We start from the raw sequence: 57,671 nt of genomic DNA on the forward strand, positions 1-57,671 counted from the left end.
TTTTCATTTTGATAAACACCATACTTATCAGAACTTTTACTCAATTTGACAACAAAATATCCGCTAAAACCTGCTTTATCACCCCAACCCTGATAGATTTTATGTGCCGGATTATAACCTGTAATTTCGTTTCTCTCGGCATTAATTTGGATAAACCCTTCTCCTTCATCACTGTTTGGGTTCACAATAATGTGTGCTTCACCTGAATTTTCGAATGTAAATTGGAACAAACCACAACGTTTAGTTGCTGTCATATTCACATCAATCTTATAATCAGCCAGATTTACATTATAATTATAGGGAGTAGTTTTCTCAGTATCATGTGAAAAACTGGATGCTCTGTCATCGGCTTGGCATTTCAATTTTCCTGTTATAGGCATAATAGTCATACTACCGTAATCCTGAACACAGGAACCACTCAACCAGTGACTTCCTCTAAAACCCGAAATCTTAGTATCAGTATAATAATAAGGCGCTACACATTTGGTTTCCGTTGATTTTGTCTGAGCAGTCCAATTGGTCATTCCAAAAGGAACGGTAACATAAGGCACCACCTGAGCATTATTCTCTTTTTCATCTTCTCCATGCTGTAAAGCACTAATAGTGGTTGATGGAGCCGTACCTATTAACGGATTAACTAAATCCACATAATTGCTCCCTGACTGTTTTACGGAACAAGACAACAGGACTAATAAAACGGTTACGGCTAATAACCTATACTTTAATAAACGGTATAAATCCATGTTTATCTCTTTGTTTTTTTGTTGAAGGAAAATCGTTTTTTAAGACAATGAAAACCGGTTCAACAGCAATAAATTTATATTTTGGGACGCTCTTTTTACTATTGATTTACTTTTAAAAGTATTTTCGAAAAAATGAATCATTATCAATACAAAATGGAAAGGGATTAATCTGGCAAAAACAACTTTTGTATTCTCTTTTAAAACAGTTGAATTTCTTTTGATTAAAAAAAATTAAACTATTGAAACAAGTAAAAAATGTGCTTTTTCCTGATTTAAATAAAATTCATTTGTAGTGAGTAATAGCTCAGAATCGAATTATCATTTTTAAAAAAGAAAAGAGAAGAAGAACTGGCTTCTTCTCTTTTCAGGGTTAAATAAATCACCAACTTAAATTAACCAATCAAACAATAAATAAACTAATTATTAACATAATCCGGATTTTGAACCAAAGCAGGATTCAGTACCAGTGCAGTTGTTGGAATTGGGAAAACACGACGTTTTACATCTGTATCTGTTTTGAATCCCCATTGTCCTTCAAATTTTCCAAAACGAATCATATCATTTCTATGCCATGCTTCCCATGCAAATTCACGGGATCTTTCTTTGTAAAGGTCTTCTAACGTGACAGCAGTCCATGGAGCTGCAGTAGTACGATTAGAACGTACAGTGTTTACTAACGAAAGTGGTGTGTCACCTAAAGTAGCAGCACCTCCTCTAAGAATAGCTTCGGCTTTCATCAAAAGGATATCTGAGTAACGTAAAAACGGTACATCATTATTTTGATTACGGCTAGTTGAAGTAGCGTCCGGATAGAACTTAATATTTCTATATCCCATATTCCACGCAATTTCATCATTACCTAAATCTGTTAAAGGAACACTTTGACGAAGCACAATATTAGGAGTTAAGTTTACTTGATAAGTATAAGGATCTCCACCATCAGCTCCTGTATAGAATTGATCATATCCTTTTTTAGTTGTTGTAACCGTTAATGGTGTACCATTATTATTAAACTGTAAACCTGTCAGCCATTGTTGGTTACGAACATCATTAGCATCATTTTGAAAATGAGCATAGAATTCAGGCAATGTACTTCTTGGAGCACTAGGAGTAAAAGGTAAACCAAATTTAGAACGCATAGAACGAGGTACATCATAACGTGCATGATACATCAATCCGCCACCTCCAACTGTTGGATCATAAGGAACAGCAAATATAAATTCTTTCATTTGCGGACCATTATTTGATTTAAACATATTAAGGTACCCACTTAATGTCTCGACACTATAAGCTCCTGTTTTAATCACTTCATCACAAGCTGCAATACAATCGTTGTTACGTTGTGTTCCTGTATAAACTTCCGCATTTAAATACATCTTAGCCAGTAAAGCGTTAGCTGTTTGCTTATTAGGTCTTCCATAAGTACTTACACCTGTAACAGCGCTTAAATTAGGAAGAGCTTTTTTTAATTCTTTTTCAACAAAATTAAAAACCTCTACTCTGCTTGATTTAGCATGAGAAGAAAAATCACCATAAAGTGTATCCAGCGGCACAGCACCAAAATTATCCATCATTACGAAATAAGAAATCGCACGCATGGTTTTTAATTCAGAAATCAAAGTCGATTTTTCAGTACCCTCAGGCATTGCTTCTTCTAAGATTGAAATAGCCTGATTGCTTTTACCTATCACACTGGATGACCAATACCAAAGACTACCTACAATTCCATTATCAACTGTCCAGTCATGAAAGTGCATCGCAATATAATTTCTGTTGTCAAACCAGTTTCCTCCTCTTGCAGGCAAAATAGCCTCATCAGTAGTTAATGATTGTGACCACCACCACGCGAATGAAAAATCACTACGAAAAGCTACATAAACCGGTCCTGTAGTCTGAATAAACTGTGTTGAATTTTGAGGAAAAACTTCTGGTGTCAGTTGTGTCGTAATTGGCACATCTAAATTTTCGCAGGACCCGAATAAACCAATAGCCAGTATTGGAAGCCCCAAATATTTTATTATTTTTTTCATAATATTTACAATTATTACAATTATTATTTTTTTAGAATACCACGTTTAAACCTAATAAGAATGATCTGGTTTTTGGGTAAAAATTATTCGAATCTACACCAGGTGCAGTACCTCCTTGTTCTACCTCAGGATCAATTCCGCTGTATTTTGTAATTACAAATAAATTATTTACAGTGGTGTACATGCGTAAACTTTTAACAAACTTGCTGATGTTTTTAAAGTTATAACCAAGAGTCGCATTATCCAATCTAATATAACTACCATCTTCTATAAAACGGGAAGAATAACGGTAAGAGTTAAGATCGTTTGGCGATTCATTTTGTGCATCAACTAAAATATTAGTAGTCATTGCCGTAGAAGGTCTGAATAAATCAGCACGGGTAGCATTGAAAATTTTATTACCAAATACACCTCTGAAGAAAACACTCAAATCAAAATTCTTGTATTGGAAATTATTGGACCATCCTAATAATACTTTAGGTTGTGCATTTCCTACATAGTGATAATCAACACCATTTAACGGAGTCGTAGTCAGGTTTCTGTCTTTGTCGTAATATTGAGAAACACCGTCAGCATTTTTACCGGCATAATCAAGAGTAAAAAATTGTCCAAGAGGCTTACCTTCTTTAAAAATTTGTAAAGTAGCTCCAGTTTGTCCTCCACCGTCAGGTTGTACTCTTCGGATAGAATCTCCTCCAATAAAGAATGGGTTTGTTAATTTTACTATTTTATTTTTGTTACTCGCAATATTTAAATTAGTAGACCATGTAAAATTAGCCGTCTTAACCGGTGTAGCACCTAAAGCGATTTCAATACCTTTATTAGACATCACACCACCATTAGCCACAATTGATCCTACAGGAACCAATACCGGATTTACCTGATAGTTAAAAATCATGTCGGTTGTTTTCTTGTCGTAAACATCAACCGAAGCTGTTATTGCACCTTGTAATAAGGAAACATCAAGACCTAAGTTAGTTGTTGCTGTTTTTTCCCATTTCAAATCAGGATTTGCAGCCTGTATAGGACCATAAGCACCTATTTGTTGTCCGTTATAATAGAATGTTCCGGCACTTCCTGAGATAAATTGAGCAGTATATGCATTAAATCCGGAAGAGTTACCTGTAACACCATAACTGGCACGTAATTTTAAATCGGTGAAAACACTCTGGTTTTGCATAAAGTTTTCTTTATCAATTCTCCAGGCTCCACCCACAGAAGGGAAATAACCCCATCTATTGTTAGCACCAAATACAGAACCTCCATCTCTTCTTACAGTTCCCTGCAAAAGGTATTTGTCATTGTAGTTGTAGTTCACACGGGCAAATTGCGAAATCAAACGCGTTTTTTGATATGCCTGACTGTCTCCAAAGTTTACTACATAACCATTTACAGAAGTATAATTACTTAAAGCTAAGTTGTTATACCCAACATTATCTACAGGAAAATTAGTAGTAGTAGCCTGGAAACCATCACCTAAGGTGTTTTCCTGCCATGAATATCCTAAAACAGCTTTGATTTTATGATTTCCAAAATCTTTATCCCAGTTTAAAAAACTCTCTATGATGTTATTTGTTGTTTCATAGTAATTTCTTAATGCTGAACCATTTACACCAAAATTAACTAAACTTTTTGTCAAAGGTGGATCTGGATTGTTGTAGAAGTTAGCACTGTTATATTGAGAATAGTAGCTATCATAAAACTCTCCGTGAGAAACACTTAATTTTTGATGAGCAATATTTAAATTATACGTAAATCCAAATGGAAGTTTTACCTCTGTAGTGAAGTTTCCGATAAGATTGTTTGTCTTAGTTTCATCAGTACCGTGCTCAATCAAAGCTACCGGGTTGAAATATCCTGTACTGGTAAAATTCTCAAAAAAGCTACCATCTTCATTTCTAACAGGAGAAACCGGAAGGTGATTGATAGATTGTAAAAGTACCGTATTACGTTGAGGAACATTTATATATTTACTGGTAGAATTAGTAACATTTAATCCAAATTTTACCTTATCATCAAATGCATATTGTTCAACAGATAAACGGGCAATTACACGTCCAAAATCATTTTTCTTAAGAATACCTTCTCTTTTGATAGAAGTTAAACTCGCAGAATAGCTTCCTCTTTCACCTCCGCCACTTATCGATAAGTTATGGCTACTTGAAAGTGCTCCTGATCTTAAAATCTCATCTTGCCAGTTTGTATTTGCTCCTTTATCATTTTCAGGAGTAAAATTCAAATTATTTTTAGTAGTGAAAGCTCTCAGCTGAGCAGCATTCATCATATCTAATTGGTTAGAAACATTTTCAATACCAAAATAATTATTGTATGCAATTTGAGTTCTTTCCTTACTACCTTTTTTAGTAGTAACCATAATAACTCCATTTGCAGCTCTGTTACCATAAATTGCAGTTGCAGCAGCATCCTTAAGTACATCAATAGTTGCAATATCATCAGGTGAAATCATCGAAATATCTACACCCGGGATTCCGTCTACCACATAAAATGGACCTTGAGAACTATTTAAAGTAGAAACACCACGCATTACTACTGAAGCTGCTCTTGTTGGGTCACCACTGGATGAAATATTTAAACCGGCAACTTTTCCCTGAAGCAATTGCCCCACATCACTAATAGCTCCTTTATTCATATCCTCTGCTTTTACAGAAGTTACAGATGTTGTTAAGTTTTTTCGGGATCCTTTACCGTAACCTACTACTACTACCTGCTCTAAATTATTAGCTCCTGAAAGTAATTTAATGGTCAGGTTCGTTTTTGCCCCACTTAATTTAACACTTTGATCAGCAAAACCAACATAAGAAACCACTATTCCAGCATTTGGATTAGAAACTTCTAGTCTAAATTTTCCATCTAAATCTGTTACAACACCATTTTTCGTTCCGCTTTCTAAAACATTTGCACCAGGTAAAGGCATATTCTGATCGTCTACCACCTTACCAGACACCTGTGTTTTTTGTGCCCACGAATTAATTGAAAACGCTATTAAGAAAAATAACGTCAATAATTTGAATTTGGTTTTTTTCATTTTTAATTAGTATTAGTTAATAATATTATGGTAAAATTAACAGTAATGTGAATCTTCGGAATGGATAAATTCGTCAAAAACATATAAAATACAGTCAAAAATGCGCAATGAAAGCGTGTTAAAAATACATTTTACACTTTTTACACTGCATTTTTTTATATTATAAACAACAAAATCCTTGATTTACGGCACATTACATACAACCCCAATACAAAATAACGTTAGAAAAGATTTAAGTTAATTTTTTTCTTGTCTTTAACACTTATAATAATAGAAACCAGAAAACAACCTAAGAAAAAAATTACTTAAAGAGCAGTAAACTGTATAACAGCTCCTTTTTCCAGATAAAAAAGACAGAATAGCTCAACACATTTTTAATTAAAGTATCACACCTATAGCATCATAAATAAACATTACGCAATTTATTAATCAAAAAATTAGCGGTATGAAAAATTTATCCATGTTTTTGAATCATTTATCCATTTTGAAAAGGCAATATCTATTTAATTTTGATATTCATAGAATTAGCCACCGCTTATCTCATTAAATATTCACTATTACATAAAACAAACCAAATGGAAAAAATCAATAACTCAGACAAGTTTAATAATCCAATGCATCAAATTGATGACTGGGAAGAAAACCTAATAGAGCGTTATCCGGATCCTGCTGCCGATACAAAGGAGAAAGAAGAATTCCGTAATTACGTAGATTCAGAAAGAGTAGAAACCGTAAGAGAGTTTTACAGAATTAACCATACGTATCAGACTTATGATTTTGTGTGCGAAAAAGAAAAAGAATTCTTAAAATTTGATCGAAAAGAAATGTCCTTATGGGAAGCAGTAGATTTCCTAAACACCTTAGTAGATGATAGTGACCCGGATATCGATTTGGATCAATTCCAACATTTATTACAAACCTCTGAAGCCATCCGTGCCGATGGTCACCCGGATTGGTTTGTGCTTACCGGATTTTTACACGACATCGGAAAAGTGTTGTGTCTTTTTGGAGAACCACAATGGGCAGTTGTAGGAGATACTTTCCCTGTGGGCTGTAAATTCTCAGATAAAATAGTTTATCCGGAATTTTTTGCTGCAAATCCTGATAGTACTAACGAAAAATACAATACTAAATACGGTGTTTATACTCCAAATTGCGGATTAGATAACGTGAAAATGAGCTGGGGACACGACGAATATTTGTACCAGATCATGAAAGATTATTTGCCGGAGCCTGCATTGTACATGATTCGTTATCATTCTTTCTATTCACAACACCGTGAAAATGCTTATACACACTTAATGACCGAAAAAGACATTGAAATGTTCGAATGGGTAAAAAAATTCAATCCTTATGATTTGTATACAAAAGCACCTATAAAACCGGATTCGAAAGCTTTGCGACCTTATTATGAAGAATTAGTGGCTAAATATTTACCTGCCAAATTAAAATTCTAACTCATATCCTATAACTTAATAACCTATTGAAATGTTATATACCTATTTAGGCTTTTTTGGATTCACGCTCCTAGTTATTTTTTATACCAGTTACAAACTCCGAAAAGATAACCTTGACACTTCAAATGGCTATTTCTTAGCAGGAAAAAGTTTAACCGCACCCATAATTGCGGGTTCGATGATTCTTACTAATATCTCAACGGAGCATTTAATAGGAATGAACGGAAGCTCGTATAAAAACGGAATTATCGTTATTGCCTGGGAAGTTACCTCGGCAATAGCCTTAGTTATAGCGGCAATTTTTATCATTCCGCGATTTATGAAAATGAGACTCACTACAATTCCGGAGTTTCTGGAAAAAAGATTCGATTCTCAAATTCGCTCTATCGTAGCTTTTTTATTAATGAGTTCCTTTGTAGTTACCTTATTGCCTATTGTTTTGTATTCAGGAGCAATCAATATCGAAAGCATTTTTGACTTTGCAACTGTTTTTTCAATTTCTAAAGAACAATCTTTAGTTTACACAGTTCTGGTAATTGGTATAATTGGTTCAGCTTATGCCATTTTTGGCGGATTAAAAGCTGTAGCTTTTTCAGACACTCTTAATGGAGTGGGATTAATGCTTGGTGGTTTATTAGTTCCGGCTATTGCTTTGTACCAAATTGGGGATGGAAATGTTTTTGACGGAGTAAGTACCATTTATAATTTTGCTCCAAAAAAATTCGACATCATCGGGAGCGAAGATTCCGTATTGCCTTTTTCCACACTTTTTACCGGACTTATGATTAACCAAATTTATTTTTGGGGAATGAATCAAACTATTATCCAAAGGGCTTTTGGTGCTAAAAACTTAGTCGAAGCACAAAAAGGATTAATCTATACCGGAATTTTTAAGTTATTGATGCCTTTGATTATTGTACTTCCCGGTTTAATAGGATATTATTATTTTCAGGAACAACATTATGACAAACCGGATTTGATTTACCCGTTATTAGTCAAAAAAGTGCTACCCACCTACCTTTATGGCTTGTTTGCTGCAGTAATTTTAGGAGCAGTGCTCAGTACTTTTAATAGCGTGCTGAACTCTGCAAGTACCATTTTTTGTATGGATATTTATAAAAAAAGTTTCAACCAAAATGTATCAGACAAAAAACTGGTATATTATGGTAAGATTTCATCAGTCGTACTTGCTGTTTTATCTATTTCTGTTGCCCCATTAGTAGCTTATGCTCCTTCGGGATTGTACTTTTTATTACAGGAATTAAACGGAATTTTCTTTATACCGATTTCTTCTATTCTGGTAGCAGGTTTATTTTTTAAACAAGTCAATGCTGTGGGTGCTAAAGCCGGACTGTTCTTTGGTTTTCTTTTTTACATCTTAACTTCATTTGTATTCAAAATAGACATTCATTTTGTTCATTTATGGGGAATTGAATTTGTACTGAACTTCATTATTATGTTTGTCGTTTCAAAAATGTATGCAACTTCAAAATCAAACACAGAATATGAAGAAAATTTAGCCAATAACTACGAGAAATCCTGGTCAGGAATAAATATTGCAGGCAGTATTTTAGTATTCTTAACCATCTTAATATATATTTTACTGTCATAGTACAACATTAAATCCATTTTCAAAAAACACGAAAAAACATTACGATGATAAAAAGCAATATCGATAAAGCTACAGGATTTGAAAAAAGATTCGAAAACATCAATACCGTCGTTTTCGAAAATTCAAAAACAGCTTCTATAGCCGTTGCACAAGAAATTGCGGCATTAATTCGATTCAAACAACAGCAAAATGAATCTTGTGTTCTTGGTCTTGCAACCGGCTCATCGCCAAAAGGTTTGTATGCCGAACTGGTGAGAATGCATAAAGAAGAAGGTCTTAGTTTCCGGAATGTAATTACCTTCAATCTGGATGAATATTACCCAATGGAACCCGATTCCATCAATAGCTATGTACGCTTTATGAAGGAATTGTTATTAGAGCAGGTAGATATTTTACCTGAAAACTACAACATTCCGGATGGTACTTTGCCTAAAGAAAAAATACAAGATTATTGTGCCCAATATGAGGAAAAAATTGAAGCTTTGGGCGGAATCGATTTGCAAATTCTGGGAATCGGCGGTAACGGGCATATTGGTTTTAACGAATCAGGTTCTTTACAAAATTCGAAAACAAGATTAGTTGCTTTAGACCATATTACCAGAGTTGCTGCAAGTAAAGATTTCTCCGGATTAACTAATACGCCTAGAACTGCAATTACCCTTGGCGTAAAAAAAATAATGGAAGCCAAACAAGTAATTCTAATGGCTTGGGGCGAAGGAAAATCTAACATTGTAAAAGCTTCTGCTGAAGGAACTGTAACAAATCTGATACCCGCTTCTTTTTTGCAGGAACACAACAATGCCATTTTTGTTTTAGATCAGGAAGCTGCTTCTAAACTCACCCGAATCAATACTCCGTGGTTAGTTGAAAAAATTGCTTGGACTGATAAATTAACCCGAAAAGCTGTTTTACGAATGGCACTCGACTTAAAAAAGCCTATTTTAAGACTTACCGATGCCGATTATATCGAAAACGGGATGAGTGATTTATTAGCCGATTCAGGTCCTGCTTATAACATTAACATCAATATTTTTAACAAATTACAACATACTATTACAGGTTGGCCAGGTGGGAAACCCAATGCCGATGACAGCAACAGGCCGGAACGTGCAGAGCCTTCCAGAAAAAGAGTGCTTATTTTTAGTCCGCATCCTGATGATGATATTATTAGTATGGGAGGAACTTTTATGCGTTTGCAAGAGCAGGGTCACGAAGTGCATGTAGCTTATCAAACTTCAGGAAATATCGCTGTAGCTGATAGTGAAGCCGAGAGATTTGCGCGTTTTGTATGCGATTACAATGAAAAATTTGGAATAGACAGTCCGCAGGCAGATACTATTTACCAAAAAGCACATGAGTTCCTGATTAACAAAAAAACAAGTCAAAAAGACATTCCCGAAGTAAGACACCTTAAAGGGCTTATTCGAAAAGGAGAAGCTCGTGCTACAGCTCATTTTGTGGGTTTAACTGACGATCAAATTCACTTTATGGATTTGCCTTTTTACGAAACGGGAACTATCGAAAAGAAACCTTTAGGAGAAGCTGACATTCAACTAACAATGGAACTTATTGAAAAAATCCAACCGCATCAGATATTTGCTGCCGGTGATCTTGCCGATCCACATGGAACGCACAAAGTTTGCTTAGACGCTATTCTGGAAGCCGTAAAAAATCTTAAACCAAAAGATTTCATGAAAGACTGCTGGTTATGGCTTTATCGTGGTGCCTGGCAAGAATGGGGCATTGACGAAATAGAAATGGCGGTACCAATGAGTCCTGATCAGGTATTAGCAAAACGACATGGAATTTTTAAACATCAATCACAAAAAGATGGTGTAGTATTTCAAGGTACAGATGCAAGGGAATTTTGGCAAAGAGCCGAAGACCGAAATAAAGAAACTGCCGAATTATATGACCAACTCGGTTTATCTAATTACGCAGCAATGGAAGCCTTTGTAAGGTGGAAATTCTAATACAATACTCAATTTAGTTTTTTACGAAAGCTGTGTGGATTTTAATTAATTCGCACAGCTTTTAAAATGTATGCCAAAATCAAAAATTAAGAAAATGAATTTATTTAATATCGAAGGCAAAGTAGCAGTAATAACCGGAGGAACCGGAACTCTGGGAAGTTCTATTGCAACATATTTAGCCGCTTCAGGAGCAAAAATTGTTATTCTGGGCAGAAATCAGCAAACAATAGATAAAAGCATTACAGCACTTAAAGAAAGTGGTTATGAAGCTCTGGGAATTGAAGCTAACATTCTGGACAAAGCTTCCTTAAGAGCTGCAAGTGAGAAAATTATGGAGCGTTATAAAAAAATAGATATTTTATTGAATGCTGCAGGCGGAAACATGCCCGGTGCCACAATAAGCGAAGATCAAACCATTTTTGACTTATCCATGGATGCTTTTCAAACCGTTACTGATTTGAATCTAAACGGCACCGTGCTTCCTTCGATAGTTTTTGGCGAACTGATGGCACAACAAAAAGAAGGAATCATTATTAATTTCTCTTCCATGACAGTAGAAAGAGCCGTTACCCGTGTAGTAGGTTATTCGGCTTCAAAGGCGGCAATGGAAAACTTTACCCGATGGATGGCTGTAGAAATGGCGACAAAATTCAGTAACAACATTCGTGTCAATGCTATTGCTCCGGGTTTCTTTATTGGAAACCAGAATCGGAAATTATTAACTAACGAAGATGGTTCTTATACCAAAAGAGGAAATAGCATCATCAACAGCACACCCATGAAACGCTTTGGCGAAGCCGATGAATTAGCAGGAGCCATCCATTTTTTATGCAGCGAAGCCTCCCGATTTGTAACTGGAATCGTTTTACCCATTGATGGTGGCTTTAGTGCCTATAGCGGAATATAAAAAAACCTGTGAATATTACTTTCACAGGTTCCTCCAAACACTAAACTTATTTTAAAACTAACTTAATAAAAAACAATTTTCTAACCAAAAAAAAATTATTTTATTCTTCAGACACAATTGGTCGTTTATCCATTTCAACAGCCACATTCATTAAATACGCTACACCACTATCATTAATCATAGTCATATTAAGCGTATCCAGAGCGGCTAATTTCTTAGTAACTAAACCATTAAATTTATTATAAGAAATATTCATTTCTTTTAAATTGTCTAATTTTTCTATAGACAACGGTACTTGTCCCTGAAAGTTATTTTCGAATAGGCTGAAATTTACTAATTGAGTCAAATTAGCAACATCCGGACTTAATGTTCCGGTTAATTTATTACTGTTCAACAGCACCACTTTTAATGACTTCATTTGGTAAAAAGAAGCCGGAATTGCACCTTCAATTTCATTATTAAAAACGGCTAAAGTTTCTAAATTTTGTAAATTTCCTAAATCAGAAGGCAACTCACCTGAAAGTCGGTTCATATACAATTCTAACTTTTTCAATTGGCTTAAATTACATATAGAAGCCGGAATTGCATCTGATAAACTATTGAAAGACAAGTCTAAAACTTTTAATTCTTTTAAATTTCCCAAACTGTTAGGGATGCTTCCTGAAAGCTTATTTTTATGTAAATTTAATTCTTCTAAACTTTGCAAATTTCCTAGCTCAGCCGGGATAGTCCCCACTAAATTATTATCCTGCAAATTTAAAGCAACCACTTTGTCGTTTATCACTTTAACACCAGACCAGGCAGTAACATCCTGCGATAAATCCCATTTTACTTTCCATTCACTACCATTAGTAGCTTCATATAATTTCATTAGGATTTCTTTGTCTGAAAGTGACACATTAGCCATCATCGAAAATGAAGTGAAAACAGCTAAAATTAAAGTAAATATATTTTTCATATCCTCTGCTTTTAAATATCGTGATTAAATATAAACAAAAAAACGGTTAAAGCACCAAAATAATCGACGAAATACATATAAATTAAATATAAAAAGGTAATAATCTTACAATAAACGCTTGTTAAAAATAGAAAGATTTTTTATTTATATTTGGATTAACTAATCAAAACAAACAATTATATGGAAATTAATTTCTTAGCACTATTTGTAGCTGCTTTATCAACATTAGTAGTTGGGTTTATCTGGTACAACCCAAAAGTTTTTGGAACCATCTGGATGCGAGAATCAGGTTTGACCGAAGAAAAAATGAAAGGAGCTAATATGCCTTTAATTTTTATCATGGCAGTCTTTTTTGCCTTTCTGATTGCAATGATTCTACAATTTTTAACCATTCATCAATGGGGTGCTTTTGGGATGATTGGTGGCGGAAACGCAATAGATACAAAGCCCTCTTATGCTGCTTTTATGAATGATTACGGCACAGCATTCCGTACTTTTAAACATGGAGCTTTACATGGTTTTCTTACCGGAATCTTTCTGGGGTTTCCAATGATAGCAACCAATGCTTTATTCGAAAGAAAAAGTTGGAAATACACCTTCATCAATAGTGGTTACTGGATCATTTGTTTTACTATCATGGGCGGAATAATTTGCTCCTGGCAATAAAATAATTGGACAATCCAACACATGTACCAATTTTAGAAATGGCACACGGATGACACGGGTTTAAACGGATAAAAACAGATTTTTACAAAAAATCAGCGAAAATCAGTCTAATCTGTATCATTAGTGTGCCAATATTGAATTTTTAGTCCGTATAGCAAACAGTTTTAAAATAATTTTTCTATGGCTTTTGCCAAATCAAAATCCTTGTCAGTAACTCCTTTAGCATCATGAGTTGATAATCGGATGCTGACTTTGTTATAAATATTATACAATTCCGGATGGTGATTTTTAGTTTCTGCCAATAATCCCACCTGAACGATAAAAGCTAATGCCTGATTAAAATTTTTAAACTCAAATTTCTTTTCGATTCCGTCATTCTCAAAAATCCAGTCTTTTAATTCTGCCAAAAGCGATTGTGCTGTTGTTTTATCATAAATTTTCATACGCCTATTTTTATATAAACTTAGTAATTTTTCAAGTTTTAAACTAACTCATTCACTTAAAATAGTATCTTCGGGGCTCTTAATTCCGCATCAGTTGAAATCAGATTTTTCATTTAAAATATACAATTCTGTCGAAGATCTCCCTGCTAAATGGGATGATTTAGCTACAAAAAATATTTTCCTTAGCCGTGATTATTTAAAGACTTTAGAAACAGCTGCTCCGGAGAATATGATTTGTCATTTTATTGTTTTATTCCACAATGAAAAATGTATCGGAATTGCAATTTCTCAATTCTTAGACTTAAGTAAAATTCCTTCTTTTGGTGACAGAGACAGCTGTATTCGAACCAAAATCCGGAATTTTGTTTTTAAAAAAATGGGCTCTAAAGTCTTAATTATTGGCAATAATATGCTCACGGGGCAAAATGGAATTTCTTATGATAAGGAAACAGCTGTCAACACTATCATTACTTTATTAAAGGAAGCCACAGATTCTTTAGAAAAAATATTTAGTAAGCAAGGTAATAAGCCTCACCTGACTATTTTTAAAGATTTTTCAGAAACTGAAATTAAAAATTTTGACATTCCTGCCTTTCATTCTTTTTATCGGTTTTCCACGCAGCCCAATATGATTTTTGACATTAAGGATTCCTGGCATTCATTTGATGATTATATCTTAGCATTAAATAAAAAATACCGTGACCAGTACAAGAGAGTTCGAAAAAAAGCGCTGGATATTACCAAACAAAAAATGAGTCTTGAAGAAATTAATAATCACAGCGAGCGTATTCATGAATTGTATATGAATGTGGCGCAAAAAGCCGCTTTTAATACTTTTTATTTAGACGATCATCATTTTGAAACATTCAAGAAAAATTTAAAAGACAAATTTTTATTTTACGGCTATTTTAGTGACAACCAATTAATAGGTTTCAACACCTTGATTAAAAACGGATCTGATATTGATACCTATTTTTTAGGATATGATGACACCTGTCAAAAGGAGAAAATGTTATATCTAAACATGCTTTATGACATGATAGGATATTCTATCAATAAAAAATTTACGCGTATTATTTTTGCCCGTACCGCATTAGAAATTAAAAGTTCTGTTGGTGCCAAAGCAGTAGATATGTATGGACTTATCAAGCATAATAATCCCATTCTTAATCTGTTTGTTTCTAAAACTTTTAGTTATTTTGAGCCAAAAATAGTATGGCAGGAACGAAATCCTTTTAAGTAACCGGGGTTTGTGTTTTTAATACCGCTATCTTTAATTTTTTAGTGGATATAGCAATGTTCAGCTGTGTTTCCTTACCGCAATATTCTCCGTCTATTTGAAAACTGGTAGGTTTATTAATCGCAATCGTCGCTTTATCAGTAGAAATAACAGTTACATGCCCAGATGAAATTGGAATTTTTCCCATAATTATTTTTAGAAAAACGCTAAAATTTATACTTCTTAAAACAATTAATTCAAACTTTCCGTCGCTCATAATTCCTATTGGATTTATTACCACACCGGTTCCATATTTTTGAGAATTGGCAATAACAATCATTTGAGCTTTGGTTTCAATTAATTGTTCGTTATTGGTGATACTCACCTGAAATGATTTTCCGGCATGTAATAACGTTTTAAAAATTTGCAAAGCGTATCCTAATTTCCCTCTGACGGCACTTTTTTCATAATTTTTAATCAAATCAGCATTCAAACCCAAATCACTTAAATGAATGCACATTTTTCCATTAATTGTAATGTAATCAACCTCTACAACATTCTCATCAAATGCTATTGCTATGTTTTCCTCCTGACTTTTGGTTAATCCTAAATCGGTTGCGAGACCGTTTGCAGATCCAACGGCTAATATTCCAAAAACAACATCATATTGTTCTAATGCTTCGGTTACTAACTTTATCGTTCCGTCGCCTCCTGCAATAATTACCCGTTCGGGAAGAAACTCCTGGTAATAGGTTCTTAACTTTTGCAAATCATCAGTTCCTGTGGTTTCAAAACAATAAAGATTAAGATTTAAATACTTTGCATAATGCGATACCTGATCAATCAGACTGGCTTTATTAACGCCTCCTGAGACAGGATTCACAACCATTATCACATTTTTTTTTGACATTTTGCTTTATTTTATGCTTAAAAATAAGTAATTTGGAATAGAATACAAAAGAAACACTAAAAATGAAACCCATTTTAAAATTATATCGCGGTTATGCCAATGATCAGGAATTAATTGTAATGGGACACGTATTCCTGCCCACAAAGGATACCGATTACGATTTTCAGGATAAAAATTTTAAAAATGCAAGCTCTATTATTGGGATGTATCGAATGAAAACATGGCCTAATGCCGATATTTATTTAACACATAACAACGCCGTTATCCATACCAGAACATTAGGAGACGGTTATTTTAAATTTTGCATTCCGCTTACTCAGGATAATTACGGATGGGTAGCATACGAAGTAAGTCTCACCTACAATGAGGAAACCATTACAGCAAAGGATAGTTACATTCGTCCAAAGATTGACAATATAGGAATTATATCAGATATTGACGATACTTTTTTGGTTTCTTATACAATGAATCCGCTTAAGAAATTATACAATTTACTGTTTCATAATATCAACAGACGTAAAATTTTTGAAGACGTAACCGCACATTATCAAGCCTTAAGCCAATCCGGAAGAAAAGATAAAGAAGAGCTCAATATCTTTTTTTATGTTTCCAGCAGTGAATGGAATTTATACCGTTTTATTGTCAAGTTTACCGAAATTCATAATTTGCCCAAAGCGGTTTTATTGCTAAAAGACATTAAAACCAGTCTGTCTAATTTTTTCTGGACAGGAAGAGGCGGACACAATCATAAATTTGAAAAAATAAAACACATTTTAGAATTTTACCCTAATTTAAAATATGTATTGATAGGCGATGATTCGCAGGAAGATCCTTATTTATACGAAGCAATCGCTAAGATTTTTCCATTAACCATTCAGGCTATTTACATTAGACAAACAAGCAAACGCAAAAAACAAAAAGTGATTAATACGCTTAAAAATCTCGAAAGTCTTAAAGTAGAAGTTTGCTATTTTAAGAAAAGCAAAGAAGCGATTGCACATTCCAAAAGAATAGGATTGATTCAATAATTTTTTTTAGAATATTGCACGCAGATTATGCAGATTTTTGCAGACCCTGCTCCGCAAAGTCTCTGACTTTGAGGAGGCGTTGGTCTGTCTGTGACAGACAAATTGATATTAAAAAAGGTCGGTTAAAAACCGAAAAACACCGCCGCAAAGTCGGAGACTTTGCGGAGCGAATAACAAAAGGCTGGAATAGCTACAAATTATCTATTTCTTCCTGAACAATTTCCCAATCTAATAACAACTGATCTAAATCGGATTTCTTTTTATTGTATGCTTTAAAAAATGCAGCATCTTCAATATGTTTATCATAATTAGAAGCCAACATTTTATCGTCGTGTTGGATATCTCTTTCCAATTGTTTGATTTGGCTTTCTACTTTACTCAATTTATTCTGCAAGGCTTTCCCTTTTTTCTGATCTTCGTAGGATGTTTTTTTATTTTCTTTTGGAGCCGCAGCTTTAGCTACATCTTTTTTCTCCACTTCACGCATGTTTTCCAGGTTGCGTTGCTCTAAGAAATAATTAATATCTCCTAAATATTCCTTGATTTTTTGATCTTTGAATTCGTAAACGATATTCGACATCCCTTGAAGAAAATCCCTGTCATGAGAAACTAATAGTAATGTTCCGCCAAATTTTTGCAGAGCGGCTTTTAATACGTTCTTAGATTTAATATCCAGGTGATTGGTAGGCTCATCCATCAATAAAACATTAATAGGCTGCAAAAGCAATTTACATAATGCCAGACGGTTTCTTTCCCCTCCTGAAAGCACTTTTACTTTTTTCTCTACATCGTCTCCGCGAAATAAAAACGAACCTAACATATCGCGCACTTTAGAACGATTAGTATCCATTGCGGCATCTTCCATCGTTTGCAACAAGGTGATTTCACCATCCAGATATTCGGCCTGATTTTGAGCAAAATAACCTAATTGAACATTATGTCCTAATTTGATCGTTCCGTCGTACTCAAATTCGTTTACTAATGCTTTGATAAAAGTCGATTTTCCTTGTCCATTTTGACCTACAAAAGCTATCTTACTCCCGCGTTCTACTAAAAGCGAAATATCTTTTAGAATTACTTTATCTCCGTAAGCTTTGGTTACGTTTTCGGCTTCAATAACCACTTTTCCTGGTTCTTTAGAAACCGGAAACGAAATATTCATTACCGAATTATCATCTTCATCAACTTCAATTCGTTCTACCTTGTCTAATTTTTTAATCAATGATTGCGCCATCGAAGCCTTAGAAGCTTTGGCACGGAATTTTTCGATTAACTTTTCCGTTTCTTCAATTTTCTTAGCCTGATTTTTTTGTGTTGCCAATTGTTTTTCCCGAATTTCATGACGCAATTCTAAATATTGAGAATACGGCTTATTGAAATCATACGCTTTTCCAAGGGAAATTTCGATAGTTCTGTTGGTTACATTATCTAAGAACATTTTATCGTGCGAAACAATCACTACAACTCCTGGATAATTACGAAGGAAACTTTCTAACCAGATGATACTTTCAATATCCAGGTGATTGGTAGGCTCATCCAGCAATAAAACATCATTATTTTGCAATAATAATTTGGCTAACTCGATACGCATTCTCCAACCTCCCGAAAAAGTTTCCGTCTGGTTATTGAACACTTCTCTTTTAAAACCTAATCCTAAAAGTATTTTCTCTGTATCACCTACATAATTATAACCTCCTAATAAGTCAAAACGGTGAGTATAATCAGATAGATCTTCAATGATTTTACTGTATTCTTCACTTTCATAATCGGTTCTGGTAACCAGTTGATGATTGATTTCTTCCAGTTTTTTTTCTACAATTTTAATCTCTGTAAAGGCTTCATAAGCTTCTTCAAGAACTGTTCTTCCTCTTTCAAAATCAATATCCTGACGCAGGAATCCCATTCGAATATCTTTCTCCTGTGAAATCACTCCGGAGTCAGGAGCAAAATCTCTTGCTAACATTTTTAGCATCGTGGATTTCCCGGCACCATTTTTTCCTACAAGACCAACTCTGTCTCCGGCTCCTAATCGAAAGGTAACTTCTTCAAACAAATAAGTACCACCAAACGAAACCGATAAATTGTGTATATTAAGCATATTTTGTGACTAATGTTACATGGGTACTTTTGTTAAAAATGTACCTTTGATAAAAATTTTTGCAAATGTTAAAAAAAGGATCCAAACTAAATAGTATTTTAACAGGAACTTGTCCGAAATGCCAAAATGAAAGCATGTATGTGGACAAAAATCCGTTAAATCTGGCTAATGTTTTAAAAATGAATGTGAAATGCTCGCATTGTGGTCTGACCTATCAAATTGAACCTTCTTTTTTTTATGGTGCCATGTATGTGAGTTACGGACTAAATGTAGCTATCGGAATCGCTGCTTTTATTGTTTCCTATTTGTTTTTTGACTCTTCACTTAAAACGGCTTTTATTGCAATAATAGCAACGCTAATTGTTACATTTCCATTTGTACTCCGATGGTCGAGGAATATTTACATCAATATGTTTGTGCATTACGACCCGAATTTTAAAGCCTGAAACGCAAATACATCATCAATTCCAAAAATAAAAAAGCTACGAATTCCACGAATCTGACAAAGGCAGATAAAAATTGGTGTAATTCTTTTTAAGAGTTATTACTATTTGTGCTAATTAGTGTAATTTGTGGCAAAAATAACACCCCTCGTTTACCAAGATAAACTATCTTTTATTTTTGGGCTTAAAGCGATCAATATTAATTTCTTTTGGCAAAGGGATCCCACTTTCTATCCATTCGAATAATGCTTTTGCCATTGCCGGCCCAAGCATTACGCCTCTTGTTCCTAAGCCGTTTAAAATATGAACTGATTTAGAATTAGCATGTGTTCCCACTAATGGTCTTCGATCTTTTACCGTGGGCCTGACACCTGCAAAATGAGATACAATTTCAAACTCACAATTGATAATTTCCCGAATGCGTTCCATCAATTCCTGTTTTCCTTCTTCGGTAGGCAAATCGGTTTTATCTTTCCAGTTATAAGTCGCACCCACTTTAAAGAATCCATCGCCCAGCGGAAGAATAAATACAGAGGTATTGATGATGACATCTAAATCCAGATCAGGAGCTTTGATGATAAAAAGTTCGCCTTTAGTACCATCCAAAGGCAAATTATTAAAGTAAGGATTAGCATGCATCCCAAAACCTTCAGCAAAAATGATATGCCTTGCTTCTATATTTTTATAACGGATACTATCTAATAAAACTTCCAGAGCTTCATAATCAAATGAATCCTGAAGTAAAAGATTTTCCTGTAGCAGGTATTTTTTATAATTTTCTAATAAAGAAGCCGTGTCTACATAGCCCGTATGCAGTACTTCTCCATAATTAAAAGGTGAATCAATTCCGCCGTATTTCTTTGTAACAATGGAAGTAGATAAAAACGGAGATAAAGCAGGTTTATCTGAAGCGGCGAACCAATTATTCTGTTCTTCGACAGAAAAGAATTTACGCAGAATAGGTTTTTTAAAATCTACTTTAACCGAAACTTTTTGTTCTAAATCAGCATAAAACTGATTCATTAAAAGCAATTGTTCCTGTGCCTGCCATACTTCACTAAAACGCTTTAAAATAACCGGATTATATAATCCTCCGGCAATTTTTGATGAATTTTGAGAATCATTATCCACTACCAAAATACTTTTAGCATTTGCTAACGCCATTTCAGAAAATGAAATTCCGGCTAATCCACATCCTACAATTAAATAATCAATCATACTTTTTAAATAAAGTGCAAAAATACAGAAAACAAAAAACTCTTACCATCAGGTAAGAGTTTTTGTAAAAATATCATCGAAATTAATAATTCCACATATCCGATTCAAAATCGCGGATTTTCTCTTTCACACGTTCCGCTTCGAGTAATTGGTTTTGAGCATTGTCTTTCATATACTCTTTAATTTCTCTATCGCCATACACATTTTCTTCTTTATAAATGACGCTGTTAAAACGCCTTGAATTTAATATTTGGTCAAAAGAAATAGGCATAGCCGAGTTTTTATTATTAAAAGCTTTAGCTTCATGCAAAACCTCTCTTGCATCAGGATAAAAAATCCAGAACAATTCAATATAATCCTTTTCGTCACTATTCATCGTGTACACATCTGGTGTAACAGGGCAAATAGCAAGCAAACGATATTTCAGTTCGCTTTGACGTTTATCAAAATACCAGAATCCTTTGATTTTGTATTGGGTTACATCCTGAGCCGTTAAATCAGATCTTAAAACATATTCTTCAGAAACAGTCTGACCTGCATTTATTTGTTCTCTACCGGCATCAGTAGTATCAATTCTGCTCAGGGAAGCCTGAATATCTTTATACGTTTTCTTAGTATTGAAATAACTATCTGAGTAAACTTCTGAAATTTCTCCGCTTTTTATCGCTCTTGTCAAAACATCATAAAGAGAACGTCTGTCCGAACCAATATTAGCAGTATCAACAGGGAAATAAAGTGGAAAATTAATCTTTTCACTTAAATCAATAATTTCCCATACCATTTTACCCATCAATACATCTCTATCATGAACATAACCATAAGCCAGAGGCTTATCGTTATCTGAAATAAGTTGTGCAGGAGTCTTAAGACCAATTTCCTCCGGAATCTTAGCGTTCAGCAAATTAGACTGAGCATAAGAAGCTATTCCTCCCAACAAAGAGATTGCAATTATCAAAAAATTTCTCATATTCATCATAGTGTCATTAATAAGAATTGACGCGTACCGCTATGGGTAAAACGTTTATTGAATTTCAAAAATAACCGGAGCTGTTCTTGGCAATAAATAACTGCCTGCTCCTACTAATTTTGTTTTTATTTCAGAAATAGTAACCTGATCACCTCTACCTGCTTTAGAAAGAGCTGCTTTACACTGTGCATTTAATCTGTTACCCTGAACAACCACTGTAGGCTGACCGGTAATTTTTAAATTAAATCCAACAACATTTAAATTAACGTCAAAATCAAAATCTTCTAATTTAGCTCCAATTGTAGCAATTTCAAGATTAGATTTAGGTCCTTTAACCACACCTGTTTCTCCTCTGATTGTACCTGTTGGCCCAGGAATTCCTTTGATTCTGAATACTTTTCTGTCTGAAGCCACTTTACCATCGGCCATTTTTCCGGAAACATTAATTACTACTTCATTTCCTCCTTGCGGATTCATCACGTATTTTCCGTTTCCGACTTTAGATAATCCCGGAGCTGAAGCATTCACATTATTGTCAGCAATACCTGCAAATGAGATAGAAATAGGGTTTGAAACTCCTCTGTATACTACATTCATTTTATCAGCAGAAATAGTAGCTGAATTAGGTCTTGGAACTACAACATATTTTCCGGAAAATTTTAACGGAATTGTTTTTCCATCTTCTGTAAAGGTAAACTGCCCACCAATTGTTTGTTCTCCAACACCACCTGCTGTTAAAGAGATTACTGCTTGTCCATTTACAATTTTTCCAGGTCCGGAAAAACCTGTTGGTTTCGTATTTTCGTCATAACGTCCCAAAACTACTTTTCCAGTAACTGCTTCTCCCTGAAAATAAGCATTTTTATCTAAAACCACAATTGCCTGATAATTACTGTAAGAAGCCGCTGCAACTGCCGCTTTTCCTAAAGCTGCGCTATACACATCAGATTCTGCTTTGTTAATATCATTTTGCCAGGTCGAAAGTTTTGCAACCGTAGCAATAGCTGGAAAATCTTTAAAGTGATACGATAAAAATTTTACAGGAATACCGTCTTTATTTTTAACATCCGAAAGATCAAACTTACTTTCAATTTCACTTATAATAGCAGCATACTTTTTATCTGCTAAAACAGCTTTCATATCTGCTTTGTATTGATTGATGGTCGCTATAATTTCATTACCTTTTTTGCCATAGCCTTCTCCGGTAAACCAATCAGCAATATTATCGCCTTTATCCATTTCTTCATAAGGCAGTTTTCCGGTTTCAGGATCTACCTCATAACCTTTAGTAGCCTGCTCTTTTAAAGAAGCAATATAATTATAAAAATTATCGGTTATTGTTTTTACTTTGTGAGCTGTTACGGATGCTGTAGCAAATTCTCCTTTGGCCTCAGCTGCTTTAGCATCCAGAGCACCTAACATTTGCTCGTTTGTTAGTTTAGAATTAGTATTTGAACTTTCAAATTTTTCGTTCATTAATCCAAAACCTGATATAACTTCTTTTGAAACATTCATTGCCAACATAGCGATGAAAACCAAATACATCAGGTTAATCATCTTCTGTCTAGGGGTTAGTTTTCCTCCTGCCATATTTTCTAAATAATTAGTTTAGTAATTTTTTTCAATATCTATTTTCTGACTAATTATTATCCTTTATTGTTCATTGCAGAAAGCATACCTCCATAAACATTGTTCAATGAAGAAATGTTAGCTGTCATCGATTGCATTTGTTCTTTTAATTTAGATGCATTTTCAGCAATTTCTTTATTAGCCTCTGCATTTCGGGATGCGCTTTCTAATTGTACTTTGTACAAACTATTTAAAGCTTCCATTTGGGCAGCAGCCATAGACAATTCATCACTGTATTTTTTTGTAGCAGCAATTCCGTCAGCAGCAGGAGCAATTCCTTTAGCAGCAGATTCGAAATTTTTGATGCTATTACCTAAACTTGCCATTAATTCTCCGTCAATTTTAGCATCTTTTAGTAAGTTATCTAATTTTTGAGATAATAAACCCTGAGCTTCTGATGGGGATTCTGTTTTTTGTCTTTTGTTAGCATTAGGTGTTCCGTTAGCTAATTCCGGATAAACTAAAGTCCAGTCCAATTCATTATCAACGGGTTCGAAAGCAGAAAGAGCAAAAATAAATGCCTCTGTTAATAATCCGATAGAAAGCATTAACGTACCTGTTAATGGTCCGATTTCAAAATGCGTAATTTTAAAAAGAGCTCCAACAATTACAACTGCTGCTCCCATTCCGTAAGCAAAATTCATTGCTTTTTTACCTAATAATGCCATAATCTTAAGTTTTTTTTAGTTAGTGTAGGTGTTATTTATTAATAAATTAAAGGGGTAATAAAATTATCTGGTTTTTCCTGCTCCGCCACCATTAGCTGTAGTTTGCACACCCATATAATCCTGAACTGTTCTAAAGCCAATAAAACTTCTGGCTGAATCAGCATATTCAAAATCTCTGGTACCTACCTGTAGGAAATAAGCAACATCTTTCCACGAACCTCCACGGACAACTTTTCGTTTATTAGAAGCATCTAAAACATTTGGATTCATAGTAGATACATATTCGTAGGCATTTGGATCATAAGAAGAATCCGTCCATTCCGATACGTTACCTGCCATGTTATAAAGATTATAGCCATTAGGCTCATAGGATTTAGCTTCGACAGTGTACAAAGCCTGATCAGCAGCATAATCTCCTCTGTTAGGCTTAAAGTTAGCTAAGAAACAACCTCTGTCATTTTTAGTATAAGGACCTCCCCAAGGATAGGTAGCAGATTCTAAACCACCTCTGGCGGCATATTCCCACTCCGCCTCAGTAGGTAATCTAAAAGAATTAATCAGGTCGCGACCACTCTTTTTAGATTTAATATAAGTATTTTTATTTAAGGTTCTCCAGGCACAAAAAGCTTTAGCCTGTGTCCATTTTACTCCTACTACCGGATAATCTCCATAAGCTTTATGCCAGAAATAATCATTATGCATGGGTTCATTATACGAATAAGCAAAATCTTTGATCCAAACCGTAGTATCCGGATATACTTTCACCTCCTCGTTTCTGATGAAATCTTTTCTTTTACCTACTTTAGCTTTGGCTGCAGCCTGAATATCCATCCATGAATAGCGGAATTTCAATTTATCAACATCTATGGTACGTAAACCGTTGTAAGATTCCTCAATAGGAATATACATGGAATCCATTACCTCTACATAATACTCATCAGGATATAATTTAGGATCCTTAATAAGCTTAATATTCTTATTTAGTTTTCTTCCGGCATACGGATCTTCATCAGTACCTACACTATAATAATTATCATACATGTATTTATCATAAGCCGTCATTTTTTCAGGATCAGCATCATTAAATGCAAAGTCACCAATACTCCCCGCTTTTTTTCCTTTTCCATCACCCGGCTTAGCACCAGTATCATCGGCTAAAATAGCTAACTTCATTCGTATCGTAGAATCTTTAACCCATTCTACAAACTGACGGTATTCACTGTTAGTAATTTCGGTTTCATCCATATAAAAGGAACGAACAGTTACAGTTTTTGTCTGAGCATCCTGAACACCGGCTAAATCTTCATCAGATTTACCCATAATGTAGGCTCCACCAGGTACCAAAGCCATACCGTAAGGTTTCTCCGGATGCCATTTTGCACCTTTAACACCGACTAATTCTCCTTTATCACTAGATTTACCACAGCTTACTAAAAGTGACAAAATTGCCATAAACGCAATGAACTTCTTCATATAAATTCGGGTTATATATTCTTTATTTTTTAAGTGTGTAAACGTATTTATTATTTATTAATAAAACAATATTTTTTTTCTATAATTAAATTCTTAACCAAAAGTAAAGTTAAATAAATTATAAAAAAAATATTTTATCGACAAAATGCAAAAAAATACGATTAAAAACACATTTATCCGATAAACCGTAGTTTTTTATTTTCCATAAATTGAACAAAAGATACTTTTTACAGCTTCTGAAACTTTTTTAAAGCACATTCTTTCTTTGTGCTTTCCACCATCTTTCCGGCAATTCCTGATTACAAGCCCCTAAATATTCTTCATAGGAACAAGGTAATAACGTATTTCGTTTTAATTTATTATTCCCATTAGTAATAAAAGGAATTTCTATCCACCAACGATCTGTTTTATCACTTTTATAGAAAACTAAAGTCTCTTCCTCAATGGGTACACTATATTTTATATAATTTTCTCTGCTGCCAAAAGGATACTCATTAGAACGATAATGAAATCCTTCAATAAAATACCAGATGATTTGCGTAATTAAGATAGCTTCCTGATGTGAATGATGATGGTTAAACACTCCAAACATCGAAACTTTATCACTTATTCCGGCATATCTTGCTAATGCACAAATTTCTTTTCCATTGAAACCGTTGGGTGCAAAAGAAACAAAATTTCCAGAATCGGCAGATTTTACCGCATTCAGATCTAAACTTACGATATCAGCGTCTCTAAAAACAGGTTCTGCGATAGCAATATTATTTGAAACTTCACCCAGACGATAGGCATCAAAAAATAATTTTTCGATTAAATCAATTTCTTCCTGAGAGTTATAATAGGTTTGGTAACCAATATTACAGAAATTGAACAAATTATTGGGTTCGTCAATAATCATTTGGGACAAATAAGAATTCGCAGACATTAGCTCCTCTTCTTTACCAAAATCAAATTTACTATCAATAGCCACCAGATTGACCATTTGCTCTAATTCATCATAAGCACGGTACATGCTGTATGTTAAATCCTGCGAACCACCAATAATAACGGGTATAATTTTTCTTTTAATCAAATCAGAGGCTACTTTGCGTAAAGCAAAATAAGTATCTTCTTTAGAATTTCCAGGCAAAATATCGCCTAAATCAGCAATAACAGCATCCCAATTGCCCGGGAACATACTATACAATTCCTCCCTGAAATCAGATAAGTCTCCGGAATTGTCAGCACTACCACCTCTGTTTTCCGAAACACCTATTAAAGCAATTTTTATTTTATCTAAATCCGGAAACTCTTCCCGGGTATGAAAAACCACTTTACTTCCCAGTTGCTGAGAACTTAGCGATTTTACCCGTCTTAGTATATGATCATTTATTGGCTCCAGAAAATCAAATCCCATCATAATAATCTATTCTTAACTTTTTACTTCCTAAGAATAATAAGAAAACTAAGTTTATTTCTTTTTAGTAGTCGTTTTTTTGGCAGCCGGCTTCTTTGCAGCTGCTTTTTTAGCCGGAGCTTTCTTAGCAGGTGCTTTTTCGGCAATTAAAGCCTGCACTTGTTCCAGAGTCATTTTTGAGGCATCAACATCTTTACTCAGTTCAATTTTGATTTTTCCTTTCAAAATAACCGAACGTCCCCATCTGGCTTTTTCTACTACAATACCTTCGTCCTCCCAATTGTGGATTACCTTATCAATATTTTTTTGTAATTTATCTTCAATCAAAGCTTCAATATCGGCTTGTGATAAATTATCAAAATCGTATTTCTTACTCACATTGATAAACATTCCGTTCCATTTGATAAACGGACCAAAACGTCCCACCCCTTTTTGAACAGCTTCGTTTTTATAAGTAGCAATTGGCGCATCAGCTTTTGCCTTTTCGTCAATTAATTCCTGAGCTCTTTCTATAGAAACATCCAATGGATTTTCTCCTCTTGGCAAAGAAATAAACACACTTCCGTGGCGTACATAAGGACCAAAACGACCATTGCTTACCTCTACTTCTTCGTCTTTGTAAATTCCTAAATTCTTAGGCAACAAAAATAAATCTAAGGCTTCTTCGAGTGTAATATTTCCAATGTTTTGCTCTTTCATCAAGCTGGCAAATTTCTTTTCCTCATCTTCAGCATCCCCAATTTGAGCCATTGGACCAAATTTCCCTAAACGAACCGAAACCGGTTTTCCTGTTGCCGGATCAGTACCTAAAATTCGTTCTCCGCTTTCTCTGTCAGCATTCTCTTCAACATGCTTTACTGTTGGATGAAACTGATCATAAAACTCTTGCATCATGGTTGCCCATTCGATATTTCCTTCGGCAATTTCATCAAAATCCTGTTCTACTTTTGCCGTAAAATTATAATCTAAAATATTCCCGAAATTCTTTACCAGAAAATCAGTAACAATGGTTCCAATGTCTGTTGGCACTAATTTTCCTTTATCAGAACCCGTATTTTCTTTCAGCAACTTCTCGCCTACTTTACCCGATTGCAAAGTCAGTTGTGTATAATTGCGTTCCTGTCCTTCTAAATTCCCTTTTTCAACATAATTTCTATTAATAATAGTAGAAATTGTTGGTGCATAAGTAGAGGGACGACCAATACCCAATTCTTCTAATTTTTTAACCAAAGAAGCTTCGGTATATCTTGCTGCCGGACGCGAATAACGCTCTGTTGCAGTAATATAATTGTTTTGTAATTTTTCGTTGACTTTCATTGCAGGCAACATTCCTTCTTGCTCCTCTTCGTCGTCGTCATGACCTTCAAGATACACTTTTAAGAAACCTTCAAAAAGCAAAACTTCACCAGATGCAGCAAACAATTCTGAATGATTATTAGCGGCAATTTTAACATTGGTACGCTCTAATTGAGCATCACTCATTTGCGAAGCTAAAGTTCGTTTCCAAATCAAATCATACAAACGCGCCTGATCCCTGTCGATATTTACGGTATGACGCGACATATCGGTAGGACGAATAGCCTCGTGAGCTTCCTGTGCTCCTTTACTTTTATTTGTAAAAATTCTGGGCTTCGAAAATGCTGCACCGTAGGATTTTATAATTTCAGCCTCGGCAGCATCCATGGCTTCTTTAGAAAGATTTACACTATCCGTTCTCATATAAGTAATCAATCCGGCTTCGTACAAACGTTGTGCTAATTGCATGGTGATTCCAACAGGCAAATACAATTTACGAGCCGCTTCCTGTTGTAAAGTCGAAGTGGTAAATGGCGCAGTTGGTGATTTTTTTGTTGGTTTTGTTTCTAAATCAGCCACTTTGTAAGCAGAACCGATATTTTTATTTAAAAAATCTTCGGCTTCTTTTTTAGTATTAAAATTTTTAGGCAGCTTAGCTTTGAATGTTTTTCCTGCTTCGTTAGTAAATTCGGCAACAACAGAATAAGAAGCGATTGCTTTAAATTCCTGAATTTCACGTTCTCTTTCAACAATTAAACGAACAGATACCGATTGTACACGACCCGCTGAAAGTCCGCCTTTAATTTTTCTCCATAAAACCGGAGACAATTCATAACCTACCAAACGATCCAGAACACGACGTGCCTGTTGCGCATTGACCAAATTATAATCTATTTCACGTGGATTATCAATTGCTTTTAGAATGGCATTTTTTGTGATTTCGTGAAAAACAATACGCTTGGTTTTATTTTTATCTAGTTTTAGTTCTTCCGCCAAGTGCCATGAAATAGCCTCTCCCTCGCGGTCCTCATCACTTGCTAACCAAACCGTTTCCGCTTTCTTAGACAACGCTTTTAATTTAGTAACCAAGGCTTTTTTATCCGGAGAAACTTCGTATTTAGGTTTAAATCCATGTTCTACATCCACACCTATTTCCTTTGAAGGCAAGTCGGCAATATGCCCATAACTTGACTCCACCTGGTAATCACTTCCTAAAAATTTCTCGATTGTTTTTGCCTTTGCAGGTGACTCAACTATTACTAAATTCTTTGCCATTGCTATATTTTTCTGGAACAAAAGTATCTATTTTTTTTAAATACAACGGCTTTAGATTTTTTTTTTGAAAGAATTAGCAACTTACCTTATTTATATAGACTGTTCGATTTTAAGTTTTAAATTCTAAAATTCAGGGCCTGAGTTTTGGCATTCGTTTTTTATTTTTTTCAAAACCTCTGTATTCAAATGCCTTAAATTTTGTTAATTCTTCATCTGACATCTTGTCATATCCGTTTGATTTCTGTTATCTTTGTACTTTGAAACAACTTGAATGGAAAAGATTATCGAAGAGAATAAACAAGGAGAAAGCCTTGTGCTGGAAAATAAGCCGGAAAACACTAAAAAATTATACATTGAAAGTTACGGCTGTGCCATGAACTTTTCAGACAGCGAAATAGTTGCTTCTATATTATCCGGCAACGGATACAACACGACACAGATTTTAGAAGAAGCCGATTTGGTTTTAGTAAACACCTGTTCGATTCGTGACAAAGCAGAGCAAACCATTCGCAAACGCTTAGAAAAATACAATGCCGTAAAACGCATTAATTCAAAAATGAAAGTAGGCGTTTTAGGCTGTATGGCCGAACGTTTGAAAAGTCAGTTTCTGGAAGAAGAAAAAATTGTAGACTTGGTTGTAGGTCCGGATGCTTATAAAGATCTGCCTAATTTATTGGCAGAAGTTGAAGAAGGCCGTGACGCTATCAATGTTATATTGTCTAAAGAGGAAACGTACGGAGATATTTCGCCAGTGCGATTAATGAGTAACGGGATTACCGCTTTGGTTTCTATTACCCGTGGTTGTGATAATATGTGCACTTTTTGTGTAGTTCCTTTTACCCGCGGTCGCGAACGCAGCCGTGAGCCCCAAAGTATTATGGCTGAAATTCAGGATTTATGGGACAAAGGTTTTAAAGAAATCACACTTTTAGGTCAAAACGTTGATAGTTATTTATGGTACGGTGGCGGTTTGAAAAAAGATTTTGAAAACGCATCGGAAATGCAAAAAGCAACTGCAGTCAATTTTGACCAGTTACTCGAAATGGTAGCGGTTACTTTTCCTAAAATGCGTATTCGTTTTTCGACTTCTAACCCACAGGATATGCACGAAAGTGTGTTGCATATTATTGCAAAATATCCTAATATCTGTAAACACATTCACTTGCCGGTACAATCGGGAAGCAACCGGATTTTAAAGGAAATGAATCGCTTGCACACTCGCGAAGAATACATGACTTTAATTGATAAAATAAAAACTATTATTCCTGAAGCTGCTATTTCGCAGGATATGATTGCCGGTTTCCCAACAGAAACCGAACAAGATCATCAGGATACCATGAGTTTAATGGAATATGTAAAATATAATTTTGGATACATGTATTCGTATTCTGAACGTCCGGGAACTTTGGCAGGAAGAAAAATGGAAGATGATGTTCCTGAAGAAACCAAAGCCAGAAGATTACAGGAAATTGTGGATTTACAACAAAAACATGCCTGGTTTCGTTCTGAAGAATTTATTGGAAAAACTGTGGAAGTATTAATTGAAAAAGTTTCGAAAAAATCCAAGGAAGAATTCTCAGGAAGAAATTCACAAAGTATCACGGTGGTTTTTCCAAAAGAGAATTATAAAATAGGTGATTTTGTAAATGTAAAAATCAATTCCTGCACCAGCGGAACTTTAAAAGGAGAAGCGGTAGGTTTGAGTGAAATGAATTAGGTTTTAACCGCAAATTACACAAATTTTCACAAAAAAAATCTATGGCCGACACAAACGAATATTATTACAAGAAAGATGAAAATTATCAAATTGTTGGTCTTTGCATGGAAGTACATAGATTATTAGGTCCCGGATTACTGGAAATTGTTTACAAAGACGCATTAGAAATTGAATTTAAAAACCATCAAATTCCTTATCAACGAGAAAAGGAGTTTTCAATAGAATATAAAGGAATTATTTTACCTCATAAATTTTATGCCGATTTTATAGTTTATGAAGACATAATATTAGAAGTAAAATCTGTAAAAGAAATCAGTAATGATCATCTTGCTCAGACATTAAATTATATGAAACTAGCAGATACTCCTGTTGGAATAATTGCAAACTTTCAGAACAAATCATTAACACATAAACGATTGATAAATTCATAAAATGAATTTGCGCTAATTTGTGTAATTTGTGGTTAATTTTAAAAAACTATGACAAAAAAACAAATACTCATCGTTATATTCACTTTTATCTTTGGATTTGGAGCTACTTTCTATATTATTAGAACTTATTTTCCAAAGCATAAAGTAGAAAAAACAAATACCGTCAAAGATACTTTGACAAATGATAAAAAATAAAACTGAAAATTTACGTTTAACAAAAAAGAGAGTGCTTTGCTATATGACTTGCAACTCCTCACAATAACAAAATGGAATCAGTTCAAAACATAAAACAACGATTTGAGATTATTGGGAATGACCCAAAGCTCAATCGTGCGATAGAAAAAGCCATTCAGGTAGCACCTACTGATATTTCCGTGCTGGTTACCGGAGAAAGTGGTGTAGGAAAAGAAAACATCCCAAGAATTATCCATTCGCTATCCCATAGAAAACATGGTAAATACATTGCTGTAAACTGTGGTGCTATTCCCGAAGGAACTATTGACAGTGAACTTTTTGGACACGAAAAAGGAGCTTTTACAGGTGCAACAAGTACCCGTGAAGGCTATTTTGAAGTGGCCAATGGCGGAACAATTTTTCTGGACGAAGTAGGCGAATTACCTCTAACCACTCAGGTGCGTTTGCTGCGAATTCTTGAAAACGGCGAATTCCTGAAAGTAGGTTCTTCACAGGTTCAAAAAACCGATGTAAGAATTGTGGCTGCTACCAATGTTAATTTGTTTAGTGCTATCGAAAAAGGAAAATTCAGGGAAGATTTGTATTATCGTTTAAGTACTGTAGATATTACGTTGCCACCTTTGCGCGACAGAAAAGATGATATTCATTTATTGTTTCGAAAATTCTCTGCCGATTTTGCACATAAATACAAAATGCCTCCGTTAAAACTGGATGAAAATGCGGTGCAATTACTACAAAAATACCGTTGGAGCGGAAACATTCGTCAGCTAAGAAACGTTGCTGAACAAATTTCGGTTTTAGAAACGAACCGCGATATCTCGGGTGTAACTTTGCAGGCTTATTTGCCGCCTACAGAGGGTAGTAATCTTCCGTCGGTAATTAAAAGCAACAAAAGCGAAAGTGATTTTAGTACCGAAAGAGACATCTTATACAAAGTTCTTTTTGACATGAAAAGCGATTTGAATGATCTTAAGAAACTCACTTTGGAACTGATGAAAAGTGGCGCTGCCAAAACTCAGGATATCAATCCGAATCTGATTCAGAAAATATATGGTTCTAAAAATGAAGATAGCGAAATAGAATTTGAAGAACAAGCTGTAACCGCTGTGATGCCAACGAATCACAATGAAAACTATACTAATTCTGACGACAACTACCTTTTTGCAGAAACCATTGAAGAAGAGGAAGTATTACGCTTAGAGCAAAAAGAAATCGAAATGATTAAAAAATCATTAGAAAAAAACAAAGGAAAAAGGAAAGCTGCAGCGGACGAATTAGGAATTTCGGAACGAACATTGTATCGAAAAATCAAACAATTCGATTTATAAAAAGTAAATAAAATAGCAAAATACAAATTCAAAAATCGAAATCAGTATATTTGAAAACCGGATTTCTTTACACATACTCATGAAAAAAACATATTTATTATTAATCCTGATTATCCTGTTTACCACTAACAGCTGTAGTATTTACAACTTTACCGGAACGGGAAAAATCGATGCTAAAACCTTTCAGGTTAATTTCTTTCAGAATAATGCCGATTTAGTAGAACCAGGAATTGACAGAACATTTACATTAACACTTCAGGATCTTTTACAAAATCAAACGAATCTGAATCTGATACAAAATGGTGCTGATTTAATTTATGAGGGAGAAATTACAGATTACCGTATCAGCCCGATGACTGCGACTGCAGATCAGCAAGCCTCTCAAAACAGATTAAAAATAAGAGTAAATGTACGGTTTACCAATAGAAATAAAGAGGCTGATGATTTTGAAAAACCATTCGAGTTTTATTACGATTATCCGGCACAAACACAATTACAAGGAGCCGTTTTAAACACAGCACTGGATGAAATTTTTGAAAGAATTACGCAGGATATTTTTAATGCCTCATTAGCTAAATGGTAAAATGTTGATTCGGTTATTGGTGGATTCTATAATTTGATGCCAAATAACCAAATACCAAATAAACCTTATGAACGTAACCGATTATACTTATTTAATCAACAAGCCCCAGACGATTACTGAAAAGCAAACTCTTGCTTTAGAAAAAGTATTGGATGAATTTCCGTATTTTCAAAGTGCCAGAGCCTTGCGGTTAAAAGGACTTTACAATGAAAATAGCTATCAGTACAATGGCGCATTAAAAGTTACGGCAGCTCACACTACTGACAGAGCCATTTTGTTTGATTTTATAAGTTCGGATGATTTTAATGCGATACAGAAAGATTTATTCGAAAAGAAAACTAATGAATTACTGTCAATACATGTTGTTGACAGCATCGAAATTGTTGCTGATCAAAAATCAGAATCTGTTATAAATGATCCCCAACAAAACGATTCTGAAGAAACAGCAAACACCGCAGAGGAAAAATTAGAATTAGGAAAACCATTAGAATTTTCGAAAAATGAAACGCATTCTTTTCAGGAATGGCTGCAACTTTCCAGAATTCAACCTATCGTCAGAGAGACTGAAACTAAAAAAAGCACTACAATCAACTCCGAAGAAGAGGCGCTTAGAAAGAAAAAAGAATCCATAATTAATAAGTTTATCCAGACTAATCCTAAGATTTCAGCAGTGAAACACAGTACTCCGTCAATAAACATAGACATTAATAAAGAAGATACTACTTCGTTGATGACAGAGACTTTAGCCAAAGTATATTTAGAACAAAAAAAATATCAAAAAGCAATTCAGGCATATGAAATATTAATTTTGAAATATCCAGAAAAAAGTAGTTTCTTTGCAGACCGCATATCGGATATTAAGATTTTACAACAAAACAATAATAATTAAGTAATGAGCACATTTTCAATTTTTTTAGTTTTAATAACAATAGTTTGTTTCCTACTGATTGTAGTAATTATGGTTCAAAACCCTAAAGGAGGAGGATTATCTTCTACTATAGGCGGATCACAAATGTTAGGTGGTGTACAAAAAACAACTGACTTTTTAGATAAAAGTACGTGGACTTTAGCCATCGTTTTGATTGCTTTGATTTTATTATCAAGTTTAAGCTTCACTGGTTCATTAAGTGACGCCGACTCTAAAATTATTGATACTACTGAAGCTGCTGCTCCTGTTACTCAACCGGCTGCACCAGTAGCTCCGGCAACTCCAGCAAAATAATCAGCATCTAAAATAAATTAAAAAATGCCAGCCTGTCAAAGCTGGCATTTTCTTTAAGAAAAATTGTCAGTCAAAATGAAATGGCACAATTTCTGAAAATAAAACAGCAACAATAAAAATTATAATTTAAAATATAAAAACATGGCATTAAACATTAAACCACTTTCAGACAGAGTTCTTATCGAACCAGTTGCAGCCGAGACTAAAACTGCTTCAGGAATTTTTATCCCTGACACTGCGAAGGAAAAACCTCAAAAAGGAACTGTTGTTGCTGTAGGGAACGGAACAAAAGACCACACAATGACCGTAAAAATTGGAGATACCGTATTGTATGGAAAATATGCCGGTACCGAATTAAAATTAGAAGGCACAGACTATTTAATCATGCGTGAAGACGATATTCTTGCAATAATCTAAAAAAAGTATTAAGATAATTAATTAACTAAGAGGATGAGATTGCTTTGCTTCGTGCCTCGCAACTCCTCGCAATGACATAAAAAAATGGCAAAAGACATAAAATTTGATATCGAAGCACGTGACGGATTAAAACGTGGTGTTGATGCATTAGCAAATGCAGTAAAAGTAACTTTAGGACCAAAAGGACGTAATGTAATCATTGGAAAAACTTTTGGAGGACCAACAGTTACTAAAGATGGTGTTTCTGTTGCAAAAGAAATTGAATTAAAAGACCCATTAGAAAACATGGGAGCTCAAATGGTTAAAGAAGTAGCTTCAAAAACCAATGATTTAGCAGGAGACGGAACTACAACTGCAACCGTTTTAGCACAAGCTATCGTAAAAGAAGGTTTGAAAAACGTTGCTGCCGGAGCTAACCCAATGGATTTAAAAAGAGGTATTGACAAAGCGGTAGAAGCTATCGTTGCTGACCTTGCCAAACAATCTCAGGTGGTAGGAAGTGATTCTGACAAAATCAAACAAATCGCTTCTATTTCTGCAAATAACGATGAAGTTATTGGTGAATTAATTGCTACTGCTTTTGCAAAAGTGGGTAAAGAAGGAGTTATCACTGTTGAAGAAGCTAAAGGTACAGATACATTTGTTGATGTAGTTGAAGGAATGCAATTTGACAGAGGATACCTGTCCCCGTATTTTGTGACGAATTCTGAGAAAATGGAAGTAGAATTAGACTCTCCATACATCTTATTATACGACAAAAAAGTATCTTCTCTAAAAGAATTACTACCTGTTCTTGAGCCGGTTGCACAATCAGGAAAACCATTATTGATTATTGCAGAAGATGTTGACGGAGAAGCGCTTTCAACTCTTGTTGTAAATAAATTGCGTGGCGCTTTAAAAATTGCTGCTGTAAAAGCACCAGGTTTTGGAGACAGAAGAAAAGCAATGTTAGAAGACATCGCTATCTTAACCGGTGGAACTGTAATCTCTGAAGAAAGAGGTTATACTCTTGAAAACACTACTATCGAAATGTTAGGAACTGCAAAAAGAGTGGCTATAGATAAAGACAATACTACTATTGTAAGCGGTGCCGGTGAAGCTGAAATGATTAAAAACCGTGTGAACCAGATTAAAGGTCAAATGGAAGTAACAACATCTGATTATGACAAAGAAAAATTACAGGAACGTTTGGCTAAATTAGCCGGTGGTGTTGCTGTACTTTATGTTGGAGCTGCTTCTGAAGTAGAAATGAAAGAGAAAAAAGACCGTGTTGATGATGCGCTTCATGCAACTCGTGCGGCTGTAGAAGAAGGAATTGTTGCCGGTGGTGGTGTAGCATTATTAAGAGCTAAAGGAGCGTTAGCTAATTTGAAAGCTGAAAATGCTGATGAGGCTACCGGAATCCAAATTGTTTCCCGTGCTGTTGAATCTCCATTGAGAACTATTGTTGAAAATGCAGGTCTGGAAGGATCAGTAGTTGTAGCAAAAGTGGCTGAAGGAAGCGGTGATTTTGGATACAATGCTAAAACAAATGAATATGTTGATATGTTAAAAGCCGGTATCATTGATCCTAAAAAAGTGACTCGTGTTGCATTAGAAAATGCTGCATCGGTTTCAGGAATGATATTAACAACTGAATGTGCTTTAATAGACATTAAAGAAGAAAACGCTGGTGGCGGAATGCCAATGGGCGGTGGAATGCCGGGAATGATGTAATTCCCAAATTCTTAAACATAAAAAAATCCGTCTCGTTGCAAAATGAGACGGATTTTTTATTGGATTAAAATTTCCTTTTTTAAGAATCTTTTGTTTCGGTTGATTTTTTAGCCAATTTAAGTATAACCGGCAACAGAGTAACAATAACCAACCCGATGATAATAAGCTCGATATGGTTTTTTAAGTCGATTTGATAGTTATTTAACAAGAAACCATACAAATAATGTCCTGCAAATATTAGTAAAAAGGACCAAAGAAGAGAACTTATTACATTATAAAACATGAACTTTTTTTTCTCCATCATTACAATACCGGCCACAATAGGAGCAAAAGTTCTGAAAATAGGTAAAAAACGAGCAAAAATAATGGCTCTTCCTCCATGTCTTTCAAAAAAAGCTTTAGACTGAACCAGGTATTTTTTCTTAAACCAGAAAGAATCTTCTTTATTATACAAATAATATCCGCTTTTAGCTCCAAACCAATAGCCTACAATATTACCTAAAATACCGGCAAAGGCAACCATTAAGGAAAGCAAAGTTACATTTATAAAATCACTCTCAATAAACATGATATTTTCAATCAATTCCCGGTTATAAATCCCTGCAAGAAAAAGCAAACTATCGCCTGGTAAAAAGAAACCCGCAAACAATCCTGTTTCGGCAAAAACAATAAACAATACAATATAAACACCTAGTTTTATCCCATTTATATCAAAATGAATATAAAAAAGTGGGTCTATCAGGTTTTTCCAATCAAAGCTATTCATTCGTCAGGATTTAAGTCAAATATTTCGAGCGTGAAAGTAAGAATAAATTAGCTTAACCACAATTTATTCATTTGTTTTAAAGTTTTATTAACGATAAAAAAGGAGTTCTTATTTAGTAAGTGTAATTTAAAAATTAAATTCTTGTCCCATCAGGGGTACGGAACAATTTATACCATAATTTTCTCTGATTTTTATTCGTAATTCATCTGCGGCAGCATGTTCTCCATGAACTAAGAAAACCCGGTGAGGTTTATTTTCAAGTTCTGACAACCAATCTAACAAATCAGCCTGATCTCCATGAGCCGAAAGACCGTTTATTTCTGTGATTTTAGCCCGTACTTTATAATAACTGCCAAATATTTTAATGGATTTAGCACCTTCAATTAATTTTCTCCCTCTTGTTCCTTCTGCCTGATACCCTACTATGATAATGGTAGTTTCAGGAAGACCTATGTAATTTTCTAAATAACTTAAAACGCGTCCTCCGGTAATCATTCCACTTGCTGCAATGACCACTTTTGCTCCTTTATTATTGATGGCAGCGAGCGTTTCTTCATAATCAGCATTAATTACAAACATTTTGCTCATTGCCTGACAATCGGCTAAACTCAGTTTATGCCATTGGGTATTGTTAAAAAAAACCTCAAAAGCTCCTATTCCCATGGGCGAATCAAGAATATACGGAATATCAGGAATGCGTCCTTCTTTTTTTAATTCCCATAAAATAAACATAATGCTCTGGGCGCGTTCTACTGCAAAACTTGGAATGATAACTGTTCCGCCTTTTTTAAAAGTTTCATTAATAGTATTTTCTAATTCTGTTTTGGGATCACTATCAGGATGCAAACGGTCGCCATAAGTACTTTCTAAAAACACTAAATCGGCTTTTTTTGGTTTAACAGGAGGATACAATAAAACGTCATTATCTCTTCCTAAATCTCCCGAAAAAACTAAAGTCTTACCTTCCAGTTCCAGACTTATGCTACATGCTCCTATAATATGTCCCGCCGGAGTAAATACAGCTTCAATTTCCGGCTCAACACTTACTTTCACGTTAGGAGCTACAACATTAAAAAGCGGAAATACCTTTTTTGCTTCTTCTACACTATATAAGGGTTTCACTATTTCATGTCTTGAACTATTTTCCTGAATGGCTTTTTTAGCATCTTCCTCCTGAATTTTAGCACTGTCAACTAATATTAACTTTGAAATTTCCATTGTAGGCCCAGTACAATAAATTTTGCCCTGAAAACCCTGACTTACTAATCTTGGCAACCAGCCACAATGGTCTAAATGTCCATGTGTCAGTAAAACATAATCAATTGTATCTGCCAGAACCGGCAAAGGCTCCCAATTGAGTTCCCGCAAAGACTTTAATCCCTGAAACAATCCGCAATCAATTAAAATACGGATTCCATTACTTTCTATCAACGTTTTTGATCCCGTTACCGTTCCGGCTGCTCCTATAAATTTGATTTTCATAGCCTTATTTTTTTTAAAATTCAACCACATTTACAGAGTTCAGCCACTTCTTTCAAAACATTTTTTATTCTGAAATTGCTTATCCCTATTTCTTTTAAGTCAATCCTGTTAGCAACCAATTCTTTTACTAAAATAACATCCAGCAACAATAATTTTTCTTTTTCGGCCTTAGTTAAAGTGGTCAAACAAGTTACCGGATACAAACAATCATTATTATTCATTGACCTTAAATTCCTTTTTTCGGGATAATCCCAACTCAGTAAATTAATTCCGGAGCATTCTGCAAAAGCTATAGCATCGGCAGTAAAACGGGTGTTAGTGACAATCCAGCAACTAGAAATTTTATCTTTATTCGAAAAAAGAGTATAACTGTTAAACCGTAAATCATTAAATCGGGAAAAAACATACAATGGAATTTTGACATCCGAAACCCCTTGTTTTCCACCGTGAAACTTACATTCGACCATACCAATTACATTATTCTTTTTAATCAAAACATCAATTTCATGCAATACACAATTGCCCTGCAAAATGATATTGGTTTGAGTTTGGTATTTTTCGGCTTCAAAAATCCGGGCTATATATTTTTCGAAAAAAAAGCCTTCCGGACCTAACATTTGGATTGCTGCCCGAAGATTGTATCGTGCAGCATGAGAATTAGTATGATGTTTTAATAAGGCAAAAGCTTTTTTATAAATGCTTTTAGTCGAAATTCCCTCATAAACATCTTTAATAATCTCTTTTAGAATAAGATCTGCTGTAAAACTGTCTGCTCCTGACCTCAACAAAGACTGAGTAAGTTTATCAGGATTAAAATCAACAACAGCACCGGAATGTTTTACAATTTTCATATCGCTGTAAATTACTAATTATTCACTGTAATAACTTACTTAAAGTTACGCAAAAAATATTAGGAATTTCGCTTTTGAAAATAAAACCCCGGAATAAACAGTAATACAAATAAGGGCTGAATTAAGAATCTTCGGATATAAAAAAGTAAAAAATTATTCTGTGAGCCATAGAAATGGATGACCAGGAAGAAGAAGACAATTAATAACAGAAAAGCAATGAGGTATAAAAAAAAGGAAAACTGAATCATCATTTTATCTTTGAAAATCACATAAATCAGTCCCAGAGAAATAATCATATTCAGACTATAGCGGAAAAATAAATTCAAAATCAGGCGAAAAACATCAAATTCAGGCAAATCCATTTTATTGAAATCACTTTTAAAATAAGCCAAAAACGGATCATAAAACAATGTAGTTTCATAATAACGAACGAATACAAAACAAAGCAACAGCCCCAAAGCGAGCAAAAGTTGTAGCCGATGAGTATAAATTTTATTTAGCATATAATGAAAATTTATTGACCCAGATTACCCATAAAATAAAAACAACTCCATAAATAAACAGCGGAAAAATAATTTCATGCAGCAATGATTGATGTTCCGGAAACCAATACAAGGCAAGACACAATAAAGCAATTCGGATTACATTTAGAATATAAATAAAAATACTCCCTCCAAAAACAAATAATAAAGTAGGTTTTAATTTCCCTGAAAAAGAAACCACAAATGAAATAAATAAAATAATGACACTTATGGCATTGCAGCCTTCAATCATTCGGGCAACGGCCTGCTGATTATAATAAAAAAGGATATTAGTAGTTTGCGGAATTGTTTTAATATAAAAATCGGCACCAAAAAAAGTAAGTAGTTGCATGGTGTTTTCAGCAACTAACTGCGTTATCGAATCGACTGTATCCCCCTCAAAACCAGATATAAAAAACTGATAAACAAGGCTTAAAATTAAATAAGTCAAAAAAAACTTCGCTAAGAAAACTAAAAAAGGCCGATATAGAATAAGATATTTTTTCAAATTTTATTTTTATCAAATTTATGTAAAATAAAATAATCATATCAGTTTTGCAGTTCAAAAATTTCACATATTGCAATACAATACTGTAGTATAATTCATTATATTTGAAAAAAAAAGTTACAGTATGAAAACCAACTTACTAACCACCACATTACTATTAATTTCAGTATCCTTTTTTGCTCAGAATAAAGGAAGCAAAACCATTCTACTGGATTCTCTACATAGTATTACTACAGACAAAAACTATTCTTACATTAGAATTATTGAAGATTATAAAAGCGACAAAGACTTGTATACCGTTCTGGAATATTATAAATCCGGAAAAAAAAGCATGAGTGCTACTACAAAAGACAAAGACAAAATGCAATTTGAAGGCACACGTATTGACTATTATGAAAATGGGAATAAGAAAAAAGAATCTAACTATGTAGATAATAAACTAAACGGAAAACAAATAGAGTGGTATAAGGACAACATAAAAAAATCAGAAAAAGAAATAATCTGGGATAACAATAACAAAAAAAGTATTGTAAAAATTATTCAATTTTGGAATAAGGACGGTCAACAAACTATAATCGACGGGAATGGTCAATATGAAGAGATAACCGAGAAAAATTCTGACACCGGTACCATAGAAGATGGTCTTAAAGAAGGAATATGGCAAGGAAAATACAATACAAAATGTACCTACATCGAAAAATACCAAAAAGGAGAACTAATATCAGGCATTAGTACTGATAAAGACAATAATGAATATCATTATACTGTTTTAGAAAGCAAACCGGAGCCTTTAAAAGGAATACGAAATTTTTATCAGTTTGTGGGGAAAAATTTCAAAATCCCTAAAGAATACAAATCACTAAGCGGCAAAATATACATACGGTTTATTGTGGATAAAGAAGGTGAAATAGTTGAACCTAAAATTGTAAAATCATTTAACGAAACATTAGATCAGGAAGCAATCAGAGTGATATCCAGTTATGAAAAATGGATACCTGCCAAACAAAGAGGACAATTCGTTAGAGTATTATACCACCTTCCTATTACATTAGCTGGTAATTAACAAAAAAATCTGCAATTGATAATAGCTTCACCTGTCCAAAAAATAAAAAAAATACTTTTTTGGGTCATAATTGATAATTATTTTCTACTTTTGCAGCCGTCTATCAACTAGTGATGAGACATACATAATAATCATTAAATAATATTAGCATGTACTTAACTAAAGAAGTTAAAGAAGAAATCTTCGCGAAACACGGAGGACAAGCAGTAAACACTGGATCTGCTGAAGGGCAAATCGCTTTGTTTACATTTAGAATCAACCACTTAACTGGTCACTTGAAAAAAAATCGTCACGATTATAATACAGAGCGTTCCCTGGTAAAACTGGTAGGTAAAAGAAGATCTTTGTTAGATTACTTGAAAAAGAAAGAAATCAACAGATATCGTGAAATTATCAAAGAATTAGGTATTAGAAAATAATACATTAAAAAGAGGTGCGCAAGTACCTCTTTTTGTTTACATATTATTGCATAAAAAAAAGTTTGGTTTTTCATTTGGTTTTAGATTACAACAACTACACAACAACAACACAACTAAAACCCATTGTACAATCAAATTAAAGGAAAACTTATGATTCCACAAGTAAAACAAGAAATTATCGATTTAGGAGATGGAAGAAGCATCTCAATCGAAACAGGTAAATTAGCAAAACAAGCCGATGGTTCGGTTGTTGTTCGTTTAGGAAATTGCATGCTTTTAGCAACAGCAGTATCAGCAAGAACAGCAAACGCAGGAATTGATTTTTTACCATTAACGGTAGATTACCGTGAAAAATTTGCTGCCGCAGGTCGTTTCCCTGGAGGTTTCTTCAAGAGAGAGGCGCGTCCAAGCGACAGCGAAGTATTAACAATGCGTTTAGTAGACCGTGTATTACGTCCTCTTTTCCCGGATGATTACCACGCTGAAACTCAGGTAATGATTCAGCTAATGTCACATGACGACAACGTTATGCCAGATGCATTAGCCGGTTTAGCAGCATCTGCCGCTTTAGCCGTTTCTGATATTCCATTTTACAACTTAATTTCCGAAGTACGTGTTGCACGTGTGGATGGTAAATTGGTTATCAACCCAAGCAGAGAAGAATTGGAAAAATCAGACATCGACATGATGATTGGTGCTTCTATGGATTCTGTTGCGATGGTGGAAGGTGAAATGAAAGAAATTTCAGAAGCCGAAATGATTGAAGCAATTAAATTTGCTCACGAAGCAATCAAAGTACAAATTGCAGCACAACAACGTTTAAGAGCGGCTGTTGGAAATCCTGATTACAGAACTTATGATGGTGAAGTAGAAGATGAAGCTGTTTATACAAAAGTAAAAGCTGCTGCTTATGATAAATGTTATGCTATTGCAGCAGAAGCATCAGGAAAAAGCGAAAGAGGCGAAAAATTTGCTGCTGTAAAAACAGAATGCCAAGCATTGTTTACTGAAGAAGAATATGCTGAAAATGCTGACTTAGCCGGATTAGTTGGAAAATATTTCTACAAAACCAATAAAGAAGCTGTTCGTAATGTAATTCTTGAACAAGGAATTCGTTTAGACGGAAGAAAAACAACAGAAATCAGACCTATCTGGTGTGAAACTGATTATTTACCTTCTGTACACGGTTCTTCATTATTTACACGTGGAGAAACTCAGGCATTAGCTACAGTAACTTTAGGAACATCCAGAGAAGCAAATCAAATTGACTCTCCATCTGAACAAGGAGAAGAAAAATTCTACTTACACTATAACTTCCCTCCTTTCTCAACTGGTGAAGCTCGTCCTTTAAGAGGAACTTCAAGAAGAGAAGTAGGTCACGGAAACTTAGCACAACGTGCATTAAAAAACATGATTCCTGCTGATTGTCCTTATACTATTCGTATTGTTTCAGAAGTTTTAGAATCTAACGGTTCTTCTTCTATGGCAACAGTATGTGCAGGAACTATGGCTTTGATGGATGCAGGAGTTCAAATGGTGAAACCGGTTTCCGGAATTGCTATGGGATTGATTACTGACGGTGAAAAATTTGCTGTACTTTCAGATATCTTAGGTGATGAAGATCATTTAGGTGACATGGACTTTAAAGTAACTGGTACTGCTGACGGAATCACTGCTTGTCAAATGGATATCAAAATTGACGGATTACGTTATGACATCATGGAACAAGCTTTATCTCAAGCTCGTGACGGACGTTTGCATATCTTAGGAAAATTAACAGAAACTATCGCTACTCCTAGAGAAGATGTTAAAGCACATTCTCCTAAAATCATTACCAGAACTATTCCTGGAAACTTCATTGGCGCTTTAATTGGACCTGGTGGAAAAGTAATTCAGGAATTACAAAAAGCTACCGGAACAACTATTGTTATCAACGAAGTAGACGAACAAGGAGTTATCGAAATCTTAGGTACAGATCCTGCCGGAATTGAAGCAGTATTGGCTAAAATTAAGTCAATCACTTTCAAACCACAAATGGGAGAAGCTTATGAAGTAAAAGTAATCAAAATGCTGGATTTTGGAGCTGTAGTTGAATATACAGAAGCACCAGGAAACGAGGTTTTATTACACGTATCTGAATTAGCGTGGGAACGTACTGAAAACGTAACCGATGTAGTGAACATGGGCGATGTATTCCAAGTGAAATACTTAGGACTTGACCCTAAAACTAAAAAAGAAAAAGTGTCAAGAAAAGCACTTATCGCAAGACCTCCGCGTGAGGAGAAAAAAGAGTAATCATATCTTAGTTTACTAAAGGTTTAATTATAAAAAATCCCGACTCGTTGTAAAAAACGAGACGGGATTTTTGTTTTTTGTAAGCTTAAATAAAATTTTTTTGAAGATTTTGTAACTTTCTTACAACTCCGTACGTATAACCATTTGTACACTATAAAAAATGGGACAACAATAACATGAGACAACTTAAAATCACCAAGCAGGTTACCAATCGTGAAACTGCTTCATTAGACAAATATTTACAAGAAATTGGAAAAGTTGACCTTATTACTGCTGACGAAGAAGTAGAATTAGCACAAAAAATTAAAGCCGGAGATCAAAGAGCTCTGGAAAAATTAACAAAAGCTAATTTACGTTTCGTTGTTTCGGTAGCAAAACAATATCAAAATCAAGGATTAACACTTCCTGATTTAATTAACGAAGGAAACTTAGGATTGATTAAAGCTGCACAACGTTTTGATGAAACACGTGGTTTTAAATTCATTTCGTATGCAGTTTGGTGGATTCGTCAATCGATTCTTCAGGCTTTGGCTGAGCAATCCCGTATCGTTCGTTTACCATTAAACAAAATTGGTTCTATCAACAAAATCAACAAGATGTACGCTTTATTAGAGCAATCTAACGAGCGTCCGCCTTCTGCTGAAGAAATTGCAAAAGAACTGGATATGACCGTAAATGATGTAAAAGAGTCTATGAAAAACTCCGGTCGTCATTTATCAATGGATGCCCCTCTTGTTGAAGGAGAAGATTCTAACCTTTATGACGTGTTACGTTCAGGTGAATCTCCAAATCCGGACAGAGAATTAATCCACGAATCTTTACGTACTGAAATCGAGCGTTCACTAGAAACATTAACTCCCCGTGAGGCTGATGTAGTTCGTTTGTATTTTGGTCTTGGTGATCAACACCCAATGACTCTGGAAGAAATTGGAGAAACTTTTGACCTGACACGTGAGCGTGTTCGTCAGATTAAAGAAAAAGCAATCCGTAGATTAAAACATACTTCCAGAAGTAAAATCTTAAAAACTTACTTAGGTTAATCCTATAACACTATCTCAAACTCCGGCTCAAACCGGAGTTTTTTTTTATACCAACTATACATTTATTTTGGGCGTGCCACCATCTGAAAAAAAAGAGCTAAGCCTCTTTGCGTAGATCCGCTCTTTTTTTCAGCTGCTGTCGTGCTATCCGCTCCGCTTTGGCGGAGTGCTCCTATCACTCACGCAAAAACTGCTCCGTCAAGAAAACATAATTTTCTAATTTGATTTTGTACCTTTGCAAAAATTCAACACACAACACAACCATAATGAAAAACACACTTATTGCTCCATCAGTATTAGCTGCTGATTTTGCTAATCTGGAACGCGACATCAAAATGATTAATACCAGTGAAGCAGACTGGTTTCACATTGACATCATGGATGGCGTTTTTGTTCCCAATATTTCTTTTGGAATGCCGGTTTTAGAAGCTATCAAAAGACATGCAAACAAAACTATTGATGTACATTTGATGATTGTTGATCCGGATCGTTACATTTCGACTTTCAAAAAATTAGGAGCTGATGTATTAACTGTTCACCTTGAAGCCTGCACTCACCTTCACAGAACCTTACAAGCCATTAAAGCCGAAGGAATGAAAGCCGGAGTTGCCTTAAATCCGCATACCAATGTTGATTTACTTGAAGATGTAATTAACGATATTGACTTGGTTTGTATCATGAGTGTGAATCCGGGTTTTGGAGGACAATCATTCATAGAAAACACTTATGATAAAATCAGAAAGTTAAAAGCTTTAATCAATAGAAAAGGTGCTTCAACCATTATCGAAATTGACGGTGGAGTAACTAATAAAAATGCAGTTCAATTAGTAGAAGCCGGAGCAGATGTTTTGGTAGCCGGAAGTTATGTTTTTGGCGCTGCTGACCCAATTGCCACAGTAGCCGATTTAAAGAAAATTACCAGTCTATAAAATAATATCCCAAAGCCTTCTCAAACTGAACTGAGAAGGCTTCTTTTTATTTCAAATAAAAAACAATTCACACAAAACCACTAAAACACTACACAATAGATAATTATATAATCAGAAACTCAAATTATATAAAATTTTCTCCTCTAAATGACAGAGCTTTGTAAAAGCTTTAATCATAAACTTAATTCCCCGAATACGATGAGAAAAATTAAATCTATCACGATACTATCTACTGCATTATTTAGCCTCTTCAGCTGCTCGAATAATAACGATACAAAAAATAATCCCGGTACTATTACCAATCCGGCAGAAACTAACAATCCTAACACCAGTTTCAAACCGGCATTTGATGGGCAAACCCGTGTAAATGGAATACAAACCAATACGGATTACGAATCAAAGATAATTACTACCGCTCTCACAAAACCCTGGAGCGTTAAAAGCCTTCCGGATGGCAGACTATTAATAACTGAAAAAGACGGTGTTTTCCGTATTGTAACCACAACAGGAGAAGTAAGTAATCCTATTTCCGGCATTCCTGCAGTAAATGCTGCAAATCAGGGAGGTTTATTAGGTTTTTGTCTGGATCCAGATTTTGAATCTAACAGACTACTGTACTGGGTATTTTCTGAAGCTGTATCAGGCGGAAACATTACAGCTGTTGCAAAGGGTAAACTATCCGGCGACTCAAAAAGCATAGAAAACGCCACCGTTATTTACCGAACTACTCCTGCAAATAATAGTACACTTCATTATGGAGGACGTATCCTTTTTGACAAAACAGGAAACCTTTTAGTCAGTACCGGAGAACGCTCCGTACTTGAAACAAGACCATTAGCCCAATCTACTTCGACAAGTTTAGGCAAAGTGGTCCGAATAACAAAAAATGGACAAGCAGCTCCTGGAAATCCAAGTTTTAATCAGGCACAATCATTAGCCGAATTATACACAATTGGACATAGAAATCCTCAGGGATTAGCTATGCATCCTGTTACAGACGAAATCTGGCTCAGCGAACACGGACCACGTGGAGGTGATGAAATTAACCGTTTAGAGGCAGGGAAAAACTATGGCTGGCCGGTAATTACGTATGGAATAGAATACGGTGGAGGAATTATTGGTGAAGGAATTCAGCAAAAAGAAGGTATGGAGCAACCCGTTTATTATTGGGATCCGGTAGTATCACCAAGCGGAATGACTTTTTATACCGGAAATCGTGTTCCTGAATGGCAAAACAACCTTTTTATAGGAACCCTAAGTGGTATGCATATTGTTCGCCTTGCTATTAAAGACAATCGAATCATTGGAGAAGAAAGGCTTCTTGCTCAGAAAAATCAAAGATTCAGAGACATTACACAAGGAAATGATGGCGCTTTATATGCTATCACTGATCAGGGCAGATTATACAAAATTGACAAGAAATAACACCAAAAGATCTATTTAAAATAAAAAGCCTCAAAAGCAATCCATAAGATTTGATTGCTTTTGAGGCTTTTTTTAAACCTTTTCTTCAAAATTAATCATTTTAACGATAATTTTAAATAACTCAGGATGCTGTTTTTTAAAAATTGCCGGTGTCTCAAAAAAGTGCTCCAGAATGACAGCTAAAAATTCAAATTGATTCTGATAAGCATATAATCTAAAATACCCATTGGAACGCAATTCCGCATTCAACGAGTCATCTTTATAATAATTCATGCTTTTATTAAACTCATCATAAAAGATAACAGCACTTGGATCATTACTCTTCAAACAATGAAAATGCAATGCATGTGCAAATTCATGTAATCCCAAATTAATATTATCATTAGAGGTTTCATGACCTAAAACAAAATCTTCCCACGAAAAAACAATGGATTTCATTCGGGGATTAAATTCTCCTTTATGATATGCATCATTGGAAGACGAATAATAACTTGATGGATAAATAACAATTCTTGAAAACAATTCAATCAAATATTTCCTGAAACCAAAAGTCAGCATTACATAAGTACCTGCTATCAATATTTGCATCAGTGGGGTAATTGCTATATCCTTGCCTACAAACTCATATTTAGACAAAAACTCCTTTACCCGATGTTCAAAATACTTTTTCCTTTTCAAATTAAGTCGGTTATAAAAAGGAAAATTATGTTCTAAAATTGCTTTTTGTTCACTATTCAATTTTTTCAGCAAAGGATATGCATGTAAAAACAAGGGTTTCTTGAAAGCCAGAACATAAGCAGGTTCAATAATCCTGAACACAATTAATTGAAAAGCAAGTATCGCAAAAACAAGAATGACAAAAAATTGAAACACCATATCTGTTCCATTAAATGGATTATGTAATTAAATTTAAAATAAAAACCTCAAAAACAATCTTTTAAATCTGATTATTTTTGAGGTTATTGGAATGTGACCGCGGCAGGGTTCGAACCTGCAACCCTCAGAGCCGAAATCTGATATTCTATCCAGTTGAACTACGCAGCCATTTTAATTTTAGAATTTAGATTTCATATTAATCAGAAGTCTAAATTCTAAAATCTAACTTTTATTAAACTAATAATTTTTTTACAATAGTAGAAACTGTTTTTCCTTCAGCAGTTCCTCCTAATTGTGCAGAAGCTAATCCCATTACTTTTCCCATTGATGCAATTCCGGATGCTCCTGTTTCAGCAATAATTTTAGCAATGACAGCTTCTATTTCCTCTTCGCTTAATTGAGCCGGTAAAAACTTCTCAATTACAGCAACCTGAGCTAATTCCGGTTCAGCTAAATCAGGACGATTTTGTTCTGTAAAAATTCTGGCGCTTTCTTTACGTGTTTTTACTAAACGCTGTAACAATTTAACTTCTTCATCTGCCGAAATTTCTTCTTTTGATCCTGAAGAAGTCTGAGCTAAAAGTAATTCTGATTTGATTGCTCTCAAAGCTTCTAAAGCTACGGTATCTTTGGCTCTCATGGCTGTTTTAATCTCTTCCATGATCTGTACTGATAAACTCATTGGTTTCTTATTATTAAGCAATACTGCTGTGTTTGACATTATTTTTAAAAAGAGTTCAGGAGACAATTACTTATACTGAAACTCTGTTTATTTTTGCGAAGGTAAAAAAAATAACCCGAAAATTAAATGCAACTTTCGGGTTATTGTATGCAAAAATGGATAGATTAATCTACGTTGTCGTGCAAATAAGAATTATTAGAACGCAATTGCAAATCATTATTGCTGTCAGTCCCTACTGATATTCTTGAATTTGCATTGTTAGTTTGATTATTTGAAATATCGATACCTAATCTTTTATAAGCAGGTTCTTTTTCATATTCATCAATCTTAGAAACATTATTGTGAAACTTATAATTGAATTCTTTTAATTTTTTTCTTCTTTCATCAGCTCTTAAGCGTAATGTTTCTTCAATTGTCATTTCGATAGGAGAAATATCTTCGGCTTTTGAAAAATCTTCTGAAGGTATTTCTACTTTTTTCATGGTGATGTTTAACTCTTCAGGAATTACTTCTTCCACCACTTTTGCTACCGGCTTAGACGAAATTAATTCGTTTTCTGCCTCCATATATTCTTCAAGAGAATATCTGATGACTCCTTTGTCTGACAATTCAGTTACCGGAACAAACTGCACAGCTTGGTTTACCTTAATATCTTTAGTTTCATTTGTCAATTCAAATAAAATTTTTTCTTCTTTTTCCTGAACTGGTTCCGGTTTAACCGGCTCCGATTTAAAAAGAGGCAAATCAAAAGAAATAGAAGTCTGCTCTTGTTTTTCGATTGCTTTAGGCTCTTCAATAATTGGTTGTTTTACTTCTGCTGCTTTTGGTGCTGAAAAAGTAAATTCTTCTTCTTTTATTGGAGAAACAATTTCGAAAGTAACATCAATATTTTTAATAAATTCAGACATTGCCATCAATTCCTCGTTTCCCTCAACAGGAACAACTTTTTCTGCCACAGGAGCAGCTGCAACAACTTCCTCTTCATCAATTAAGTCAAAAACAACTCTTTCTTCAACATTACTACTTACCGGCTTATCAATATCTAAATCAAAACCTGCAACTGTATTGTTACTTAGATTATGAACACTTCTTTGCTCATCTTCTAAGGTATGAATGATTTTTTTTGGCTCCGTATTAACGATTCCGTTTTGTTGTTCAATATCAAATCCAGTTGCAATAATAGTCACTGCCACAGCATCACCTAATGTATCATCTTCACCAACTCCCATGATGATATTAGCATTGTAACCGGCTTCACTTTGAATATGGTCATTAATTTCGCCTATTTCATCTAAGGTAATTTCGTTAGATCCAGAAACGATGAGCAACAATACGTTTTTGGCTCCTGTAATTTTATTATCATTTAATAACGGAGAATCTAAAGCAGCAACTATAGCCTCTTTAGCTCTGTTTTCACCTGAAGCAACAGAAGAACCCATGATAGCAGTTCCACTATTTGCTAATACCGTTTTAGCATCACGTAAATCGATATTTTGAGTATAGTGATGTGTAATTACTTCGGCAATTCCTCTTGAGGCTGTTGCCAAAACTTCATCCGCTTTAGAGAATCCTGCTTTAAAACCAAGATTTCCATATACTTCTCTTAATTTGTTATTATTGATAACAATTAAAGAGTCTACTTGTTTACGTAATTTTTCAATTCCAATAAGCGCTTGCTCCTGACGCACTTTCCCTTCAAAGGTAAAAGGCAAGGTCACAATACCTACCGTCAGAATTTCTCTTTCTTTAGCCAGTTGAGCAATTACCGGCGCCGCACCCGTACCTGTACCTCCACCCATTCCGGCAGTGATAAAAACCATCTTGGTATTGCGGTCTAACATTTTTTCGATGTCAGCGATACTTTCGATAGCAGATTGTTGCCCCACATCCGGATTAGCTCCGGCACCAAGTCCTTCTGTTAAATTTACTCCTAATTGAATTTTATTAGGAACCCCACTATTTTGTAATGCCTGTGAATCCGTATTACACACAATGAAATCAACTCCTTTGATTCCTTGCTTAAACATATGATTGATAGCATTACTACCACCTCCACCTACACCTATTACTTTTATCACATTTGATTGATTTTTAGGTAAATCAAATGAGATACTTCCAAATTCTGAGTTGCTCGTCATATTATTTGGTATTTTGATATTAATATATTTTGTCTTTATTCTTCTTTTTACTACTCGGCGTTATCTAAAAAATCTTTAATCTTATCCACATAACGATCAAAGAATGAACGTTTGATTTTCTCTCCTGTTGATTCTTCTTTTCTGGAATAACTTTGCGTTTCTACCGGCTCTGCTTCTTCAAAACGTTCTACAATTTCAACAACCGGTTCACGTTGATAAACCACTTTTTGAGAAACTACATCTTCTTTTCTAATCGCACTTTGTGTATTATTGCAAATACTATTCATTACTAATCCCACTGCAGTTGCATATAAAGGACTGGAAAACTCCTCATCTGAATTACCTGCTAAATGCTCATTAGGATATCCTATTCTGGTATCCATTCCTGTAATGTATTCTACTAATTGTTTGATGTGCTTTAATTGAGCACCACCACCGGTAAGTACAATTCCGGCAATTAATTTTTTTCTTGGATCTTCGTGACCATATGCTTTCACTTCAGTAAAAACCTGTTCAATTATTTCTACTACACGGGCATGAATAATTTTGGATAAGTTTTTTAATGAAATTTCTTTTGGTTCTCTTCCTCTCAATCCCGGAATAGAAACAATCTCATTGTCTTTATTTTCTCCTGGCCAGGCTGACCCAAATTTCACTTTCAACAATTCAGCCTGTTTTTCGATAATAGAACAGCCTTCTTTGATATCATCTGTAATTACATTTCCTCCAAAAGGAATAACTGCCGTGTGACGAATAATTCCATCTTTAAAAATAGCCAAATCAGTTGTTCCGCCACCAATATCGATCAAGGCAACTCCGGCTTCTTTTTCTTCCTGGCTTAAAACTGCATCAGATGACGCTAATGGCTCTAATGTCAATCCTGACAATTCGATACCTGAACTTTGAATACAACGCCCTACATTACGTATAGACGATGCCTGCCCTACCACAACATGAAAACTGGATTCTAATCGTCCACCATACATCCCGATAGGTTCTTTTATTTCCGATTGCCCATCAATTTTAAATTCCTGAGGTAAAACATGGATAATTTCTTCCCCCGGCAACATGGCCAATTTATTCACCTGATCAATCAGTAATTGAATGTCATTTCCACCAATTACTTCTTCCGGATTGCTTCTGCTGATGTAATCTGTATGCTGAATACTACGAATGTGCTGACCTGCAATCCCTACAACAACATCTTTAATTTTATAACCTGAATTTGTTTCTGCTTCATTAATTGCTTGCTGGATAGACTGAATGGTTTGTGTAATATTATTCACCACTCCTCTAGCCACACCTAGACTTTTGGATTTTCCAACACCCAAAATTTCTAACTTACCATACTCATTTTTCTTGCCAATCATGGCAACGATTTTGGTTGTCCCTATATCTAGACCTACTGCAATATTCTCTTTTTCCATTTTCTATTATTTAGTGCAAACTACTTGTTTTGTAAACCTGAGGTCAATCTTCTTATATTTATACAATGTACTATCTAAAACTGCTTTTTGAAAAAAAGCTTTATAGTTCTTAAATTTTGTTTCAAAATTCATCATACTGCCAAAATCAATCTGGTAATCATAATTCCTATTGAACATTTTTAAGCTGGCATTGGGCAAAACCTGAATAGCAATGATGTTTTTTTTCAAAAAGTCATCTTCATAAATAGCACAAAATAACTGCGCTAATTTTGCTTCATTCTTACTGTTTATATTCCCTGAAACCAGCGGAACCCTAGCCGTAAAATTATCCGATAACGGCATCTTACCTCCCTTATAATCAATATAAAAAGATTCAAAATCATTAACCACTCTGGCTACAGGAGTCTTTTGCTTTACAACCGCTTTCAGAACACCATCAACACTTACAAACACATCCGATTCCTCAATCATCGCATTTGAATTAAGCTTTCTTTCCAGCTTATTCAAATCTAATTTATCTTTTTCAATAGCTAAGGGGTTGCTCATATTTTCTATTAACAATTTATTAACCGTTTCCTCCTTAACAAAAAGATTGTTTTCTCCTACAAAAAAAACCTTGATTGCAGCTATTTTTCGTTTTTCATTTCGCTTTGAAGTGAATGAAAAAAGAAAAACAACCAACCCTAACATTAGGATTAATCTGATATTTGTCCAATTAAATATTTTTTTCATCTAAAGCTGTTTTAATTGCCCCCACCATTTCACCAATATCTCCTGCTCCAATGGTAACCATAATTGTCGCGTCACTTTTCAACATAGTTGTTATCAAATCTTCTTTAGAAACAATCGCTTTATTCTGATTCTCTATCTTAGACAACAACCATTCCGAAGTTACTCCAATCATAGGTAACTCACGTGCCGGATAAATATCCATTAATAATACATCGTCAAACTGAGCAAGACTTTTTGCAAAATCATCAGCAAAATCTTTGGTTCTGCTAAAAAGATGCGGCTGAAAAACGGCCAAAACTTTTTTACCCGGATACAATTCTCTTACTGCTTGGTGCACCGCATTAATCTCAGTAGGATGATGTGCATAATCATCAATATAAACCAGATTTTCAGTTTTAATCTGGTATGAAAAACGCCTTCTTATTCCTTTAAATGAAGCTAAGGCTTTTGCAATGGCATCGGTTGGGGTGCCGAAATTTACTGCCATTGCAAGAGCCATTAAAGCGTTCATTAAATTGTGTCTTCCCGGTAATCCAAACCGAAAATCTTTTAAAAGAGTAGTCGGTGTTTGTACATCAAATACATAACTACTATTTTCTATTCTAATATTAAAAGCATTATAAACTGCTGATTCATTGACTCCTACAGTCACTCCCGAAAGAGGCAAATCAGTAGTAATAAACAAATTAGATTTATCTTCTACTTTATCCGCAAACTCAGTAAAAGATTCTTTAATTGCTTTATCTGTTCCATAAATATCCAGATGATCCGCATCCATCGAAGTCACACAAGCAATATTAGGATGCAAATGCAAGAAAGAACGATCAAATTCATCTGCTTCAACAACAGTTACGGTTTTCCCGCTTCCTATTAAATTTGAATTATAATTTTCTACAATTCCGCCAATAAAAGCGGTAACATCAGCACCACTTTCGTGCAAAATATGACCTAAAATACTGGATGTAGTTGTTTTACCATGCGTCCCCGCCACTGCAAAACAAAAAGTATCTTTAGTTATTATTCCTAAAACTTCAGCTCTCTTTTTGACCTGATAATTACGTTCTAAAAAATAATTCCATTGCGCATGTGTTTTGGGAACTGCCGGAGTAATAATAACCAGCGTATTTTCTACAAAATAATCCTTAGGAATCCAATTAATATCATCTTCAAAATGAATATCAATACCACTTTCAATTAACTCATTCGTTAAAATTGTAGGTGTTTTATCATAACCGGAAACCTGTTTTCCAATATACTTAAAATAGCGTGCCAAAGCACTCATACCAATACCGCCGATACCGATAAAATAGACATTATGTATTTGGTTTAGATTCATTTTTCAATTTCAATTTCAATGACAATATCAATTTCAAAAACTGATATCACGACTGGATTAATTATTTTACTTCTTTTTATACTGCTACAATATTTTGCTTTTCATTGCCATTGACAATTGTCATTGCTCTTGTCATTGCTCTTGTCATTGAAATTGCTATTGCTATTGTATTAGTTTCACGATTTCATCCACAATTTGCTTTGTTGCTTCTGGTAATGCGAGTTCTTTTATATTTTCACTCAGTTGTTTTTGTTTTTCCGGATCCTTTAGTAAGGCTTCAAAAACCAAACTAAATTCGGCATCCAATTGAGATTCTTTCAGCAAAAGTGCTCCTTTTTTATCTACAATAGCTTTTGCATTTTTTGTCTGATGATCTTCGGCTACATTAGGCGACGGGATAAAAATCACCGGTTTTCCCACAATGCATAATTCCGATACCGAAGAAGCTCCTGCACGCGAAATAATAACATCTGCCGCAGCATAAACAAAATCCATTTTTTCAATAAAAGCTACCACCTGAACATTCTCCGAATTGTATTTTTTATATTCTTCGAAATATAATTTCCCACATTGCCAGATAATCTGAACATCCTGAGCCAAAATATTTTTCAGTTCTTTCTCTATCAACTGATTGATTCTTCGGGCGCCTAAACTTCCACCAAGAACCAAAAGCGTTTTTTTATTGGCATCCAATTTAAAATATGCAATCGCCTCTTCTCGCTTACTTTCTATAGCAATCAAATCCTGACGGACAGGATTTCCTGTCAAAATCATTTTCTCTTTTGGGAAAAACCGTTCCAGATTTTCATAAGCCACACAAATAGCATTTGCTTTTTTACTCAGCAATTTATTCGTAATCCCGGGAAAAGAATTCTGTTCCTGAATTAGTGTTGGTATTCCCAGCATGTTTGCCATCTGCAACAAAGGGCCACTTGCAAAACCACCAGTTCCAATAACCGCATCGGGCTTAAATTGTTTAATTATTTTTCTGGATTTCCATAAACTGTCAAGTAATTTAACTGGAAACAACATATTTTGTAAGGTCAGTTTTCTTTGCAATCCGGCAATCCACAAGCCTTTAATTACATAACCTGCCTGCGGTATTTTTTGCATTTCCATTTTATCCTGAGCTCCTACAAAAAGAAATTCAGCATCCGGGAATCTTGATTTTAATTCATTAGCAATAGCAACTGCAGGATAAATATGTCCTCCGGTTCCTCCGCCACTTAATATGAATTTATATTGTTTCATTACTATCAATCTATTTATTTAAAACAGCATTCATCGGATTTGCCACTTTATCTTCTATCGAATAAGACTCTTTATCCTGTTCTTCTGAAGCCAATTCAGCATCAATCAATCGCTGAAGCGCTTCTTCTCTTTTAGCCGCTTCTTTTTGTTCCTGTTCTATTTCTTCTTCTTTTTTGGTTACACCAATAATAATTCCCAATGCAATACAAGTCATCCAGATAGACGTTCCTCCACTACTTATCAATGGCAAAGTCTGTCCTGTAACGGGCAATAATTCGACTGCAACCGCCATATTAATCATAGCCTGAAAAATCATGGGAAAACCCAGTCCTATGACGACTAATTTTCCAAAAATAGTTGTAGCCTTATGCGAAGCAACCACAAAACGAAAAAGCAGCAACAAATACAAACAAAGTACCCCTAAACCACCTATTAATCCGTATTCTTCAACAATAATCGCATAAATAAAATCGGAAGATGATTGTGGTAAAAAGTTTTTCTGAACACTTTTTCCCGGACCTAATCCGTATATTTTTCCTGAAGCAATGGCAATTTTAGCTTTTTCAATCTGGTAATCATCCTCATCGGGTTTATCGGTACTGAAATTTTCAATTCGACTCTCCCATGTCCTAACCCTGCTAAAGAATTTTGCATCCGGAAACGCTTTGGAAACCAAAACAAAGAAGGTCAAAAATATAATTCCGGAACCCACTATAATACCAATATATTTCATTGGATATTTCCCGATGAAAACCAACATTAATATCATTGAAAAAATCAATGCAGTAGTAGAAAAATTGGAAGGAAGAATAAACATTAAGGTGATAAAAACCGGCAACCAAAGCTCTTTTAATGATTCCATAAAA

The 57,671-nt window shown here is 34.6% G+C and carries 49 protein-coding genes and 1 tRNA gene (2 of these 50 only partly in view); 22 read left to right on the plus strand and 28 right to left on the minus strand.

Annotated features, from left to right (window positions below):
- The 3 genes from BUB89_RS01520 to BUB89_RS01530 form a co-directional block, all read right to left on the minus strand.
- On the minus strand, positions 1-743 hold the start of the coding sequence (locus BUB89_RS01520) for a GH92 family glycosyl hydrolase (RefSeq protein WP_073241166.1). It extends 1,573 nt beyond the left edge of the window; 743 of the gene's 2,316 nt are visible here — the first part of the coding sequence; its start codon is at positions 741-743; its stop codon lies off the left edge, out of view.
- Between the two features lie 416 nt (positions 744-1,159).
- The gene (locus tag BUB89_RS01525) at positions 1,160-2,773 is read right to left on the minus strand and encodes a RagB/SusD family nutrient uptake outer membrane protein (RefSeq protein ID WP_073241167.1); all 1,614 of its coding nucleotides are present in this window, start codon (positions 2,771-2,773) and stop codon (positions 1,160-1,162) included.
- Between the two features lie 31 nt (positions 2,774-2,804).
- The gene (locus tag BUB89_RS01530) at positions 2,805-5,819 is read right to left on the minus strand and encodes a SusC/RagA family TonB-linked outer membrane protein (RefSeq protein WP_073241168.1); all 3,015 of its coding nucleotides are present in this window, start codon (positions 5,817-5,819) and stop codon (positions 2,805-2,807) included.
- A gap of 575 nt (positions 5,820-6,394) precedes the next feature.
- On the opposite strand from BUB89_RS01530, the gene BUB89_RS01535 reads away from it, so the two are divergent.
- The 4 genes from BUB89_RS01535 to BUB89_RS01550 all read left to right on the plus strand — a co-directional run bounded on the left by BUB89_RS01535 (position 6,395) and on the right by BUB89_RS01550 (position 11,768).
- Positions 6,395-7,276, plus strand: coding sequence for an inositol oxygenase family protein (locus BUB89_RS01535; protein WP_073241831.1), 882 nt, complete (start codon positions 6,395-6,397; stop codon positions 7,274-7,276).
- Positions 7,277-7,307: 31 nt separating this feature from the next.
- The gene (locus BUB89_RS01540) at positions 7,308-8,888 is read left to right on the plus strand and encodes a solute:sodium symporter family transporter (protein WP_073241170.1); all 1,581 of its coding nucleotides are present in this window, start codon (positions 7,308-7,310) and stop codon (positions 8,886-8,888) included.
- A gap of 38 nt (positions 8,889-8,926) precedes the next feature.
- The gene (nagB, locus tag BUB89_RS01545; RefSeq protein WP_373862909.1) at positions 8,927-10,861 is read left to right on the plus strand and encodes a glucosamine-6-phosphate deaminase; all 1,935 of its coding nucleotides are present in this window, start codon (positions 8,927-8,929) and stop codon (positions 10,859-10,861) included.
- Between the two features lie 94 nt (positions 10,862-10,955).
- Positions 10,956-11,768: an SDR family oxidoreductase gene (locus BUB89_RS01550; protein WP_073241833.1), complete on the plus strand. Its 813-nt coding sequence runs from the start codon at positions 10,956-10,958 to the stop codon at positions 11,766-11,768.
- A 100-nt stretch (positions 11,769-11,868) separates the two neighbouring features.
- Here the strand turns inward: BUB89_RS01550 and BUB89_RS01555 are convergent, their stop codons facing one another.
- Entirely contained in the window at positions 11,869-12,726 is an 858-nt protein-coding gene (locus BUB89_RS01555; RefSeq protein ID WP_073241173.1) for a leucine-rich repeat domain-containing protein, read from the minus strand.
- A gap of 180 nt (positions 12,727-12,906) precedes the next feature.
- On the opposite strand from BUB89_RS01555, the gene BUB89_RS01560 reads away from it, so the two are divergent.
- Positions 12,907-13,392 (plus strand): DUF1761 domain-containing protein, encoded by a 486-nt coding sequence (locus tag BUB89_RS01560; protein ID WP_073241175.1) that lies wholly within the window; start codon positions 12,907-12,909, stop codon positions 13,390-13,392.
- 164 nt (positions 13,393-13,556) lie between these two features.
- Here BUB89_RS01560 and BUB89_RS01565 read toward each other — a convergent pair whose 3' ends face one another.
- On the minus strand, positions 13,557-13,835 hold the full coding sequence (locus BUB89_RS01565) for a 4a-hydroxytetrahydrobiopterin dehydratase (protein WP_073241177.1): 279 nt from the start codon (positions 13,833-13,835) through the stop codon (positions 13,557-13,559).
- A 94-nt stretch (positions 13,836-13,929) separates the two neighbouring features.
- Between BUB89_RS01565 and BUB89_RS01570 the strand changes: the two genes are divergently transcribed.
- Entirely contained in the window at positions 13,930-15,078 is a 1,149-nt protein-coding gene (locus BUB89_RS01570; RefSeq protein ID WP_073241179.1) for a peptidogalycan biosysnthesis protein, read from the plus strand.
- On the opposite strand, the gene BUB89_RS01575 is transcribed toward BUB89_RS01570, so the two are convergent.
- Entirely contained in the window at positions 15,071-15,964 is an 894-nt protein-coding gene (locus BUB89_RS01575; protein WP_073241181.1) for a diacylglycerol/lipid kinase family protein, read from the minus strand. The two genes, BUB89_RS01570 and BUB89_RS01575, sit on opposite strands and share 8 nt — an antisense overlap.
- A gap of 62 nt (positions 15,965-16,026) precedes the next feature.
- On the opposite strand from BUB89_RS01575, the gene BUB89_RS01580 reads away from it, so the two are divergent.
- Positions 16,027-16,992 carry an App1 family protein gene (locus BUB89_RS01580; protein WP_073241183.1) on the plus strand — a complete coding sequence of 322 codons (966 nt, stop codon included), beginning with the start codon at positions 16,027-16,029 and terminating at the stop codon, positions 16,990-16,992.
- A gap of 190 nt (positions 16,993-17,182) precedes the next feature.
- On the opposite strand, the gene BUB89_RS01585 is transcribed toward BUB89_RS01580, so the two are convergent.
- Positions 17,183-19,090 (minus strand): ABC transporter ATP-binding protein, encoded by a 1,908-nt coding sequence (locus tag BUB89_RS01585; protein ID WP_073241186.1) that lies wholly within the window; start codon positions 19,088-19,090, stop codon positions 17,183-17,185.
- 65 nt (positions 19,091-19,155) lie between these two features.
- Here BUB89_RS01585 and BUB89_RS01590 point away from each other — a divergent pair, with 65 nt between their 5' ends.
- Complete coding sequence (locus BUB89_RS01590; RefSeq protein WP_073241188.1) at positions 19,156-19,536, plus strand: DUF983 domain-containing protein; 381 nt, start codon at positions 19,156-19,158, stop codon at positions 19,534-19,536.
- Positions 19,537-19,698: 162 nt separating this feature from the next.
- Here BUB89_RS01590 and BUB89_RS01595 read toward each other — a convergent pair whose 3' ends face one another.
- From BUB89_RS01595 to topA, 7 genes are all read right to left on the minus strand, one after another.
- A complete protein-coding gene (locus BUB89_RS01595; protein ID WP_073241190.1) occupies positions 19,699-20,751 on the minus strand; it encodes an NAD(P)/FAD-dependent oxidoreductase in 1,053 nt (350 codons plus the stop codon).
- An 82-nt stretch (positions 20,752-20,833) separates the two neighbouring features.
- Positions 20,834-21,724 (minus strand): type IX secretion system ring subunit PorN/GldN, encoded by an 891-nt coding sequence (gene porN, locus BUB89_RS01600; protein WP_073241192.1) that lies wholly within the window; start codon positions 21,722-21,724, stop codon positions 20,834-20,836.
- Positions 21,725-21,772: 48 nt separating this feature from the next.
- Positions 21,773-23,308: a type IX secretion system motor protein PorM/GldM gene (gene porM, locus BUB89_RS01605; RefSeq protein ID WP_073241194.1), complete on the minus strand. Its 1,536-nt coding sequence runs from the start codon at positions 23,306-23,308 to the stop codon at positions 21,773-21,775.
- A gap of 56 nt (positions 23,309-23,364) precedes the next feature.
- Positions 23,365-24,015, minus strand: a complete 651-nt coding sequence (gene porL / locus BUB89_RS01610) for a type IX secretion system motor protein PorL/GldL (protein WP_073241196.1) — start codon at positions 24,013-24,015, stop codon at positions 23,365-23,367.
- 63 nt (positions 24,016-24,078) lie between these two features.
- Complete coding sequence (porK, locus tag BUB89_RS01615) at positions 24,079-25,488, minus strand: T9SS ring complex lipoprotein PorK/GldK (RefSeq protein ID WP_073241198.1); 1,410 nt, start codon at positions 25,486-25,488, stop codon at positions 24,079-24,081.
- Between the two features lie 247 nt (positions 25,489-25,735).
- The gene (locus tag BUB89_RS01620) at positions 25,736-26,884 is read right to left on the minus strand and encodes a formimidoylglutamase (protein ID WP_073241835.1); all 1,149 of its coding nucleotides are present in this window, start codon (positions 26,882-26,884) and stop codon (positions 25,736-25,738) included.
- A gap of 54 nt (positions 26,885-26,938) precedes the next feature.
- A complete protein-coding gene (gene topA, locus BUB89_RS01625; RefSeq protein ID WP_073241200.1) occupies positions 26,939-29,455 on the minus strand; it encodes a type I DNA topoisomerase in 2,517 nt (838 codons plus the stop codon).
- A 271-nt stretch (positions 29,456-29,726) separates the two neighbouring features.
- Here topA and miaB point away from each other — a divergent pair, with 271 nt between their 5' ends.
- The 8 genes from miaB to groL all read left to right on the plus strand — a co-directional run bounded on the left by miaB (position 29,727) and on the right by groL (position 37,064).
- Positions 29,727-31,172 carry a tRNA (N6-isopentenyl adenosine(37)-C2)-methylthiotransferase MiaB gene (gene miaB, locus BUB89_RS01630; RefSeq protein ID WP_073241202.1) on the plus strand — a complete coding sequence of 482 codons (1,446 nt, stop codon included), beginning with the start codon at positions 29,727-29,729 and terminating at the stop codon, positions 31,170-31,172.
- A gap of 41 nt (positions 31,173-31,213) precedes the next feature.
- Complete coding sequence (locus tag BUB89_RS01635; protein WP_073241204.1) at positions 31,214-31,603, plus strand: GxxExxY protein; 390 nt, start codon at positions 31,214-31,216, stop codon at positions 31,601-31,603.
- A gap of 266 nt (positions 31,604-31,869) precedes the next feature.
- Positions 31,870-33,126, plus strand: coding sequence for a sigma-54 interaction domain-containing protein (locus BUB89_RS01640; protein ID WP_073241206.1), 1,257 nt, complete (start codon positions 31,870-31,872; stop codon positions 33,124-33,126).
- Positions 33,127-33,205: 79 nt separating this feature from the next.
- A complete protein-coding gene (locus tag BUB89_RS01645; protein ID WP_073241208.1) occupies positions 33,206-33,709 on the plus strand; it encodes an LptE family protein in 504 nt (167 codons plus the stop codon).
- 67 nt (positions 33,710-33,776) lie between these two features.
- Positions 33,777-34,598: a tetratricopeptide repeat protein gene (locus tag BUB89_RS01650; RefSeq protein ID WP_073241210.1), complete on the plus strand. Its 822-nt coding sequence runs from the start codon at positions 33,777-33,779 to the stop codon at positions 34,596-34,598.
- A gap of 3 nt (positions 34,599-34,601) precedes the next feature.
- Complete coding sequence (gene secG / locus BUB89_RS01655) at positions 34,602-34,931, plus strand: preprotein translocase subunit SecG (RefSeq protein WP_073241212.1); 330 nt, start codon at positions 34,602-34,604, stop codon at positions 34,929-34,931.
- A gap of 141 nt (positions 34,932-35,072) precedes the next feature.
- The gene (locus BUB89_RS01660; protein WP_073241214.1) at positions 35,073-35,348 is read left to right on the plus strand and encodes a co-chaperone GroES; all 276 of its coding nucleotides are present in this window, start codon (positions 35,073-35,075) and stop codon (positions 35,346-35,348) included.
- Positions 35,349-35,432: 84 nt separating this feature from the next.
- The gene (groL, locus tag BUB89_RS01665) at positions 35,433-37,064 is read left to right on the plus strand and encodes a chaperonin GroEL (protein ID WP_073241216.1); all 1,632 of its coding nucleotides are present in this window, start codon (positions 35,433-35,435) and stop codon (positions 37,062-37,064) included.
- A gap of 79 nt (positions 37,065-37,143) precedes the next feature.
- On the opposite strand, the gene BUB89_RS01670 is transcribed toward groL, so the two are convergent.
- From BUB89_RS01670 to xrtF, 5 genes are all read right to left on the minus strand, one after another.
- A complete protein-coding gene (locus BUB89_RS01670) occupies positions 37,144-37,830 on the minus strand; it encodes a DedA family protein (RefSeq protein WP_073241229.1) in 687 nt (228 codons plus the stop codon).
- Positions 37,831-37,956: 126 nt separating this feature from the next.
- Positions 37,957-39,312 carry an MBL fold metallo-hydrolase gene (locus BUB89_RS01675; RefSeq protein WP_083552463.1) on the minus strand — a complete coding sequence of 452 codons (1,356 nt, stop codon included), beginning with the start codon at positions 39,310-39,312 and terminating at the stop codon, positions 37,957-37,959.
- A 20-nt stretch (positions 39,313-39,332) separates the two neighbouring features.
- Complete coding sequence (locus tag BUB89_RS01680) at positions 39,333-40,163, minus strand: restriction endonuclease (protein ID WP_073241234.1); 831 nt, start codon at positions 40,161-40,163, stop codon at positions 39,333-39,335.
- A 59-nt stretch (positions 40,164-40,222) separates the two neighbouring features.
- Positions 40,223-40,666 (minus strand): exosortase F system-associated membrane protein, encoded by a 444-nt coding sequence (locus BUB89_RS01685; RefSeq protein ID WP_073241236.1) that lies wholly within the window; start codon positions 40,664-40,666, stop codon positions 40,223-40,225.
- The gene (gene xrtF / locus BUB89_RS01690; protein WP_073241238.1) at positions 40,656-41,192 is read right to left on the minus strand and encodes an exosortase family protein XrtF; all 537 of its coding nucleotides are present in this window, start codon (positions 41,190-41,192) and stop codon (positions 40,656-40,658) included. The genes BUB89_RS01685 and xrtF overlap by 11 nt, the downstream gene beginning before the upstream one ends.
- A gap of 124 nt (positions 41,193-41,316) precedes the next feature.
- Here xrtF and BUB89_RS01695 point away from each other — a divergent pair, with 124 nt between their 5' ends.
- The 6 genes from BUB89_RS01695 (at position 41,317) to BUB89_RS01720 (ending at position 48,363) form a co-directional block, all read left to right on the plus strand.
- Complete coding sequence (locus BUB89_RS01695) at positions 41,317-42,255, plus strand: energy transducer TonB (RefSeq protein WP_073241240.1); 939 nt, start codon at positions 41,317-41,319, stop codon at positions 42,253-42,255.
- A gap of 149 nt (positions 42,256-42,404) precedes the next feature.
- Positions 42,405-42,674: a 30S ribosomal protein S15 gene (rpsO, locus tag BUB89_RS01700; protein WP_073241242.1), complete on the plus strand. Its 270-nt coding sequence runs from the start codon at positions 42,405-42,407 to the stop codon at positions 42,672-42,674.
- Positions 42,675-42,824: 150 nt separating this feature from the next.
- Entirely contained in the window at positions 42,825-44,969 is a 2,145-nt protein-coding gene (locus BUB89_RS01705; protein WP_073241244.1) for a polyribonucleotide nucleotidyltransferase, read from the plus strand.
- A 176-nt stretch (positions 44,970-45,145) separates the two neighbouring features.
- A complete protein-coding gene (locus BUB89_RS01710) occupies positions 45,146-46,009 on the plus strand; it encodes a sigma-70 family RNA polymerase sigma factor (RefSeq protein ID WP_026707723.1) in 864 nt (287 codons plus the stop codon).
- Positions 46,010-46,275: 266 nt separating this feature from the next.
- Positions 46,276-46,938, plus strand: a complete 663-nt coding sequence (gene rpe, locus BUB89_RS01715) for a ribulose-phosphate 3-epimerase (protein WP_073241247.1) — start codon at positions 46,276-46,278, stop codon at positions 46,936-46,938.
- A 198-nt stretch (positions 46,939-47,136) separates the two neighbouring features.
- Positions 47,137-48,363, plus strand: a complete 1,227-nt coding sequence (locus BUB89_RS01720) for a PQQ-dependent sugar dehydrogenase (protein ID WP_073241249.1) — start codon at positions 47,137-47,139, stop codon at positions 48,361-48,363.
- Between the two features lie 72 nt (positions 48,364-48,435).
- Here the strand turns inward: BUB89_RS01720 and BUB89_RS01725 are convergent, their stop codons facing one another.
- From BUB89_RS01725 to BUB89_RS01765, 9 genes are all read right to left on the minus strand, one after another.
- Positions 48,436-49,239: a zinc-dependent peptidase gene (locus BUB89_RS01725; RefSeq protein WP_073241251.1), complete on the minus strand. Its 804-nt coding sequence runs from the start codon at positions 49,237-49,239 to the stop codon at positions 48,436-48,438.
- Between the two features lie 94 nt (positions 49,240-49,333).
- Positions 49,334-49,407: transfer RNA gene (locus BUB89_RS01730), tRNA-Arg, on the minus strand.
- A 64-nt stretch (positions 49,408-49,471) separates the two neighbouring features.
- Positions 49,472-49,921: a GatB/YqeY domain-containing protein gene (locus BUB89_RS01735; RefSeq protein WP_073241837.1), complete on the minus strand. Its 450-nt coding sequence runs from the start codon at positions 49,919-49,921 to the stop codon at positions 49,472-49,474.
- 164 nt (positions 49,922-50,085) lie between these two features.
- Entirely contained in the window at positions 50,086-52,059 is a 1,974-nt protein-coding gene (gene ftsZ / locus BUB89_RS01740; protein WP_073241253.1) for a cell division protein FtsZ, read from the minus strand.
- 50 nt (positions 52,060-52,109) lie between these two features.
- On the minus strand, positions 52,110-53,486 hold the full coding sequence (ftsA, locus tag BUB89_RS01745; protein ID WP_073241255.1) for a cell division protein FtsA: 1,377 nt from the start codon (positions 53,484-53,486) through the stop codon (positions 52,110-52,112).
- 6 nt (positions 53,487-53,492) lie between these two features.
- Complete coding sequence (locus BUB89_RS01750; RefSeq protein ID WP_073241257.1) at positions 53,493-54,218, minus strand: cell division protein FtsQ/DivIB; 726 nt, start codon at positions 54,216-54,218, stop codon at positions 53,493-53,495.
- Positions 54,202-55,554 (minus strand): UDP-N-acetylmuramate--L-alanine ligase, encoded by a 1,353-nt coding sequence (gene murC, locus BUB89_RS01755; protein ID WP_073241259.1) that lies wholly within the window; start codon positions 55,552-55,554, stop codon positions 54,202-54,204. The genes BUB89_RS01750 and murC overlap by 17 nt, the downstream gene beginning before the upstream one ends.
- A gap of 162 nt (positions 55,555-55,716) precedes the next feature.
- A complete protein-coding gene (gene murG / locus BUB89_RS01760) occupies positions 55,717-56,805 on the minus strand; it encodes an undecaprenyldiphospho-muramoylpentapeptide beta-N-acetylglucosaminyltransferase (RefSeq protein ID WP_073241261.1) in 1,089 nt (362 codons plus the stop codon).
- A 10-nt stretch (positions 56,806-56,815) separates the two neighbouring features.
- Positions 56,816-57,671 carry the 3' portion of an FtsW/RodA/SpoVE family cell cycle protein gene (locus BUB89_RS01765; RefSeq protein WP_073241263.1) on the minus strand. The gene runs 434 nt beyond the window's last position, so only the last 856 of its 1,290 coding nucleotides appear in the window; its start codon lies beyond the right edge, outside the window; its stop codon occupies positions 56,816-56,818.

Origin of the sequence: Flavobacterium flevense (assembly GCF_900142775.1) — a bacterium.
GTDB lineage: Bacteria > Bacteroidota > Bacteroidia > Flavobacteriales > Flavobacteriaceae > Flavobacterium > Flavobacterium flevense.

Coding starts and splice junctions, on each gene's coding strand:
- ftsA (WP_073241255.1), bottom strand. CDS start 53,486: ATGGAAAAAGAGAATATTGCAGTAGGTCTAGATATAGGGACAACCAAA.
- BUB89_RS01710 (WP_026707723.1), top strand. CDS start 45,146: ATGAGACAACTTAAAATCACCAAGCAGGTTACCAATCGTGAAACTGCT.
- BUB89_RS01725 (WP_073241251.1), bottom strand. CDS start 49,239: ATGGTGTTTCAATTTTTTGTCATTCTTGTTTTTGCGATACTTGCTTTT.
- BUB89_RS01695 (WP_073241240.1), top strand. CDS start 41,317: ATGAAAACCAACTTACTAACCACCACATTACTATTAATTTCAGTATCC.
- BUB89_RS01680 (WP_073241234.1), bottom strand. CDS start 40,163: ATGAAAATTGTAAAACATTCCGGTGCTGTTGTTGATTTTAATCCTGAT.
- BUB89_RS01590 (WP_073241188.1), top strand. CDS start 19,156: ATGTTAAAAAAAGGATCCAAACTAAATAGTATTTTAACAGGAACTTGT.
- BUB89_RS01525 (WP_073241167.1), bottom strand. CDS start 2,773: ATGAAAAAAATAATAAAATATTTGGGGCTTCCAATACTGGCTATTGGT.
- BUB89_RS01580 (WP_073241183.1), top strand. CDS start 16,027: ATGAAACCCATTTTAAAATTATATCGCGGTTATGCCAATGATCAGGAA.
- porK (WP_073241198.1), bottom strand. CDS start 25,488: ATGAAGAAGTTCATTGCGTTTATGGCAATTTTGTCACTTTTAGTAAGC.
- BUB89_RS01620 (WP_073241835.1), bottom strand. CDS start 26,884: ATGGGATTTGATTTTCTGGAGCCAATAAATGATCATATACTAAGACGG.
- murC (WP_073241259.1), bottom strand. CDS start 55,554: ATGAATCTAAACCAAATACATAATGTCTATTTTATCGGTATCGGCGGT.
- murG (WP_073241261.1), bottom strand. CDS start 56,805: ATGAAACAATATAAATTCATATTAAGTGGCGGAGGAACCGGAGGACAT.
- BUB89_RS01640 (WP_073241206.1), top strand. CDS start 31,870: ATGGAATCAGTTCAAAACATAAAACAACGATTTGAGATTATTGGGAAT.
- BUB89_RS01675 (WP_083552463.1), bottom strand. CDS start 39,312: ATGAAAATCAAATTTATAGGAGCAGCCGGAACGGTAACGGGATCAAAA.
- topA (WP_073241200.1), bottom strand. CDS start 29,455: ATGGCAAAGAATTTAGTAATAGTTGAGTCACCTGCAAAGGCAAAAACA.
- BUB89_RS01750 (WP_073241257.1), bottom strand. CDS start 54,218: ATGAAAAAAATATTTAATTGGACAAATATCAGATTAATCCTAATGTTA.
- BUB89_RS01735 (WP_073241837.1), bottom strand. CDS start 49,921: ATGAGTTTATCAGTACAGATCATGGAAGAGATTAAAACAGCCATGAGA.
- miaB (WP_073241202.1), top strand. CDS start 29,727: ATGGAAAAGATTATCGAAGAGAATAAACAAGGAGAAAGCCTTGTGCTG.
- porM (WP_073241194.1), bottom strand. CDS start 23,308: ATGGCAGGAGGAAAACTAACCCCTAGACAGAAGATGATTAACCTGATG.
- rpe (WP_073241247.1), top strand. CDS start 46,276: ATGAAAAACACACTTATTGCTCCATCAGTATTAGCTGCTGATTTTGCT.
- secG (WP_073241212.1), top strand. CDS start 34,602: ATGAGCACATTTTCAATTTTTTTAGTTTTAATAACAATAGTTTGTTTC.
- BUB89_RS01575 (WP_073241181.1), bottom strand. CDS start 15,964: ATGTCAAAAAAAAATGTGATAATGGTTGTGAATCCTGTCTCAGGAGGC.
- BUB89_RS01565 (WP_073241177.1), bottom strand. CDS start 13,835: ATGAAAATTTATGATAAAACAACAGCACAATCGCTTTTGGCAGAATTA.
- groL (WP_073241216.1), top strand. CDS start 35,433: ATGGCAAAAGACATAAAATTTGATATCGAAGCACGTGACGGATTAAAA.
- BUB89_RS01535 (WP_073241831.1), top strand. CDS start 6,395: ATGGAAAAAATCAATAACTCAGACAAGTTTAATAATCCAATGCATCAA.
- BUB89_RS01670 (WP_073241229.1), bottom strand. CDS start 37,830: ATGAATAGCTTTGATTGGAAAAACCTGATAGACCCACTTTTTTATATT.
- BUB89_RS01550 (WP_073241833.1), top strand. CDS start 10,956: ATGAATTTATTTAATATCGAAGGCAAAGTAGCAGTAATAACCGGAGGA.
- BUB89_RS01720 (WP_073241249.1), top strand. CDS start 47,137: ATGAGAAAAATTAAATCTATCACGATACTATCTACTGCATTATTTAGC.
- BUB89_RS01560 (WP_073241175.1), top strand. CDS start 12,907: ATGGAAATTAATTTCTTAGCACTATTTGTAGCTGCTTTATCAACATTA.
- BUB89_RS01595 (WP_073241190.1), bottom strand. CDS start 20,751: ATGATTGATTATTTAATTGTAGGATGTGGATTAGCCGGAATTTCATTT.
- ftsZ (WP_073241253.1), bottom strand. CDS start 52,059: ATGACGAGCAACTCAGAATTTGGAAGTATCTCATTTGATTTACCTAAA.
- BUB89_RS01650 (WP_073241210.1), top strand. CDS start 33,777: ATGAACGTAACCGATTATACTTATTTAATCAACAAGCCCCAGACGATT.
- rpsO (WP_073241242.1), top strand. CDS start 42,405: ATGTACTTAACTAAAGAAGTTAAAGAAGAAATCTTCGCGAAACACGGA.
- BUB89_RS01530 (WP_073241168.1), bottom strand. CDS start 5,819: ATGAAAAAAACCAAATTCAAATTATTGACGTTATTTTTCTTAATAGCG.
- BUB89_RS01645 (WP_073241208.1), top strand. CDS start 33,206: ATGAAAAAAACATATTTATTATTAATCCTGATTATCCTGTTTACCACT.
- BUB89_RS01660 (WP_073241214.1), top strand. CDS start 35,073: ATGGCATTAAACATTAAACCACTTTCAGACAGAGTTCTTATCGAACCA.
- BUB89_RS01540 (WP_073241170.1), top strand. CDS start 7,308: ATGTTATATACCTATTTAGGCTTTTTTGGATTCACGCTCCTAGTTATT.
- BUB89_RS01705 (WP_073241244.1), top strand. CDS start 42,825: ATGATTCCACAAGTAAAACAAGAAATTATCGATTTAGGAGATGGAAGA.
- BUB89_RS01555 (WP_073241173.1), bottom strand. CDS start 12,726: ATGAAAAATATATTTACTTTAATTTTAGCTGTTTTCACTTCATTTTCG.
- porN (WP_073241192.1), bottom strand. CDS start 21,724: ATGAATATGAGAAATTTTTTGATAATTGCAATCTCTTTGTTGGGAGGA.
- BUB89_RS01585 (WP_073241186.1), bottom strand. CDS start 19,090: ATGCTTAATATACACAATTTATCGGTTTCGTTTGGTGGTACTTATTTG.
- BUB89_RS01685 (WP_073241236.1), bottom strand. CDS start 40,666: ATGCTAAATAAAATTTATACTCATCGGCTACAACTTTTGCTCGCTTTG.
- BUB89_RS01635 (WP_073241204.1), top strand. CDS start 31,214: ATGGCCGACACAAACGAATATTATTACAAGAAAGATGAAAATTATCAA.
- porL (WP_073241196.1), bottom strand. CDS start 24,015: ATGGCATTATTAGGTAAAAAAGCAATGAATTTTGCTTACGGAATGGGA.